Genomic DNA, 57,671 nt, shown 5'->3' on the forward strand with positions numbered 1-57,671 from the left:
TTCACCTTTTTGTAAATGCGTTGACATTTTCGCTTCTTCGTTTTTATTATGCCCAAACTGATTTCGAAGCGCTTCCCATTTCTCATGTAATTCTTCAATTTCATGTACAATAAGCGCCGCTTCTACTTTCTCTAATTCTTCTTTTTTCTCGAGATAATCCTTTGCAATAGAAGCTTGTCTTTCTAAAGGTTCTACTTGACTACTTAATTCGTGAATTATATCTTGTACACGATTTAAGTTTTCTTGTGTGTCTGCTAATTTACCTTCAGCTTTCTTTTTACGAAGTTTGTATTTCAGCACTCCCGCCGCTTCTTCAAATACCCCACGACGTTCTTCTGATTTACTACTTAAAATTTCTTCAACTTTCCCCTGGCTAATAATCGAAAAAGCTTCTCTTCCCATACCAGAGTCCATAAATAAATCGATAATATCTTTCAACCTGCATGATTGTTTATTAATATAAAAATCACTATCACCAGAACGAGATACACGACGCGTTACACACACCTCATTATATTCAATCGGTAAACGTTGATCTTCATTATTTAAAGTTAATGTTACTTCAGCAACATTAACCGCTCTTCTCGTATCACTACCTGCAAAAATAATATCTTCCATCTTTGCACCACGTAATGATTTTGCCGATTGTTCACCAAGTACCCAACGAATGGCATCAGTAATATTACTTTTCCCGCTTCCATTAGGTCCTACTACAGACGTTACACCTGGGACAAAATCGACAGATACACGCTCAGCAAAAGACTTAAATCCCGCTATTTCTAATCTTTTTAAAAACACGAAAGGCCTTCCTCCTATTCTCCGTTGCTATAAATGTTGTTTATACAAAAACAAACGATTATACGGATTTCATTTCCTTACATTTATAAACGAAAGGAAAGTTTCATTCTATGCACAAGGAATCCCCCTCATTCAAAGGGGGATTCCTTATAGTTGTTCTTTTAACTTTTTCAACGCTTCTGCAGCAGCTTGTTGCTCTGCTTCTTTTTTCGACTTGCCACTACCAAGACCTAAGGCCACGTTATTTAACGTAACACGTGACACAAATTCTCGATTGTGAGCCGGTCCTTTTTCTTGCAAAATTTGATACTCAATATTGCCACTACCATCACGCTGAATCAACTCTTGTAATTGACTCTTATAATCCATCACATGAGAAAAAGCACCTTCATTAATTTTAGGGTATACAATTTCTTTTAAGAAGCCCCATACTGTTTCTAGCCCTTGATCAAGATAAAGGGCACCAATAAACGCTTCAAAGACATCCGCTAATAAAGCTGGTCGTTCACGTCCGCCTGTCATTTCCTCACCTTTTCCTAATAAAACTAGGCTACCAAATGACAACTCGTTTGCAAAACGAACAAGAGATGGTTCACATACAATAGCTGCACGTAGTTTTGTTAACTCTCCTTCGCTCATTGTCGGATATTTTTGAAACAGATACTGCGATACAGTAAGTTCCAATACTGCATCTCCAAGGAATTCGAGACGCTCATTGTCTTCATGCGGTTTTTTTCGATGCTCATTCACATACGATGAATGCGTAAATGCTTGAATCAATAATTTTTCATCTGTAAACGTAATACCTATTTTTTCTTGAAATACTTTAAACGCTTCACGATATTTTGTTTCGTATTTTTTTTCTCTATATTTACGGTACGGCATAGGTCCCTCCAGATATAAGCCGAGAAGCCCCGCTAAAAAACGGGACTTCATTCAAGCATTATAGATGACTCTCTATGTAAGTCACAGCATCGCCAACAGTAGCAATCTTTTCAGCATCTTCATCAGAAATTTCCATTTCGAATTCGTCTTCTAATTGCATTACAAGTTCTACTACATCTAGGGAGTCTGCTCCTAAATCTTCCTTGAAGCTTGCAGCTGGTACTACTTCTGTTTCTTCTACTCCTAAACGATCAACGATAATTTTTGTTACACGCTCTAAAACATCTGCCATTCCATTCACCTCCCCTCAAATATTATATTAAATATTGTCCAAAAAAACTAGCTGAAATCGATTCTTTTATTACATTACCATACCGCCATCAACATTTAACGTTTGACCTGTAATATATTTGCTTTGATCAGAAGCAAAAAACGTTACAGCATTTGCGATATCTTGCGCTTCACCAAACTGAGCCGCAGGAATTAATTTTAACATTTCAGCTTTTATATTTTCATCTAATACGTCTGTCATATCTGTCGCAATAAATCCAGGAGCAATTGCATTTACAGTAATATTGCGGCTTGCTAGCTCTTTTGCTGATGTTTTTGTTAATCCGATTACACCCGCTTTAGCAGCAACATAGTTTGCTTGTCCTGGGTTTCCCGTTACTCCGACAACAGAAGCGATATTTACAATACGTCCATGACGTTGACGCATCATATATCGAGATACTGCCTTTGTACATAAGAATACACCTTTTAGGTTTGTATTAATAACTGTATCCCATTCTTCTTCTTTCATACGCATTAATAAATTATCTTTTGTTACACCTGCATTATTTACAAGAATATCAACTTGTCCAAATACATCTACAGTTTGTTTCACCATATTTGTAACGTCTTCAGCATTTGCAACATCTGCTCTTACTGCAATTGCATCCGAACCTAATTTCTTTATTTCATCAACTACTTCATTTGCCTTTTGCTCGTTACCAGCATAATTTACTACAACATTTGCCCCTTGTTTTGCTAAATCAATCGCAATTGCACGACCAATTCCACGTGAAGCACCCGTTACTAATGCTACTTTCCCTTTTAACATCAACTTTCTCCTCTCAAATTCGAAATGGTATCTTGTAATGTCTCTTCATCGTATATCGCGTATGCTTTCACTGATGAATCAATTGACTTCATAAGTCCAGCAAGTACTTTCCCAGGTCCAATCTCAATAAATGTATCTACCCCTTGACTCACCATATATTCAATGGATGGATACCATAAGACAGGCGAATAGAGCTGCTCGATTAACTTTTCTTGAATATGTGCACCACTTGTAATAACGTCTGCTGTTACATTTGCGATTACCGGAATATTCGTATCTTGAATTGTAATTTCATTTAAGACACTTTGGAATTTCTCCGCCGCTGGCTTCATAAGCGCAGAGTGAAACGGTCCACTTACTTTAAGCGGAATTGCTCTCTTTGCACCATTTTCTTTCGCTCTTTGAGAAGCAATCTCGACTCCTTGCTTTGTTCCAGAAATCACAATTTGCTTCGTACTATTCATATTAGCAATTTGTACTGCATGTCCTTCACTTGTTACTTCTTCTGTAACTTGTTTCAGCATATGTGGATCAGCACCTAAAATAGCCGCCATTGCACCTTCTCCGCCAGGAACAGCTTCTTCCATATATTCCCCACGTTTCCTTACAGCATATACTGCATCCTCAAAAGTTAATGCACCCGCTGCTACAAGAGCGCTATACTCACCTAAACTATGCCCTGCGACAAAGTCTGGTGTAATATCATACTCTTTTAAAGCTGTCAAAATAGCAAAACTCGTCGTTAATAAAGCAGGTTGCGCATTTGTTGTTAACGTAAGCTTTTCCTGCGGCCCTTCAAAAATCACTTCTGAAAGTGAGTCTTGCAACACCTCATCTGCTTTTGCAAATACATTTGCAACCTCTTTATTATTCTCTGCTAACTGTTTACCCATTCCAACTGCCTGTGAACCTTGGCCCGGAAAAAGAAATGCTAGTTTTCCCATTTCAAATCCTCCTCTTATTGGAGTGGCTCTTTCTCCATTACGCTTGAAATAGTAGGAATAACTTCTTTCGCTACCATTTCTCTCGTTTGACGAATCGCACTAAATATCGATTGGTCATTGGAAGAACCGTGAGCCTTAATGACAGGAGCCTTCAATCCAAATAATGCCGCTCCTCCATACTCCGAATAATCCATTTTATCTTTTAATACCATAAGTTTTGGCTTTAATACCGCTGCTGCTAATTTGCTCGTAAACGAACTCATTAACTGCTCTTTTAACATAGAGAATAATGCAAGTGCTGTTCCTTCTAATGATTTCAGTGCTACATTCCCTGTAAAACCATCACATACAACAACATCTGCTACACCTTGCAATAAATCTCTTGATTCAACGTTCCCAACGAAATTAATTGGGGCATCTTTAAGCATTGCAAAGACTTGTTTTGAAAGCTCGTTACCTTTACCATCTTCTGTTCCAACGTTTAAAAGTCCAACGCGAGGATTTTTAATTCCTCTTACTTTCTCAGCATATACAGATCCCATTACTGCATATTGATATAAATGAATCGGTTTTGCATCAACGTTCGCTCCAACATCTAACATAACAAAACCTTCTCCATCAACAGTTGGCATTGTAGGGGATAAAGCTGGTCGCTCAATTCCTTCCATACGACCTACAACAAACAATCCAGCCGCCATTAAAGCTCCTGTACTACCAGCTGATATACAAGCATCCGCTACACCGTCTTTCACTTGCTGCGCCGCAAGTACCATTGAAGCTTGTTTTTTTCGACGAACCGCTCTTACTGGTTCATCTGTCGATTCAATTTTTTCGTCTGTATGAAGTATAGTAATTCGTTCTTCACTCGTTAAGTATTGACGAATTTCCTCTTCTTTCCCCACTAACGTAATATGTAAATCAGAATATTCCTTAATAGCTTTCATTGCTCCTAGTACGACAGCCTTTGGAGCATGATCGCCGCCCATTGCATCTATTGCGATTTTCATAAGTTGTTACCTTCCTCACTATAATTACTAGATCGATACATTTCAAAAGTGCCTGTAAAAACAAGTTCTTCTCCAACAAAGCTACGCACTTTGACAACCGTCCGCCCTTTATCATTCTCTACATCTTCCACGCGCGCTTTTGCAACAACACGCTCTCCTAATTTTACAGGACGAATGTATCGAATGGTAGACTTTGCAGTTAAAGCTAATTCTTCATCAATAACTGCAACAGCTAGTGAGTTTGCTTGTGCAAACAAATGATGCCCACGGGCAATTTGATTTCTTTTAAATACGTGTTCTACCTTCACTTCAAAAATAGAAATCGCATGTCTATCTAATTCTATATCAATAATCTCTCCGACAACCTCTTCTAACGGTAAAGATTTCACATCTTCTTCATGTTGCTTTGTAGCTACATGTTTAATTCTTTCTCTTAATTCAGGAATAGATAATTCCATACGATCAAGACGTACGGTTTGTATACTCACTTGAAATTTTTCTGCTAAATCTTCATCCGTAATAAAAGGATTCGTTTCTATCGTTTGTTGTAATAATTCTTGTCTTTCTTTTTTACTTCTTCTTTTTTTCATACCGCACCATCCATTTTTATGACTAGGTACTAACAGTAGTATATAATCATTAAAAGTAGAATGCAACAAAAACTTTTGTTGCCTCCCTTTAATCGAGCTTCTCTCCCTGGAACACACCTGTCCCGTCAAGATACGTACGCAACGACGCATATTGATCATTATGCCAAAACGCTTCTGAATCTACTAGTAACGCCGCATCTTGTCTAGCTGTTTCTAGCGCCCGATAATCATGTACCATATCAGCAACCTTGAATTCTGGTAAACCACTTTGCTTACTCCCAAAGAAATCTCCAGGACCTCGTAATTCTAAATCCTTTTCTGACAATACAAATCCATCATTTGTTTCAGTCATTATGCGCATTCTTTCTTTTCCTGTTTCTGATTTAGGGTCTGCTATTAATAAACAATACGATTGTTCACTACCACGCCCAACACGTCCTCTTAGCTGATGAAGCTGTGATAAACCGAAACGCTCTGCATCATAAATAACCATTACAGTCGCATTCGGTACGTTCACACCCACCTCAACAACTGTTGTCGACACAAGAATTTGCACTTTATTTTCACTAAATTGCCCCATTATCTCTTCTTTTTCTTGAGATGATAATCTTCCATGCATTAATCCGACTTGGCATTTCCCCTGATAATGATGAGTCAGCATACTATGTAAGTCGATTGCATTTTGTACATCAAGTTTCTCAGATTCTTCAATTAGAGGACAAATAACATATGCTTGTCTTCCTTTTTTTATCTCTTTCTCTACAAAACCGAGAACACGATCTAACATGTCATGTTTTGCCCAGTATGTTTCAATTACCTTTCTACCAGCTGGCATCTCATCGATTATAGAAACATCCATCTCTCCAAATGCAGTAATTGCTAACGTACGTGGAATCGGGGTCGCTGTCATAAATAATACGTCTGGACTTTCACCTTTCTCACGTAAAACTCGTCGCTGCGCTACGCCAAATCGATGTTGTTCATCAGTAATCACGAGACCTAACCTATGAAAGATAACTTCATCTTGAATTAAAGCATGTGTTCCAACAAGGATATCTATTTCTCCTTGTTCTAATTTTGCCAAAATCTCTCGGCGTCTCACACCTTTAACTGAACTTGTTAACAATTCAACCTTCATACCAAAGTGCGAGAACGTCTCTGCGAGCGATTGATAATGTTGTTCTGCTAAAATTTCTGTTGGAACCATTAAAGCACCTTGATAATGCGCTAATTTCGCTGCATAAAGACCAATTGCAGCGACCACCGTTTTACCAGAACCTACATCACCTTGCAACAGACGATTCATTCGATAAGGAGATGTCATATCTTTCATAATTTCATCTACAACTCGGCTTTGCGCACCAGTTAACGGAAACGGAAGTGCATCGATAAACTCTTGCAATTCTTCTGAAGGAATTTCTTTTTTCGTCCCTTTCGAATTTTCCCTCTCCATTTTTCGTAACGTTTGCATTTTCAACTGAAATAAGAAAAACTCTTCATATACAAACCGGCGACGCGCTTGCTTCAAGTCTTCCTGCCCCGATGGAAAATGCAAAGCCCGAAGCGCTTCATAACGTGGCAGTAATTTATACCGACTTAGCAATCCATCTGGTAACACTTCAACTATAGAGTCTCCATACTCCTTTAACGCTTGTGCAATAAAACGGCGCATCTGTTTTACTGTAAGTTTCCCTTTCACTGAGTACACAGGCTCCACTTCTTGTTGACGTACAACCGGTCCAAAATGAAGTTCTGATACCGCAATCGTTTGACGATGCTGGTCCCATTTTCCAGTAACCGTTACCGTTTCATCTAAATTTAACTTCTGCTTATAGTACGGCCTATTAAAACATACAGCTGTAATTAAATAACGACCTACGAGGACACGAACCGTAAGACGCGACTTCTTCTTCCCGTAATATTGCAGTAAAGGAGCACTATGAACTTTTCCCTCAACTGTTACACGTTCATCATGCTTTACTTCTGCAAGATCTTTCATCGCATAGTCTTCATAACGGTACGGAAAATGTTCTAATAGATGAGAAACTGTATAAATTCCCATCTCGTGTAGTAATTCAGATGTTTCTCCTCCGATTCCCTTTACATCCGTAACAGGAACTTGTACAACTTCATTCAAGATTCTCACGCTCCGTCACATTATTTTTTGATTCATTATCCATTAACATGATTGACATCTGTAATCGCTCTCTTTCACCTTATATATTCTATCATAGGCATTCTAAGAGAAACTACTCAAATCCCTCATAAACAACACGAAAGAAAAGAGCCTCACTATTAGCAGCAAGGCTCTTTTTTATCTTCAATATGCTAGCCTTTTGAATAAAAACTAGTAATAAACTTCATATTACTACTTATTATCCATTAGCAAGTAAGTAATCCATTTATTTTCAAAACGAATTTTTTTCTTATTCTACAGAGAAGATGAAAGAATACACCGGTTGGTTTCCAGCATGTACTTCTACTTCTGCATCTTCAAAATTCTCTTCTACAAACTCAACTAATTCAGCTACTTCTTCATCAGTTGCATCTTCACCTTGTAGAATCGTTACGATTTCAGAATCTTCATCAATTAGTGCTTCTAGTAATTGCTTCGCAGCTCCTACTTTTTCAGCATTTGTTGATACGATTTTTCCATCTGCGATACACATGAAATCATCTTTTTGAATTGCCACACCATCAATTTCCGTATCACGTACAGCATACGTAATTTGACCTGTTTTCACATGAGATAAAGCTTCTTTCATGTTTTCTTCATTTTCCTCTAGCGTTCCAACTGGATTAAATGCTAACATTGCAGCCATACCTTGAGGAACTGTTTTTGAACGAACTACAATCACTTCTTGATCCACAACTGACGCTGCTTGTTCTGCTGCCATTACGATATTCCCGTTGTTCGGTAAAATAATGATTTTTTCAGCGTTTGCTTCTTCAATCGCCTTCACGATATCCTCAGTACTTGGATTCATCGTTTGGCCACCTTCGATAACTTTCGTCGCGCCAATGCTTTCAAATAAAGTTTTAATACCAGATCCCATAGCTACAGTTACGATACCATATGGTTGTTTCTCTTTAGGCTGGCTAGTTGGCTCAGGCATCATAGCAGGCTCATCTAATAAAGCAGTATGCTGTTCACGCATATTCTCTACTTTAATCTTGATTAAACTACCGTAACGTTGTCCGTAGTTCATAGCGTCTCCAGGATGCTCTGCATGAATATGAACTTTTACAATTTCATCATCAGATACAACTAGTAGTGAATCACCATACACACTAATATCTTCACGGAATTTTTGTTCAGAGAAATTATGTTCTTTCACTTTATCAGCTTCTAATTTCACCATGAACTCCGTACAATATCCATACTTAATATCTTCTGTACTCAATTGGCTTTGTACACTACGGTGATGTTCTGCGCGTACCATTTCATTCATAGATGGTTGGGCAGGTGCATCAGAAGAAATCGTTTCTCCTTTTAAGTCAGCTAAAAATCCTTCGTAAACTACTACAAGACCTTTACCACCGCTATCTACAACGCCAACTTGTTTTAATACAGGTAATAAATCTGGCGTACGATTTAACGATGCATTTGCTTCTTTCACAACGTCTTCCATAAACAAAACAAAGTCGCGCTGTTTTTTCGCAACTGTTACTGCATATTTACCCGTTTCTCTTGCAACCGTTAAAATCGTTCCTTCAATCGGTTTCATAACCGCTTTGTAAGCCGCCTCTACTCCAGCTTCTAAAGCTGCAGCAAAATCAACTGTTGTTAATTCTTCTTTTTGTTCAATGGATTTCGAGAAACCACGGAACAACTGAGATAAAATAACTCCAGAGTTACCACGAGCTCCCATTAATAATCCTTTGGCTAAACTTACGCCGACTTTACCAGCATGTTGTGAAGGATTTGCTTTCACTTCACGTGCGCCTGAAGTCATAGATAAGTTCATGTTTGTACCGGTATCGCCATCTGGAACTGGAAATACGTTTAATGCATCAACAAGCTGAACATTATTTGTTAAATTATTCGCTCCTTGAATGATCATTTGTGATAAACGTTTTCCATCAATTTTTTGAATTGACACAGATTTTCCTCCTTAATGCACATTACAAGTTTATTACTTTAACTCCTTGTACGTAGATGTTTACAGAATCTACTGCTAGTCCTACAGTTTGATCTAATGTATATTTCACTTTCGTCTGCACGTTATGTGCTACTTCTGAAATTTTCGTACCATAGCTCACAATAATATACATATCAATATGTACTTCATCTTCATCTTTACGAACAATAACACCTCTAGTGAAATTTTCTTTTCGTAAAATGTCTGTTAATCCATCTTTTAACTGATTTTTTGATGCCATACCTACGATACCGTAGCAATCTACCGCGGCACCTCCAGCAATTGTTGCAATTACATCTGTACTAATATCAATTTGACCGTACTTCGTTTTAATTTCAATTGACATCTCGTTTTCCCCCTTCATAAATGGTGAAAGTGAGTTAGACTACTTTAGTTACTATCATATAATCTTTTTAAAGAAAATTCCATCGTTCTTTCTTTTTCACTCTCATATTTTATGTTGAAAACTACACTTTTTTATGATGAGCAAAATAGTCCATTGTTATTATACAACATGTATCACTATAATATGTCAAGCAATTTTTCTTGATTTCAACTTTTCTTCATTGACATATAGTGTCAAGTAATTTTTCTTGATTTCTTTTTTCTACAGTGTTGCATTCTCTTTTTAGTTGTGTTAAATTATAGTAGTGTTTTTAGCATCGCATAAAAGACTAACATTGAAAAATTACGTATGGTAAGGTATCAAGGGAGGGAAATATAAATGGCTCGTGTTTGTGCTATTACTGGAAGAAAAGCTCGTTCTGGTAACTCTCGTTCTCACGCAATGAACGCTACAAAACGTAAGTGGGGCGCTAACCTTCAAAAAGTTCGCGTACGCATCGACGGAAAAGTTCAACGTGTTTACGTTTCTGCTAGAGCATTAAAATCTGGCAAAATCGAACGTGTTTAATAATAAAAAAAAGAGCCGCTAGGCTCTTTTTTTACTATACCAATGGAAAAAGCACCGGTAATAGGTGCTTTTTTTAATCTTTTTTGAAGGTATTTAACATGGCACGAACAATTCCACCAAGAAATTTAGGTAACTTAATTGTATAAAATCTCATGGTTTCCCTCCTAATCCCCATTACTCCACTTGGTCACTATATGATGTAAGGAGCAAAATTGTTTCTTTAATCAGTGCTTCTTATCACCATTAATATGCCAGAAGTAAATGAAAAAGTACCTTTTTCCTCAACGAGTTCATTACTAATACAAAGTGTTGATCCCCACTCTATTTTTTTATTCGTTAGAGGATATTTAAAACCAAGTAATGTAATCCCTTCCACTATTTCAGTAACAGGCACAAAAGATACATAAGGGAAATTTTTATTTTCTTCAATTATATGTGTACCCACTCTTTTTACACTTATTTCATTTTGATTGTCTACAATACACATCTCTATTCCTACTTCTAATCCTTTTAAAAGCATTTGTATATTCGCTAAACCGTGATCAAGTCTTCCGCCAGTAGCACCAAAAATACGAATGAGTGCCGGCTTTTGTTCTAACGCCCAGTTAATCGCAATTTCTAAATCCGTTTGATCTTTTTCACGAGGAACAATATGTAAATCATTTGTTTGTTGCCCCATCCATGCTAATTCTTCTTCAGTAACCGAGTCATAATCTCCAAACGCAACAGCAGGAATAATACCTCTTTTTAATAAACGATATACTCCTCTATCAACTGCCGCCCACACTACTTTCTCATTTTCATATGGAGAAAAATCTGCACAATATTCCGCAGGTCCTCCCGCTAAAATATGAATAATCATGTTTCCTTCCCCTTCTATTGTAAAAAGGCAATCTGCCATTCGGTAGATTGCCTTTTTACATATTTTTTCTCTATCCTTTATAAATAGTGAAAACTTACTACACTAGAAGATTCACTGGGATAAAGACTCGTTCATTCATTATCCACGAATGACACGAATTGCTTCACCGCGGTCTTTTTGATTGTATACTGCTGACCCAGCTACAAGTACATTTGCTCCTGCTTCTACACAAAGTCTTGCTGTTTCAGCGTTTACACCACCATCAACTTCAATTTCTACTTCTAGATTGCGCTCTTTAACCATTTCTGCAACTTGTTTAATTTTCGGTAATACAGAATGGATAAATTTCTGCCCACCAAATCCAGGGTTTACTGTCATAAGTAATACCATATCAATATCTTCTAATACATGCTCAATCACTGAAACTGGCGTATGCGGATTTAATACAACTCCTGCTTTAATGCCATGAGATTTAATTAACTGAATTGTACGATGTAAATGAGGGCACGCCTCTACATGAACAGTAATAATATCCGCTCCCGCTTTTGCGAAAGTCGGGATATAGTTATCAGGATTTTCAATCATTAAATGTACATCTAACGGTAACGATGTGATCGGACGAATTGCTTCTACAATTAATGGTCCAATCGTAATATTTGGTACGAAATGTCCATCCATTACATCGACGTGAATGTAATCCGCTCCGCCTTTTTCTACATCTTTAATCTCTTCCCCTAATTTTGAAAAATCTGCTGATAAGATCGATGGTGCAATTTTAATCATAACTAATACCTCGGCTTTCTCTCTCTAATTTCTTCTACAAATTGTTTGTAATTCTTATAACGATATTCTGTAATCTTCCCCTCTTCAACCGCAGCCTTCACAGCGCATTTCGGTTCAGAAAGATGTGTACACCCTCTAAATTTACAGTATTGGCTCGCTTCTTTCAACTCTGGAAAACAATATGTAAGATCTTCTACCTCTATATCTATGAAATCGAGTGAACTAAAACCAGGTGTATCTGCAACTAGTCCGCTTCCAATCGCAATTAATTCTACGTGTCTTGTCGTATGTTTCCCGCGTCCTAAATGTGAGGAAATATCATTCGTTTTCAGTTCTAATTCTGGACGTAAGACGTTAAGCATAGAAGATTTTCCAACACCAGATTGTCCCGCAACAACGGAAACACAACCTTCTAAGAACGGTTTTAAAATATCAATACTTTCCGATGTATTTATAGAAGTAAATAATACATCATATCCCATCTCACGATAGTCATTTGCATAAGATTCAACAGTCTCTCTCATTTTTTCATCCACTAAATCCATCTTACTAATGCAAATAATCGGCTTAATGTTATGATATTCAATCAGCACTAAAAATCGATCTAACAGTCCCGGATTAAAATCTGGTTCTACTGCTGAAAAAACAAGAATTGCTTGATCAACATTAGCAATAGGAGGCCTGACAAGTTCATTTTTTCGATCAAATACTTCAAGCACGTATCCTTCACTTGGATTATCAGCCTGAAAAACAACTTGGTCTCCTACCAGTGGTGTAATTTTATTTTTTCTAAATACACCACGCCCGCGACATTGTGTAATCCCTTCTTCATGCTGCACATAATAAAATCCACTTAGAGCTTTTACAATTTTTCCTTCTGGCATATAATTCTCCTTTATTCTGTATAAAGTGAAGCTGTAATTCATATTGAATGGATTATCATTCTTTAAATAAAGATTTCAAAACCCGTCATATATACACATTAATATATTTAATCTACCATCAAATTTAAAATATTATTTATAACAGTATCACTTTTATATCTTTTTGAATCATATATTTTTGCCTGTTATACAGTCCACTATATGTAGACAGCATAACAGGCAGAAGTAATACATTCCATTCTCTCTAAAAAGAAAATGGAATTCATTATTATTGAGTTGGATATGGTACTTCTTTGTCGATAATCGTTACACCATCTCGTACAATTTTATAATGTCCTTTTGTACCTTCTTGAATTACAAATTCTAATGAAATAGTTGCCGACTCTGAAATTGTTCTAGTTTCAATTGGTCTATCCATTTTTTGTTGCATATCTTCTTTATAAATTTCTATCGTTTGCGGTTTTTTCTCACCTATTATAGAAGACTCATACGGAATAGAAATATTATCTACTTTCACTGTTTTCGTTACTTTCGGCTTAGGACCTTCTGAGATGACAATCGTCACTTTATCTCCTTCTTTTAACGGCGTTCCTGGTTTTGGAGATTGCGAAATTACAAGTCCTTTATCAACAGTATCAGAATACTCTCGTTTTATATCTGGAGTTAGTTTCCTCTCATTCAAATAACCATTGACACTATTTTCAGTCCATCCTGAAAAGTCACCTGGTCTAATTTGATATGGACCCTTACTTACCCAAATTTTCAAGTCTTGTTCCGCCTCTACTACCATTTGATCCGGCGTCGGAATTTGCTCAACGATTTCACCTTTTGGTCTATCATTTTCAATATAATTTATTGTAACTTGTTTATATTTTTCTTCTAATTCAGACCTTATGCTCTCAAAATCTTTTCCTGTGAGATCACTCATCTTATTTTTCTTTTTCCCACCCGATTGATAGATAGTAATTTTAGAGTTCTCTTTCACGACTCTTCCGGCCGCGGGGTCTGTTTTTAGAACACCACCGACCTCTACATCATCTGTATATACAATATTAGGTTCCGTAACCTCAAAACCCTTTTCAACTAATGTATTTACTGCAGTCGTATATTTCATACCAGACACATCAGGGACTTTTACATCTTTTGGAATAAAGAATCCTGGAATAACAGTAAGGGCTAACGTTATTCCGATCGCTAAAAGTAAAAATGTTGTAATTAAAATTTTGAGCCATTTATTACTTCGTTTTTTCTTCTTATTTAAATCCGTTTCTTCTTTTCTTGTCTGTTCATCCACTTTACTTCCTTTTAAAACAATTGTTTCATCAGTAACATTTTCGAATAATTGTTCTTGTTGAATAATCGGAATCGCTTTTGTCGCTTCCATATCTTCCGGTATGTAAAATGGCTGCTCATTTATCCTCTCTGGATATAGCGCAGTTTCAATATCTCGTTTCATCGCATTGGCAGATTGATATCGATGAAACGGATCTTTCGCAGTTGCCTTTAATATAATATTTTCGACACTTTGCGGAATATGTTCATTCCATCTTCTCGGAGACGGAATTTCACTTTGTAAATGTTTTAAAGCTATAGCAACAGCAGATTCACCAGAAAACGGTTGTCTTCCTGTTAACAACTCAAACATAACAATCCCTAGGGAATAAATATCTGATTGTTTATTTGCTATCCCGCCGCGCGCTTGTTCTGGTGATAAATAATGCACCGAACCGAGTACTGAATTTGTATGTGTAATTGTTGTTGCACTTGTAGCTGTCGCAATTCCAAAATCTGTTACTTTTATTACTCCATCAGCTCGAATTAAAATATTGTGCGGTTTAATATCGCGGTGCACAATTTCAAAATGATGGGCGTGTGCCATGGCGGATGTTAACTGCTCCATAATATCAAGAGCTTCTCCTATCGGTAACATCCCTCGCTCAATTATGTATTGCTTCAATGTTTGTCCTGGTACATACTCCATTACAAGATAATATATACCATCTTCTTCTCCGACATCATACATATTCACAATATTTGGATGCGACAACGTTGTAACAGACTGCGCTTCTCGATGGAAACGTTTAATAAACTCTTCGTTATTTGAATAGTCGAGTCTTAATATTTTCACCGCTACATCTCGGCCTAGTATATCATCATGAGCTAAATACACATTGGCCATTCCACCGCCACCAATCATTTTCAGTAGCTTATAACGGTCATTTAAGCGTTTTCCAATCAGCACGTTGCACTTCACCTACTTTCGTTTGTCGAACCCGCATAATCAATGAGAACAAGGGTGATATTATCTTCCCCGCCACGATCATTCGCCAATTGAATGAGACGTTGTCCCTTAGTTTCTAGCTGTTCATTTAACTGTAAAACTTGTTGCATATCAGCAATAGAAACTTTGTTAGATAGTCCATCAGAGCAAAGAAGTAACTGATCATCTTCCTCTAGCACTAATGTTTTCACATCTAATCCGACTTTCTCTTCTGTTCCTAATGCCCTTAACAAAACATTCTTTTTCGGGTGATATTCTGCGTCTTCTTTTGAAATTTCACCATGTCTCACAAGTTCATTGACAAGTGAGTGATCTTCCGTTACAAGCGAGATTTCCCCCTCTGATACCATATAACAACGACTATCTCCTATATGACCTATCGTCACAAAATTTGGTGTACAAATCGCTATTATAAGTGTTGTTCCCATCCCGTTACATTCTACATGTTGCTTAGAGTATTCATATATACGCTCATTAATAATCCCAACGCTAGTATGTAACCACTCTTCTACTTTTTTTGGCTCGTTCATATTATGCGTTTGCTTCCAATAATCATGGAATAATTGAATGGTCATCGAGCTAGCTACATCACCAGCTCGATGACCTCCCATTCCATCTGCTACTACCGCTAAAATATTTCCATCTAAATTGTGAAAAACTCCTGCACTATCTTCATTATGTTGACGAACTTTTCCTTTATCTGATAGAAACACGGCTTTCATCTCGTCACCTCGTCTCTTCTTTGCGCTCCTTCGCACGCAACTGACCGCAGGCTGCATCAATATCATGACCTTGTTCACGGCGAATCGTTACATTTACTCCACGATCTTTTAACGTTTTTTCAAATAAGAAAATTTGTTCACGTGGCGTACGTACATAATCACGTTCAGGTACGTAGTTTACCGGAATTAAGTTCACATGACATTTTACACCTTTCAAGAGCGCAGCAAGCTCTTCAGCGTGCTCAACTTGGTCATTTTCGCCTCCAAATAGTCCATATTCAAAAGTAATACGACGCCCTGTTCTATTTACATAGTATTTAATAGCTTCCATCAAATCTGGTAGCTTATAAGCACGGTTAATCGGCATTAATTTTGAACGTAATTCTGAGTTTGGAGCATGCAGTGAAATCGCAAAATTAATTTGTAAATCTTCTTCAGCGAACTTATAAATTTTCGGGATGATTCCACTTGTCGAAACTGTCATATGTCTCGCACCAATATGAAGTCCTTTTTCATGGTTAATGATGCGTAAGAATCCCATTAAATTATCGTAGTTATCAAATGGTTCTCCAATTCCCATAACGACAAGAGAACTTACACGTTCTTCTGATTCATCAAGTGCACGTTGCACTTCTACTACTTGTGCTACAATTTCTCCAGCTTCTAAGTTTCGCTTTAAACCGCCAAGCGTTGAAGCACAGAACGTACACCCAATACGACAACCTACTTGTGTTGTTACACAAATGGAATTTCCATATTCATGTCGCATTAATACCGTTTCAATAGAATATCCATCATATAATTGGAATAAGAATTTAATTGTTCCATCCGAAGACGTTTGTTTTACTAACGTATTTAAAGTAGTAATATCAAAGGAATTCGACAATTTTTCACGCAATCCTTTAGAAAGGTTTGACATATCCTCATAATTTTTTACACGTTTTTTATATAACCAATCAAAAATTTGTCCAGCACGGAACTTTGGTTCTCCTTGCTCCTTTAACCAATCTTGCATTTCATGAAGTTGTAAAGAGTAAATTGATGGTTTTTTCGTTTCTAAATTTTTCTTTTGTTTTCTCACAGTCGTTTCCACGATGCTACACCTTCTTCCTTAAACAAGCAATATAAAAGCCATCTGTTGCAAAATAATGCGGTAAAATTTGTACTTGACCTTCATCAATATACGGACTTAGCTTTTCTGGCATACGCTCTTTTATCGTAGTATCCCACTCGAACTCAGGATGCTCTTGTAAAAATCGTTCTATTACTTGTTCATTTTCTATTTTCTCAATTGTACACGTACTATAAACAAGGCGACCACCTTGTTTTAATAACGGTGCGATTTTTTCTAGTATTGCAAGTTGAATCGTCGATAATCTTTCACTATCGCCTTTATCTTTACCTAACTTAATATCAGGCTTACGTCTAATTACACCAAATCCAGAACATGGGGCATCTACTAATATTTTATCAAACGTTTCATTTGCAAAGTGTTCTTGTACTTTTCTAGCATCTAATGCCTTTGTTTCGACATTTCCTAGACCAAGTCGCTCTGCTTGTTGTTTAATTAAACGTACTTTGTGCGCATGTAAATCAAGGGACATGACTTGACCAGTTCCTTTTAATCGCTCTGCAATATGCGTTGTTTTTCCACCTGGAGCAGCACAACTATCAAGAACTACATCTCCCTCATCTGGTTCTAAGGCACGTGCTACCAGCATAGAACTTTCATCTTGAATAGAAAGAAAACCTTTTTTAAACGCATCTGTGTGCGCTACATTTCCTTTTTCAATTTGAATTGCATCATCTGATAAATCGCCACGCTTCGCTTCTATACCTTCACTAGCTAATAATGTAATTGCTTCTTCTACTGTTATTTTATCAAAATTTACACGCGCTGTTGGTACAGGCGGTAACATGTTCACTTCACACATTTTCTCAGCAGTTTCTAAACCATATTCTGAAGCCCATTCTTGGACAAGCCAAACTGGATGACTTGTTGCAATTGCCAAGCGTTCTACTGGATCTTTAATTTCATCTACAGAAGGTACACCTTCTCTTTGAATCGAACGTAATACACCGTTCACCATACCAGCAATTCCTTTATGCCCGCGACGCTTTGCAATCTCAACTGCTTCATGAATAGCCGCTCTTTCGGGCACTCGGTCTAAATAAATCATTTGATATAAAGATAAGCGAAGCAATACTCTTACCCACGCTTCAACCTTCTTTTTTAAAAAAGGCTGTAAATAATAATCTAATGTGTCACGACGTTGAATTGTTCCATATACAATTTCAGTTAATAAACCAATATCTTTTCTATCAATTGTACTTTTTTCAATTAGATTATTTAAAAGTAAGTTACTGTATGCACCACTTTTTTCTACTTGAATTAAACCATCAAGAGCTAATTCACGAACATTTTGTCTCATGCATTTTCTCCTAACTTCGTTCCAATTTCAGGTTTTGTGCCACGTAAAAATTGCGAACAACTCATACGCTTTTTACCAGAAGGTTGCAATTCTGTAACTTTAACACCCGTTTCATTACCAGTTGCTACAACGAAACCATCTTCTTCAATTGCAACAATCGTACCTGCTTCAGCTGATTTCGTTACAGGTACTTTTTCTCCCCACCATACTTTAACAACTTGTCCTGCTAAAGTTGTATAAGCAACTGGCCATGGATTCAATCCGCGAATGTGATTGTATACTTCTTCACCTGTTTTTGTCCAATCAATTTTCTCTTGCTCACGTTTTATATTATATGCAAACGTTACTTCTTCCTCGCTTTGTTTAATTGGTTCTAACTTACCTTGAATTAGTAAAGGTACTGTTTTAGATAAAAGATGTGCCCCTGCTTCACTTAACTTATCAAATAACGAGCCTGTCGTTTCACGCTCTTCAATTTCCACTTCTACTTGCGTTAAAATATCACCAGCATCCAATTTTTCTACCATATACATAATTGTAATACCTGTTTTTTCTTTCCCTTCCATAATTGCATAATGGATTGGTGCACCACCACGAAGTTCCGGAAGTAAAGAAGCGTGGACGTTAATACATCCATACTTCGGTGCTTCTAAAATTTCATTTGGTACAATTTGACCGAACGCAGCTGTTACAATTAAATCCGGCTCTAATGCCAATACTTTTTCATATTCGTCTTTTTCACGAATTCTTAACGGTTGTAACACTGGAATACCATGTTTTTCTGCTTCCACTTTAACAGGTGTAGGTGTTAATACTTTCTTTCTGCCTACCGGACGATCTGGTTGCGTCACAACACCTATTACATCATAGCCATCTTCAATAAGACGACGAAGCACCGGCACTGAAAAGTCCGGTGTTCCCATAAATACTACTTTTATCATTTAAAAACCGCTCCTTTTAATACCTATTCTAATTCGTTTTCCTCATAATATCTTGTCACTTTCGATGTAAATAACACACCGTGTAAATGATCGATTTCATGTTGAATTGCACGCGCTAAAAACCCTTCTGCTTCTAATAAAAATACTTTACCTCTGCGATTTTGCGCACGCACTTTAATATAATCCGCACGTTCCACTTCACCATAAAGTCCCGGGAAGCTTAAACAGCCTTCGGGACCTACTTGTTCACCACGTTTTTCTAATATCGATGGATTGATTAACTCAATTTTCCCAGTATCATCACCGATATCAACTACCGCCACTTGCAAGCTTACCCCTACTTGAGGCGCAGCTAAACCGACTCCGTCCGCAATTAACATTGTTTCATGCATATCTTTCAACAATTTCACTAACTTTTTATCAAAGTTAATTACTCTTTCACACGGTGTTTCTAACACTTCATTTGGATGCTTTACTATTTCTAAAACTGCCATATTTCCCTCCGCTACATTAACATTGTTGGATTAAAATCAATTGAGATTTGTAGCTCTTTTTGCATTTCTGCTTGATAATGTTCATTTACCATTTTGAGCACGTTCTTTAAGTTTGGTTCCCGTTTGTATTTTATCATGCATTGATAACGATATCTATCTTTTATCCTTGGAATTGCTGAAGCAACCGGTCCTAACACCATCGTTTGCTGCGAACAGTGCGTCCGTAAATGACCGACAATTTTTTCCGTCACTTGTACTGCCTTTAATAATTCCGGATGAGATACCGTCACAAGTACAACATAGTAATAAGGTGGGTATTGTCTCGTTCGCCTCATTTGCATTTCTTGATCAAAAAACACATCATATTGTTGGTTCTTTGCTAACTCTATACTATAATGTTCTGGCGTATACGTTTGAATGATAACTTCCCCTGGCAATTCATGTCGGCCTGCTCGTCCACTTACTTGCGTCAATAACTGATAAGTCTTTTCACTCGCCCGGAAATCAGGTAAATGAAGCATCGTATCAGCAGTTAAAACACCAACAAGCGTTACTTTCGGAAAATCTAATCCTTTTGCAATCATTTGTGTTCCAAGTAATATATCTGCTTTTTCTTCCCCGAACGCCTTTAATAATTTCTCATGCATCCCTTTACGACTCGTCGTATCTACATCCATTCGAATGACTCGTGCCTCTGGAAATAGTTTTGTAATTTCTTCTTCTACCTTTTGCGTACCTGTACCAAAGAAACGAATGTATGTACTTTGACAAGCAGGACACGCAGTCGGCATATTTTCTTCGTAACTGCAATAATGGCATTTTAAACGATGGTTCATTTTATGATATGTCAGCGAGATATCACAATGCGGACATTGTACAACATACCCGCAATCACGGCACATAACAAATGTAGAATGACCTCTTCTATTTAAAAAGAGCACCATTTGTTCTTTCTTTTCTAACCGATCTGCTATTTTTTCATGCAGTGCCTTTGAAAACATGGAGCGATTCCCGTCACGAAGTTCTTCACGCATATCAACAATCTCTACTGTCGGTAAAGCTTGTTCGTTCATACGTTTTTCCATCGTCAGTAATTCATACACACCTTTTTTCGCTCTTGCAAACGATTCAAGCGTCGGTGTTGCACTACCAAGAACGATAGGGCATTTATGATATTGTCCTCTCCACACAGCTACATCCCTTGCATGATACCTCGGATTATCTTCTTGCTTGTAGCTCGATTCATGTTCCTCATCAATAATAATAATCCCTAAATTTTCAAAAGGAGCAAATACAGCTGAACGTGCACCAACTACGACTTTCACTTCTTTTCTTAAAATCTTACGCCATTCATCATATTTTTCTCCAACAGACAGCGCACTATGAAGAACTGCAACTTGTGAGCCAAATCTACCTTTAAAACGATCTACCATCTGAGGCGTTAGTGCAATTTCAGGAACAAGTACAATAGCTTCTTTTCCTTTCTCGAGCACCGCTGCTATAGATTGTAAATATACTTCTGTTTTTCCGCTTCCTGTAACACCATATAGTAAAAATGGATTGTAAGTTTCATTTGTAATTGATGATAAAATCGGTGTAATAACTTGCTTTTGTTCCTCAGTAAGTGGGAATGGTTTCGTTTGTTCAAAATCGTCATCGTCATACGGATTTCGGTACACTTCCACATACTTTTCTGAGAGTAGTCCCTTTTTAACAAGTGCTTTAATTGGAGCATCTGTTATTTGTAACTCTTCTGTTATTACTTTCAACGGTACACTTTTATAATTTTCCACAAAATAATAGAGGACATCTTGTTGTTTTTTACTTTTCAGTTCAAATGCTGCTAATTCTAATTTATCTTCTGACAACTCCGGTTGAACGACTCTTTGTTTCTTCTTTTGTACTTTATCTTTTACTTGATAAACAACTTCAATCGTGCCATGTTTAATTTCTTGTTGAATCGTGCGGTATAGATGTGGCTGCGTCTCAATCGCTTCCCAATCTATCGCTTCTCTGTCCTGGAATAAAAACAGTAGTTCCGGTGCTACTTCTTCTTGTTTGCGAAGCTGTAGACGTTTTTTATATGTTGCTTTTATCGCCGTTGGAAGCATAACTTGAAAAGCTGAAATCATATAACATAACGTTTCACTTGTAAGCCAATACCCTAGCTTTAACAACTCTTCATTTAAAACGGGTGTTACATCTAAAATTTCATGGATTGTCTTTAACTTCTTACTTTCTACTTCAACAGAATCTTTAATCCCAATAATAAAACCTTGCAATTTCCTTGGGCCAAACGGAACTACTACACGCATGCCTGTCTGGACAATATCTTCCCATTTTTTAGGGATAATATAATCAAATGGTCGATCTGTCTGACGTGCAGGTACATCAACAATTACACTTGCAAATTTCATAGACGATCATCTTCTAACATCATTTCAATTTGCTTTAATATTTCACGAGCAACCTCTTTCTTCGTTAAAAGTGGCAACTCTATAACTTCTCCATCTTTTCTATACATTGTTACAATGTTCGTATCTGTACCAAATCCAGCTCCTTGCGCCTTTACGTCGTTTGCAACAATCATATTCGCATTTTTCTCACGTAATTTTTTCGTTGCATATTCCTCTACGTTTGTCGTTTCAGCCGCAAAACCGATAAGTAACTGTTTGTCCTTCATCTCACCTAACGTTTTTAAAATATCTACTGTTCTCTCAAGTTCAATTACAGCATCGCCATTTTTCTTTTTCATTTTATTATCATGAACGTATTTCGGGCGATAATCTGCAACTGCTGCTGTTTTAATAACAACATCTACGTCTTCATAATGTTGAATAACCGCCTCTAACATATCTTGCGCAGATTCCACTTGCACCGTAGTTACATGTAATGGTGGATGTAATGCTGTCGGTCCCGAAACGAGTATGACGTCAGCACCTAAGTTCGCTGCCACTTCCGCAATCGCATATCCCATTTTTCCAGAAGAAAAATTGGTCATAAAACGAACTGGATCAATCTTTTCACGCGTTGGACCAGCAGTTATTAATATTCTTTTTCCATGTAATGGTTTTTGTTCTGAAAAAGCCTCTTCTAACCGTGCGATAATCGCTTCAGGTTCTTCTAATCTTCCTTTCGCTACATAACCACACGCTAAAAAACCTTCTCCGGGCTCAATAAATGTATACCCTAACGTTTTTAACGTCATCATATTTTTTTGAACAATTTTATTTTCATACATATGCACATTCATAGCAGGTGCAATCCACACTGGGGCTGTAGTAGCTAACAAAGTAGTTGTAATCATATCATCTGCAATACCGTTAGCTAACTTTCCAATACAATTGGCTGTAGCAGGTGCAACAAGTACAACATCTGCCCAATCTGCTAAATCGATATGAGCAATAACAGCTGAGTCTTTCTCATCGAATGTATCCGTATATACATCATGGCGAGAAAGCGCTTGGAATGTAAGAGGTGTAACAAATTTCATTGCCGACTCACTCATCATTACTTTTACAATAGCACCAGATTGTGTCAATTTACTCGTTAACGCAGCCGCTTTAAAGACCGCAATGCCTCCTGTTACACATAAAAGTATCTTTTTCCCTTTTAGCATATGGCTCGTCCTCTTTCTTTTTCAAACTTATCATACTGAAACAAGATTATCAGCTCATCAGTATCAATATTTCTTCCCTACCGTAAAAAAATAACAACCTACTTGTAAATAGGTTGTTACCGTTACATAGAAAATTATAAAGTCTATGTTTTAAATTGTCGAAGACAAAGTCTTATTCAGTTACTTTATCTTCACTTGGTACGTAGCTTAACGCTTCAATATCGATTTCTTCTAATGCTTTACCTACACATTTATGAGAAACTGGTTTTTCTACAACACAGTTATTAGCAAGTTGCATTTCGCGCGCACGTTTTGCAGCCACTGTTACAAGTGTATATTTAGAATCGATTTTTGTTAATAATGAATCAATTGATGGATTTAACATAATTATAGACCCTCCGTCATTTCTTTATAATATTTTGCTACTCTTTCGCGGCGGCAATGTTCGCCAACCACAATTGCTTTAATTCTTTCACAAGCTAGTTCAACTTGGTCGTTTTCTACAACGTAGTCGTAAGCGTCCATCATATCAATTTCTTCTTTCGCTACCGTTAAACGATTTTCAATAACATCTTCAGTTTCTGTACCACGACCGACAATTCGGTTCTTTAGTTCAGATAAACTTGGAGGTGCTAAGAAAATAAATACACCTTCTGGGAAAGCTTTCTTAACTTGAATTGCTCCTTGCACTTCAATTTCTAAGAATACATCTTTTCCTTCTTGTAATGTTTTTTCAACATAGTCAATTGGTGTTCCGTAATAATTACCTACGAACTCAGCCCACTCAAGTAATTTTTCATTACGAATCATTTCCTCAAATTCTTCTCTCTCTTTAAAGAAATAATCCACACCATCCACTTCACCTTCACGCGGCTTACGTGTCGTTACTGAAATGGAATACTGAAAACGTGTATCCTCATGACTAAACAGCTCTTTTCGAACCGTTCCTTTACCAACCCCAGAAGGTCCTGAAAGAACGATGAGCAATCCTCTTCTACTTCTCATAAATATGTAAAACCTACCCTTCCTCACTTAAATCTTCTTTATTATTCAAACGATGTGCAATCGTCTCTGGCTGAATTGGACTTAATACAACATGCCCATCATCCATAACAATAACCGCCCTTGTTTTTCTCCCATACGTAGCATCAAGCAAAGCATTATGTTCGCGTGCTTCCTGTACTGTTCGTTTAATAGGAGCTGACTCCGGACTTACAATAGCAATAATTCGATGAGCAGATACAATATTTCCGTATCCAATATTTAAAAACCGCATGGCCATAGTTTGCGCCTCCTAGTAAGTCTATCCGATTTCTCCACCACGTATAACTTTATATATTTTTTGAAAGCTACTCAATATTTTGTACTTGTTCACGAATTTTTTCAAGGTTATTTTTCATTTCTACAACATATTTTGAAATTGTTAAGTCATTTGCCTTAGAACCAATCGTATTAATTTCTCTATGCATCTCTTGCACGATGAAATCCATTTTCCTTCCAACAGGCTCTTCAATCTGCAGTGTTTCACGGAATTGTTCTAAATGACTTTGCAAACGAACTAACTCTTCGTGAATATCACAACGCTCAGCAAAGATTGCAACTTCTGTTAGCAATCTTTGTTCATCTAGATCTTGATTATGTAATTCTTTTAAGCGATTTTCTAATCGTTCACGATATTTTTGTGTAACAATTGGTGCATGCGGAATAATAGCATTTACACAATTGTGAATCTCTTGTAAGCGATACGCTATATCTTTATGTAATCGTTCTCCTTCGCCATCTCTCATCGTTTTTAACATATGAGCAGCTTGGCGAACAGCCTCATATAAACTGTTCTCAAATTGTTCATTTACGTTTTCTACCTCTTCAATCGCTGTTACTTCTGGCATTGCCATTAATTGCTCGAGTGTAATAGAATCTTGTAATTGAAATTTCCCTTTTATATCTTCCATAATTGATTGGTACTGCTCAAGAAGCGACCAATTCACACTTAATTTTCTTTCAACAAGCCCTTCACCCGCTATACTAATAGACACTTCAATACGTCCACGGCGAACTTGCTGTGCAATTATTTTACGAATTTTGTCTTCAAATACCATCATTTGCTTCGGTAGTCGAATACTCATCTCTAGAAAACGATGGTTCACCGATTTCATTTCTACTGTAATTTGAAAAGTATCACTCTCTACTTTCGACCTTCCAAATCCTGTCATACTACAAATCATTTTTTATCACATCCAAGCCATGAAATAACTCAATGAAAAAGGTAATAGAGACAAGGCTCTACTACCTTCTGTAAATTATATCACATTTTCATATCATTGACTATTTCAAGTTTAATCCCTTCTTATATAATATTGGCTTTTCCTTCTTCCCTTTTTTCCCTGTTAATAAAGAGCCTACTAATAAGAAGGTCGGAATTGACGATAAACCTCCAATTAACAACCAATCTCTCGCTTGTATTGGCATCGTGCTAAAAATCGGTTGTAACGGTGGATAATATATAACGACTAGCATGAGTAGTAATGAAATGATAACCGCTCCTACTAAATACACATTTCCAAACGGATTGCGGTGGAAAACAGAATGCTCACTTCGGCAATCAAATACATGAATCAGCTGAGCAAGTACCAATGTTGCAAACGCTACAGTTTGTGCATATTTCAGTTCATTTGGATGTTGATTATACGCAATAATAAATGCTACTAGCGTCACTGCCCCAATTAGAAAGCCACGACTTATAATTTTCCAGGCAAGCCCTCTAGCAAATACCCCTTCTTTCGGATGACGCGGCGTTCTCTTCATCACGTCTCCCTCGGCCTTATCCAAACCTAACGCCATCGCCGGTAAACCGTCAGTAACTAAATTCACCCATAAAATTTGAATTGGAACCATCGGCAGCGGTAGTGCAAGTAACATTGCAAATAACATGACCAAAATTTCTCCAACGTTCGATGCTAATAAATAACGAATAAACTTACGTATGTTCTCGTATATATTTCTACCTTCTTTAATTGCTGATTTTATCGTAGCGAAATTATCGTCCAGCAATACGAGAGAAGAAGCTTCTTTTGCAACATCTGTCCCTGTAATTCCCATCGCTATCCCAATATCCGCAGTTTTTATAGCCGGAGCATCGTTTACTCCATCACCTGTCATCGCCACTATATGTCCTTTATTTTGCAACGCCTTAACAATTTTTAATTTATGTTCTGGTGATACACGAGCAAATACATACGTATCTTCTACAACATTTTCTAATTCTTCTACATCCATAGTTGCGAGTTCTACCCCTTCAACAACGCGTCCACCTGGTGGTAAAATGCTTAATTGTTCTGCAATCGCCATTGCAGTCACTTTATGATCACCTGTAATCATCACCGTTCGAATACCAGCTTCTCTGCACTCTTTTACTGCCTGCTCTACTTCTGGTCTTGGCGGATCAATCATTCCTTGTATTCCAACTAACATAAAATCTTTTTCAACGTCTCTTTCATGTTCAATTGAGTCTGTTACTTTTAAAGGCTTAAAAGCAACTGCAATTGTTCGAAGTGCTTGACTACCTAAGCTATGAATAGCCGCCTGTACTTCTTTTCTATACAACTCACTTAATGGTTGCTGCTTATCCCCCCATAAAATCGTTTGACTCATTTGCAGAAGGACATCTGGTGCTCCCTTCGTAACGACAAACTTTTTACCCTCTCGATCTCGTACAATAACACTCATCATTTTTCGAGTTGAATCAAACGGAAATTCACGGATAATTTCAAATTTCCCTTTCAGCGCCTCACGCGTTATCCCCGCTTTCATTGCTACAGCTACAAGCGCTCCCTCAGTTGGATCTCCATCTAATACATACGCCTTTTTCTTTTGAATAATATTTGCGTTATTGCATAACGAACCAAATGTAAGTAGTTGATAAAGTGATTTCGTCTTAGCTGGATTAATTTCTTTTTCACCTTTCATAAACGAGCCATTAGGTTCATATCCTTGGCCTGTCACTTTCCACAACTCTCCACCTGACCACATATGTGTTACCATCATTTTGTTTTGCGTCATCGTTCCTGTTTTATCAGAGCATATAACAGAAGCGCAACCTAACGTTTCTACTGCTGGTAACTTTCTTACAATTGCTCTCTTTTTTATCATACGCTGTACACCAAGTGATAAGGCTACTGTAACAATTGCTGGCAATCCTTCTGGAATAGCAGCAACAGCTAGCGACACACCCGCTAAAAACATATGATACACTTCATTCCCTTGATACACACCAGCTAACACGACAAGCGCTGTCAAAACAAGAGCCACAATAATTAATATTTTTCCGAGTTGCTCTAATCTTCTTTGCAGTGGTGTTTCCATCTGCTCTGCATTTTGTAACATATTTGCAATTTGTCCCATCGCTGTATTCATACCCGTTGCTACAACGACTCCTGTTCCAGACCCTCGTGTAATCATCGTACCCATAAAAGCCATATTTTTTTGATCACCAATTGAAACATCTTGCCCTTGCAATGCTTCTACTTTCTTCTGCACGGGTACTGACTCTCCTGTCAAAGCCGATTCTTCAATATATAAACTCGACGCCTCAACAAGACGTACATCAGCTCCAACACGATCGCCACTAGAAAATTTAATAATATCACCTAAAACGAGTGCTTTAGACGGTACCTTTACCCACTTTCCATTTCGCAGTACAGTTACTTGCGGGGCGGCTAGCTCTTTTAAAGCTTCCAATGACTTTTCAGCCTTTCTTTCTTGAAAAAATCCGAGAATACCATTGATAATAACAATTGCCACAATCGCAATAGAATCAATGTATTCCCCTAAAAAAGCCGAAACGATTGTTGCACCAAACAAAACAAGCACCATAAAATCTTTAAATTGCGCCAAAAATACCATTAGTGCAGAAGGCCTTTTCGCTTCATCTAGTTCATTTGTACCAAATTTTTTTATTCGCCCTTCTGCTTCTTTCTCTGTAAGTCCAACCTTCACATTTGTATTCGTTCTTTCTTCCACTTCATGTGCACGCATTCCATACCAGTTCATCCTGCTATCGACCTCCTGATTCCAGACATACTCTATTGAAAGCTTATTCAGCCTCGTCCAAAAAAATGCTATAATTAACTTTTAGTTAGAAAGGAGCTAAATACAGTTATATAAAATATAGACCAAAAGAATTTACTGAAATAATCAATATGCCTATAAGAACTTTGCAGAGATGGGATAACAAGAGTGTATTGCCTACTTACCGAAACCCTAAAGGAAGAAGATATTATACAGATAAACATTATAAAGACTATATGGGGATTCAAGAAGAAAATACCGGAGGATGAAGATTTATGAAAAGAGCATATCTAATAGAAATCCATCCGACAAAAGAACAAATAATCCAAATAAACCAGACGATTGGTGTGTGTAGATATGTTTACAACCTGTATATCTCTAAAAACAATGAGCTGTATGAAGCCGAAGGAAAGTTTCTAAGTGGGTATGACTTTTCTAAATGGTTGAATAATGTCTATACAAAAGAATGTGACCAGTGGATAAAAGGAGTATCAAGTAAAGCTGTAAAACAAGCGATTATGAATGGAGATAAAGCTTTCAAACGATTTTTTAAGGGTTTATCTAAATTCCCACGATATAAGAAAAAGAAGAAGCAAGATTTGAAGTGCTATTTTCCTAAAAACAACAAAACAGATTGGACAGTAGAAAGGCATAGAATAAAAATCCCCACAATTGGTTGGGTAAGGTTAAAAGAATATGGATATATCCCTAAAAATGCAACTGTAAAAAGTGGCACAGTGTATCAAAGAGCAGGAAGATATTTTGTATCTGTACTTTGTGAAAGAGAAGAAGTAAGGGTAAAACCAATACTTAATAACATAGGTCTAGGGATTGATTTAGGGGTGAAGGATTTCGCTACACGTAGCGATGGTATCGTTCACGAAAACATCAACAAAACAATAAAAGTAAAAAAGATGGAAAAACGGTTAAAACGTGAACAACGCTCTTTAGCGCAAAAATATGAAAATCTAAAAAAGAGAGGTGAAAAATCTGTTACTAATAAAAGAGCGAATATAAACAAAAATATTCTTAGAGTGCAAAAACTACACGCTCGATTAGCGAATATTCGACTAGAGTATGTAAAGTCTATTGTAACGAATGTGGTGAAAACCAAGCCAACGTTTATTACAGTGGAAGATTTGAATGTGAAAGATATGCTGAAGAATAAACATCTATCTAAAACAATTGCCAAGCAGTCCTTTTATGCTTTTAAAATGTGGCTTTTGATGAAATGTGAGGAATATGGAATTGAATTACGTCAAGTAGACCGGTTTTATCCATCGTCAAAGTTGTGCTCATGTTGCGGTCAAAAGAAAGAGGATTTAAAGCTATCTGACCGGTTATATACATGTGAATGTGGCAATGTAATGGATAGAGATTTGAACGCAGCTTTCAATCTTTTACAAACAAAAGAATATACAATACTAACGTAAATAGATTGTATATATGTACGGTGGGCTACATCGGAATTTACGCCTGTGGAGTGTTACAGCAAACTGTAGTAGCGAGTAATTGGCGAGACAGGACACGTAGAAGCAGGAATACTCTAAGAATATACATTTGTCTATATTTTTAGTAGCAGTGTTCATTTATGGCATTCGATGGATTATTTACAAGAGCGATTACACATGAAATTGCAAATTCTCTTTACACGGGAAGAATTTCAAAAATATATCAACCTTCAAAATACGAGATTTTATTACATATTCGAGCAAACGGAAAAAATCAAAAACTGATTCTTTCCGCTCATCCGACATATGCACGTTTACACTTAACAAATCAAAATTATGATTCACCTGCACTTCCACCAATGTTCTGTATGCTTCTTCGTAAGCATTTAGAAGGTGGATTTATTGAAAAAATTGAACAAATTGATTTAGAGCGTATTATTCAAATTACCGTTCGTAGCAGAAATGAAATTGGTGATGAATCGCTAAAAACATTAGTAATTGAAATTATGGGACGACATAGTAACATCATTTTAGTAGATACAAAAACAAACAATATTTTAGATAGCTTAAAACACGTTTCCTTAGCAGTAAACCGACATCGAACTGTATATGCTGGAGCTGAATATATTGCACCACCAGCACAACATAAAATTAACCCACTTCAGATCGAAACAAAGGATGAATTTATTAGACCGCTAGACTTTCTATCTGGAAACATGGATAAACAGCTAGTCGGAACCTTTACCGGAATATCACCATTATTCGCAAAAGAAGTAGTGAAAAAAGCAGGTATGGTAAATGAAAAAGCATTAGCTGACGCATTTTTCTCCATACAAAAACCATTATTAACTCATACATATTCACCAACAATGACTACTTCAAATGGGAAAGAATTCTTTTATCTTTTCCCTCTTGCGCACTTAGCTGGAGAAGACAAGACATTCTCATCTGTTAGTGAATTGCTAGACCGTTTCTTTTTTGGAAAAGCAGAGCGTGACCGTGTAAAACAACAAGCTCATGATTTAGAGCGCTTTATGCAAAACGAAAAAAATAAAAATGAGAAAAAACTCATTAAACTAGAAAAAACATTACAAGATGCTGGAAAAGCAGATAAATATCAACTATTTGGCGAACTACTTACAGCCAATATGTACGCTTTGAAAAAAGGCGATAAAGATATTGAAGTCGTTAACTATTATGATGAAAATGGCGGAACTGTAAAGATCGCATTAGATCCTTTAAAAACGCCATCTGAAAATGCACAACGCTATTTCCAAAAGTACCAAAAAGCGAAAAATTCAGTTGTTGTTGTAGAAGAACAAATCGAAAAAACAAAGGAAGAAATTCTTTATTTTGATAGCTTACTTCAACAAATGGAAGCTGCTTCTTCAAAAGATATTGAAGAAATTCGTGAGGAATTAGCTGAAGAAGGTTATATGCGCAATCGTAAAACGAAAAACGGAAAGAAAAAGCCCACTAAACCAGTATTAGATAAATATGTAGCAAGTGATGGCACAGAGATTTTCGTCGGTAAAAACAATAAGCAAAATGATTATTTAACAACGAAATTTGCCCGTCGTGATGAAATTTGGTTACATACGAAAGACATACCTGGTTCTCACGTTGTCATTCGTTCTTTAGAACCTGCTGAAGAAACTTTACTAGAAGCTGCCAAAATTGCTGCTTATTACAGTAAAGCAAAAGAGTCTAGTTCTGTACCTGTTGATTTCACCAAAATACGCCATGTGAAAAAACCGAGTGGTGCAAAACTTGGTTTTGTTACGTACGACAATCAGCAAACCGTATATGTTACACCGGATGCTGATACTGTAATGAAATTAAAAGCTTAAATATAAAAATGCGTTGCTCATAAGCAACGCATTTTTATATTCGTTCCAACTAGTTCATATACCCATTCACTAATTCATAACATCTTTCTTTTGTCATCTTGTATTTCTCCTCTGAAGCATCTATACGTCTCATCGTCCCGTTATTTGTATCAGTACCAATTGCTTTAACCTTACTTTCCTTTTCTTTAACCCACGCAATTTGTTTCGTTTTTAATGACTGAAATGCATCAGGGGACATCGTATTTTTTAATGTACTGTAAATTTCATTTAGTTTATTATCCCACAGTTCATAATTTCCTTCTATTTCATTTACTATGTCATTTGTTGACATGACATTTGTATGTTTTTCTTGGTTTTCTAGAGCCGCTAACTCATTTAAAACCTTACTTTTACCTACTGCTGACGAAGTTTCTTTTTTAGTCTGCTTCTCTTCTTTAGAAGTAGCATGCGTACTCATGTTATTTTCCTTAATGTTTTCGTGTTCTTGACTACTATTTTCTTTCGCTTCTTTTTCCTGCTTTTGCTCATCTAAATTATATGTAATAACCGATGTTTTTGCATCCACAGCTATTGATCTAGTATTTTCTTTAAAAATATATTTTTTGTCACCACTGTTTTCTTCTTTAACAAAATCGACATTCTTAAAGCCTCGAATTTTCAGAAACTCACTAGCTTCTTCCTTCGTAAGTTTTAAATCTCTCGGTGTATGCGATGACCATTTATCCATTAACCATTTTCCATCTTTATAAACGAAAATAAACTCCCATATCTCTGCTTCATTTCCCATATCATTTGAAGGTATAATCGTTTCAATCGTTAAATTTTTATCTTTCTGTGTATACGTTAATCTCATTTCTGGTTCAATATTAATAGGGAATGGCAACATATCTGTCTCTCTAGATCTATTAAATGTTTCAAGCGAATTAGGAAGCTGGTTCTCTACAAATTTTTCTGTAACTAATCCCTTAACTCCTTTTTTCGCTGTCGCCAAATCTCCAGGGTTATTTCGACTCCATCCATTTTCTTTTTCCATCTCACTAAATGCATTTGCTATTGCATCTACACTCTTTCTTACAATCTTTTTCGCTTCTTTTTCTGTCACTTCCGGCGCTTCATCAAGCTGTTCAATCGTTTCATTTGCTTGAGCTTTGATTTCACTTTTTTCACACCCTGTTACAACTAGCATACTAGCAGCGAAGCAAAATGACATGACTTTACTTAATTTCTTCATATACTCACATTCCTTATTCCTATTTATTCGTTACGCACCTTTATCTACAAGAACACATAACGACCTCTTATTATACCAATTATCACCATTTATTTATACAAAAAATATAATATTAGAATTGAAAGATTATAATATGCAAGTTTACATTACTGTATAAATTTTTTACATCCTCATTTTATATTTGTCTAGTTTTTTTGACACAAAACTCCCTCTTCTCTTTTATTGTCAATAAGTATATTGGCACAATTTTTGCTTTATTAAATATAAAAAGGAGGCATTAAAATGAATATAAGAATAACTAATATCCAAAAACAACTACATAAGTATGGAATTGACGGGTTACTTATTACAAAAAAAGAAAATCGTCAATATGCAACAGGCTTTACAGGTAGTGCTGGCGTCGTCTTAATCTCTGCGGATCAAGCTGTTTTCATAACAGATTTCCGCTATGTAGATCAAGCAAAATCACAAATACAAGATGCTGAAATTGTTATGCATAAAGGAAATTTAGAAAAAGAGATTGCACATCAAGTATCGAAATTAAACATTCAAAAACTTGGAATTGAAGAAAACAACATGACATTGCAACAATATAAAAACTTGCAAAAATACGTACATACGGAAATGATTCAAGTGTGCGAAATTATCGAAAGTATTCGTATCATTAAAGACACGCCTGAAATAGAAACAATGAAAATTGCAGCTCATATTGCGGACGAAGCATTTCACCACATTCTTACGTTTCTAAAACCGGGAATAAGTGAAAATGATGTACGAGATGAGTTAGAATTTTTCATGCGAAAAAAAGGAGCTACATCTTCATCATTTCAAATTATTGTAGCTTCTGGTGTTCGTTCTTCTCTTCCTCATGGCGTTGCATCAAATAAAATAATCGAGCGGAGCGACATCGTTACATTAGATTTCGGTGCACTTTACGACGGATACTGTTCCGATATAACACGTACTGTAGCAATCGGGGAACCATCAGAAGAATTTAAAAAGATATACAATATTGTACGAGAAGCATTAAAACGCGGGACTGAAGCGATTAAACCTGGAGAAACTGCAAAACGTATCGATGATATAACGAGAAACTACATTACTGAGCATGGATACGGTCAATATTTTGGACATTCTACTGGTCATGGTCTTGGATTAGAAATTCATGAACCTCTCCGCCTATCCCAAGAAAGTAAGGCTACTTTAGAAGAGGGTATGGTCGTTACAGTTGAACCAGGTATTTACATACCTAACTGGGGCGGTTGTAGAATTGAAGATGATATTGTCATTACAAAAGACGGATATGAAGTTATTACAAAATCAAATAGAGAACTAATTGTAATCCCTTGTTAATATTTTGAAATTTTCAACAGGATTTTTTCTCTGCACATAGAATGCCTTCTCTGGAGTATTCGTTTAAAGAGGGGGAATTGTAATTGAACTTTGTAATAGATAAAATCGATGGTTTACATCCTGAATTTTCCAAACTAGTTTCCATGATGAATTACGCTCGCTATACAACAATGCAAGCGGTGGAAGATTTAACAATGGAAGAACTTGATTATTTATATAATGAGGAAGCAAATTCAATCGGCATGCTATTATATCACATGGCTGCTGTTGAATTTTATTACCAGATTCATACTTTTGAAGACCGCGAACCAACGGAGGCCGAACTAGAAAGATGGTTACCTGGCCTCGAGTTAGAAGCTCTTGGACGTGAGAAAATAAAAGGAAACTCTATAGAATTTTATATTGATACATTACAAGAAGTACGTTCCAAAACAATTGAAACATTCCAATCGTTACCTGATGAATGGCTGTTTAAAACGACAGACTTTTGGTATGACAAACAAGCAAATAACTATTTTAAGTGGTTTCACGTATTTGAAGATGAAATCAATCATCGCGGACAAATTCGTTTAATTAAAAAGATGCAAAAAGCTCATTCAATAAAATGAGAAAGTGCCACCGAATAAGGTGGCACTTTTTTTATTCATTAGCAAATAACTTTTCATTTACTTTTTTAGCGACTAGCGCTACCACTATTAAAACACACATTAAATATAGTAATTTTGCAATAAATAACCAGCCTTGAAACATTACAATCCCATCTATTATTTCATTTCCCTTCAGTAACAAAAATGGAATCGTGCTAATTATAATAACAAACTCGATGCTGAAAATAATTTTCTTTTTTCGGCTGTATGCTTTCCACTCGTCCCAGCGATACATAGGAGCAAAAACCAACACCCCTATACATAATATAACTGGCACCCATGCACTGTTAAGAAATTGTCCTGAAATAACTGATAATAGCAAACAAACGAGCACACCATAATACCCAATTTTCTCTCTCATTCATACTCCACCATTCTACTTTTCCTTTAATATGTAACTTGTTATCCTTATAACAATTCTTAGAAAAACAACAACTACAATGACAATATAAAGCCCCTTCGCAGAAGACATCCACTCTTGAAAAATAGACATTTTTTCCATTTGCTTCTGCCCTTCAATTAAAATAAATCCTACGAAAAATGAGCAAACAACAATGGTACCTATCATAATTCCGATATTTTTCTTACTATATTGTTTCATATCATCCCAGTTATATAACAGTACAAAAACAAATCCGAAAACAGGTATAATACTGATCCATTCATTGTTTGTAAACAAGTTTAAAATGATTAATAGACTACAAGATATAACGAATCCCCAAAATCCAATTTTTTTGTGCATAAGCCCTCCTTTAATTCCATTTTTAGGATTAATTGTATTGTAACATCCATTTATCATTCTTACCATTACAGTACATGAAATTTTACTTTTTCTTTTTCCTATACTCACATACTTTCACCGCTTTCATACAATAAACTACACGAATGCCTAAAGGATGTGAATGTTATGGGAGTTGAATTAACGCTATTACACGCTCTCTATGTTATTTGTTTACTCACCATTATTACCTTTTTTATTTTCCGAAAGGATACGACGATTATTTGTATCGTTTTTATCTTTTTATTAGCATTAACAGCTACAAGTTCTATCCCTCTTGCCATTAGCGGTATTTTTCAAAGTTTCATTTACGCTATTACTGAACTTTTACCAACTATATTAATCATTTCCATTATCGTATCAATGAGCAATCTACTCGTTCATACCGGCATAAATGATACGATGATTTCACCATTTACAAAGATGATTCGTACCCCTACCCTCGCCTACTGGATTATCGGCCTTTTAATGATGACAATTTCTTTCTTCTTTTGGCCTTCTCCAGCTGTCGCCTTAATGGGGGCTATTTTATTACCCGTCGCTGTACGCGTTGGCCTTCCGCCAATTGGAGTTGCCATCGCTATGAACTTATTCGGACACGGCATCGCCTTATCTGGTGACTTCGTTATTCAAGGTGCACCAAAATTAACAGCGGACGCTGCTGGTCTTCCTGTTTCTAGCGTTGTTTCTGCCAGTGTTCCTCTCGTAATTGTTATGGGCATTGTGACAACTTCCGTCGCATTTTTCTTCTTACGAAAAGAATTTCATACAGGATTATCTTCTATACAAGAATCTATTCCATCAACTGCGTCTTCTAAAACGCTCACTTCATTATCTCCTCAGACAAAAAAATGGCTCGCTATTTGTATTCCGATCATATATGCCATCGATATCCTTTGCATGATTCAATTTAAACTACAAGGAAGCGACGCAACTGCACTTATCGGTGGGACCACTGTTATTATGATTATCATCATTTCTCTCATCGCTTACAAAGGAAATGGACTAAATAAAACGACCGATTATTTTATAGAAGGGCTCCAATTTGGCTTTAAAATCTTTGGTCCAGTTATTCCAATTGCTGCACTCTTTTATTTAGGAGATAGCGGTTTTGTAAAAATTATCGGAGACTATTTACCGAAAGGTTCACACGGAATCATTAACGACTTAGGAATCGCTTTGTCTCAAACTGTTCCTTTAAATCAATATGTATCGGCAGGGACATTAACTATCGTTGGTGTCATTACCGGCTTAGATGGATCTGGCTTTTCTGGTATATCACTTGCTGGTTCCATTGCCAATCTTTTCGGAACAGCACTTGGCCATGGAACAGCTACATTAACAGCACTCGGGCAAATTGCAGCTATATGGACCGGGGGCGGGACGTTAATTCCTTGGGCACTTATTCCTGCCGCTGCGATTTGTAAAGTCGATCCATTTGAACTTGCACGTCGAAACTTTTTACCAGTTGGGATTGGCTTAATTGTCACCACGATCGTTGCGATATTTATTCTATAGCGTAAGCAAGTTTTCTTTTGCTTACGCTTTTTGCTTGTAAAATTCATCATGAATTATCAGTTTTCAAGAGGGATTCGTTATTACTTAGCGAAATTATATTAGGAGAGTAATTATTTCAAAACGTTTACGAGAAACAGATTACTTCCATTAGAAAAGGGGACATAACTATGAATGAATTGATTTTCGTCTTATTAATTTGTCCATTACTTATCTTTATCATTTCTATTGTTGGAACCTGCAAGACAAAAACGTATTACGTCATGCCGATTGTAACGTTTGCTAGTTTTTTAATAATAGGTGTTATCGCCTTTACTCCGAAGTTTTTCTTTTGGGTTGGCATGTATAGCATCTTCTCATTTATTGTTTCTTATATGACGCTATTGTTTGTGAGAGGGTATGAAGTTGTGGAAAACGCTAAATAGTTGCTAGCAAGGGGATCGTCATATGATTTTCTTTAATATTGATGGAACTTTACATTGAATTTATATAAAAAAGACGACCGCGTTCCCCCGCAGTCGTCTTTTTTCGTGTTACGCTGTGATCCAAGCTTCGTTAGCTGGATCTTTACGCCACTCTTGTAATTTTTTCGTTTCAGCTTGTCCGATCATACCTTTTTCTGCTGCAACTTCAGTTAATGCACTGTAGTCGCTTAAAGAATATGATGCTACGTTAGCTGCTTCTAGTTTTTCTTTTCCTGCTTCAAGCTCGTATGTGAAGATTGATACGATTCCTAATACTTCACAGCCAGCTTCGCGAAGTGCTTCTACACATGTAATTGCACTACCGCCAGTTGAAATTAAGTCTTCTACTACTACTACTTTTTGACCTTTTTCAGCTTTTCCTTCAATTTGGTTCCCTTTACCGTGACCTTTTGCTTTACTACGTACGTAGCACATTGGTAAATCCATACGATCGCTTACCCATGCAGCGTGCGCAATACCAGCAGTTGCTGTTCCTGCAATAACTTCTACAGTTGGGAAGTGCTCTTTAATTAACTCTTCTAATCCAGCTGCAATTGCTTGACGTACTTTCGGATAAGATAAAGTTAAACGGTTATCACAATAAATTGGTGATTTCATACCTGAAGACCATGTGAATGGATCATTCGGTTGTAAAAATACTGCTCCAATTTCTAATAAATGCGATGCGATTTCTTTTTTCATACTGTTACACCTTCCCACTGTTGTTTTACTGTTTTATACGCTTCAAGCGGATTTTCTGCTTTTGTAATACTACGTCCAACTACGATATAGCTTGAGCCAAGTTCCCTCGCACGTTTCGGTGTTGCTACGCGCACCTGGTCATTTACATCATCGCTCGCAAGACGAATCCCCGGTGTTACTGTTACAAATTCATTTCCGCATACTTCACGTAGTTTTGGAACTTCAAGCGTTGAGCAAACAACGCCATCAAGTCCACTTTCTTTCGTTAGTTTTGCATAATGAGCAACCGCTTCTTCTAACGTTTTCTCAATGCCGATCTCTTTTTTCATCATAGCTTCCGAAGTGCTTGTTAGTTGTGTAACTGCAATACAAATCGGTCTCTCTTTTCCTTCTTGCTTACCTTCCTCTAATCCCTCAATCGCAGCTTTCATCATACTGCTTCCCCCAGCAGCATGAACATTTACCATATCAACATCTAGACTAGCTAGGCTACGCATAGCGCTTTTTACTGTATTTGGAATATCATGAAGTTTTAAATCTAGAAAAATCTTATGTCCTTTTTCTTTTAAGTACGTAATAATTGCAGGGCCTTCTTTGTAAAATAACTCCATACCAACTTTGACAAATAACTCTTCCCCTTCAAAGTGGCGCAAGAATTGTTCTACATCTTGTTTCCCTGGAAAATCTAGTGCAACGATTAACGACTGTGACATGTTTGCTTCCAGCTCCTTCCTTGACATTCCGAAATGTGATCAAATCCTAATTCATCTAGTAATGCTGGTAACTCTTCAATAATTGTCGGACATACGAACGGATCGATAAAGTTCGCTGTACCTACTGCAACTGCGCTTGCGCCAGCGTAGAAGAATTCGATTACATCTTCCGCTGTTTCAATGCCACCCATTCCGATAATTGGAATGTTAACCGCTTGGCTTACTTCATGTACCATACGAATTGCTACTGGCTTAATCGCAGGACCTGATAATCCGCCTGTACGGTTTGCTAAAATTGGTTTAGCTGTTTTTAAATCTAGACGCATACCAAGCAATGTATTAATCATCGTTAAACCATCTGCACCTGCATTTTCAATCGCTTTTGCAATTTCCACAATGTTTGCCACGTTCGGTGACAACTTCACGTATACAGGTACTTCAGAAACCTCTTTTACTCGCTTCGTTAAATCAGCAGCAATTTCAGGATTTGTACCAAAGGCGATACCACCTGTTTTTACGTTTGGACAAGAAATATTTAATTCCAGTGCATGGACATTAGGCGCTTTAGAAATTTCCTTTGCAACCGCTACGTAATCCTCAGCTTGTGAACCTGCAACGTTTGCAATGATTGGAAGGTCAAATTGTTCTAACCATGGTAATTCAGAATTCATTACTTTTTCTAATCCTGGGTTTTGAAGTCCGATTGCATTTAACATGCCGCCCGGTGTTTCAGCAACACGAGGCGTAGGATTTCCATAGCGTGGTTGTTCTGTCGTCGCTTTAATCATGATTGATCCTAGTACACTTAAATCGTAAAACTGTGCATATTCACGACCAAACCCAAAGCATCCAGATGCTGGTATAATTGGATTTTTTAATGATAATCCCGGTAATTCAACTTGCAATCTGTTCATAGTACAACCTCCCCGATTGGAAATACTGGTCCGTCGCTACACACCTTCTTGTAAGAATGTCCACTTGGATCTTCTTGTAAGTGGCATACACATGCGAAACAAGCTCCAATACCACAGCCCATACGTTCTTCTAATGAAATATAGGCTTTTTTCTCTTTGTAACGTCCTTCTAATGCACGAAGCATCGCTAACGGACCACATGAATAAAGAATATCAAAGTCAATTCCGTAATGATCAATTACATCTGTGACAAATCCTTTTGTACCGTGTGTACCGTCTACTGTCGCAACGTACGTATCACCAAGTTCTGCAAATTTTTCTTCATAGAAAACTACATCTTTCGTTTGAAAACCTAAGATGTGAATCACACGTACACCTTTTGCAACGAGGCGCTGTGATAATTCATAAAGTGGTGGTACACCAATCCCCCCGCCTACTAGTAAAGCTGTTTGACCAGCTTCTGCTTCTTCTACAGGAAAACCGTGTCCTAATGGTCCTAATACATCTACCATTTCACCTTGTTTTCTAGTTGCTAATGTTTTTGTCCCTTGTCCTTCCGCACGATATAGCATTGTAAATTCGTTCTTCTCTTGATCTACATTACAAATACTAATTGGGCGGCGCAGAAGGGGCGCAATGCCCTCTGCTACCTTAATGTGTACAAACTGCCCTGGTTCGTTCATTTGCTGTACTAAAGTTCCTTGAAGCACTAATTCGTAAATGTTCTTTGCGATTTCTTTTTGATTAACGACGATCATATTTTGCTTTTGCATCATGCATGTACCACCTCGTGACGCTTTGTTTGCGTAATTTCTTTCATTGAATGAGCTGAGAATGTCATAGATTCTAATACTCGTAAGATTGCTCTCGTTGTATCAAGTGATGTTAAGCAAGCTACACCATTTTCTACTGATTCACGGCGAATGCGGAAACCATCACGCGCTGGTTGTTTGCCTTTTGTTAATGTATTGATTACAAACTGTGCTTTTCCTTGGCGGATAATATCTAGTAAGTTGTAGTCCTCAGAATCAATTTTGTTTACAACTTGTACTGGGATATTTTGCTCTGTTAACGATTGTGCTGTTCCAGCTGTTGCTAATAAGTTATAGCCGATTTCATGGAAACGTTTTGCAATTTCCATCGCCTCTTCTTTATCTTTATCCGCTACAGTAATGATTACTGATCCGTGCGTTGGGATGTTAATTCCAGAAGCAACTAATCCTTTATATAATGCTTTTTCAAGCGTTAAATCTTTACCCATTACTTCCCCTGTTGATTTCATTTCAGGTCCTAATGTTGTATCCACTGAGCGTAATTTCGCGAATGAGAATACCGGAGCTTTTACATATACTTCTTTCTCTTCTGGGTGATAACCCGTTCCGTATCCTTGCTCTACTAGGTCTTGCCCTAGAATAACTTTCGTTGCAACGTTTGCCATTGGTACACCTGTAATTTTACTTAAGAATGGTACTGTACGGCTCGCACGTGGATTTACTTCAATTACGTACACTTGATTTTCGAATACGACAAACTGGATATTTAGTAATCCAACAATGTTTAATCCTTTTCCAAGTGCAATTGTATGTTCAATAATTTGTTCTTTTAATTTTTCAGATAAGCTTTGTGGTGGATATACTCCAATTGAGTCACCAGAGTGAACTCCAGCGCGTTCAATATGTTCCATAATACCTGGAATGAATACATTCTCACCGTCTGAAATTGCATCTACTTCAATTTCTTTACCGACCATGTAACGGTCGATTAATACTGGGTGATCTGCGTGAACTTTAACTGCATTTTTCATGTAGTGCAGTAGTTCTTCTTGACGATATACGATTTCCATCGCACGTCCACCTAGTACGTAAGATGGTCTTACTAACACTGGGTAACCAATTTCTTCTGCGATTGCTACCGCTTGTTCTACAGTCGTTGCTGTTTTACCAACTGGTTGTGGGATACCAAGTTTTGTTAAAGCAGCTTCGAATTTATCACGATCTTCTGCACGGTCTAAGTCTTCAAGTGATGTTCCTAAAATCTTCACACCATGTTCTTCTAATTTCGCCGCTAAGTTAATCGCCGTTTGTCCACCAAACTGAACGATAACACCTTCTGGCTTTTCTAAATCGATGATGTGCATTACATCTTCAATCGTTAATGGTTCAAAGTATAATTTGTCAGAAATACTGAAGTCTGTTGAAACAGTTTCTGGGTTATTGTTAATGATAATCGCTTCATATCCAGCTTCTTTAATTGCCCATACTGAGTGAACTGTTGCATAGTCAAACTCAACACCTTGACCAATGCGGATCGGACCAGATCCTAGAACTACTACACTCTTACGATCTGTTACAATTGATTCGTTCTCCTCAGCGTATGTGCTGTAGTAATACGGTGTTGCAGATTCAAACTCTGCCGCACAAGTATCTACCATTTTGAATACTGGCGTCATATTATTTTCTTTACGCATATCGTAAATTTCGCGCTCCGTTTTGTTCCAAGCTGCTGCGATGTAGTGATCGCTGAAGCCCATTTCTTTTGCGGTTTGTAGTACTTCCATATTTCCTACATTCGCTTTTACTTCGCGTTCCATATTTACGATATTTTCAACTTTTTGTAAGAAGAAGAAGTCCATTTCACACCATTCGTTAATCTCTTCTTTCGTTACACCTTGACGAATTGCTTCTGCTACGATAAACAGTCGCTCATCATCTGCTTTAATAATGCGTTTTTTCATTGTTTCTTTATCAAGTTCTTTTAAGTGGTCTAATTCTAAGTGATAAATGCCAAGCTCTAAAGAACGAACCGCTTTTAATAATGATTCTTCTAAGTTACGTCCGATTGACATAACCTCACCAGTTGCTTTCATCTGCGTTCCAAGTGTTCTGTTCGCTGATTCAAACTTATCAAATGGCCAGCGTGGAATTTTTGAAACAACATAGTCTAATGCTGGCTCGAAGCAAGCGTAAGTTTTTTGTGTTACTGGGTTTACGATTTCATCTAATGTTAAGCCGACTGCAATTTTCGCTGCTAATTTCGCAATTGGATATCCAGTTGCTTTAGATGCTAATGCAGATGAACGACTTACACGTGGGTTTACTTCGATTACATAGTATTGGAAGCTATATGGATCTAGTGCAAGCTGAACGTTACATCCACCTTCAATTCCTAGTGCACGAATAATTCGTAATGAAGTATTACGTAACATTTGGTATTCACGGTCGCTTAGCGTTTGGCTCGGTGCTACAACGATAGAATCACCTGTATGAACACCAACTGGATCGATGTTTTCCATGTTACATACTACAATCGCGTTATCATTTGAATCACGCATTACTTCATATTCAATTTCTTTACAACCAGCAATACTTTTCTCTAATAAACATTGTGTTACTGGGCTATGTTTTAAACCACTTGTTACGATTTCAATTAACTCTTCTTCGTTATGGCAAATTCCGCCGCCCGTTCCGCCTAATGTGAATGCTGGACGAACGATTACTGGATAACCAATTTCGTTTACAAAGCTATATGCTTCATCAAGGTTATGAATGATTTCACTTGGTGGTGTTGGTTCATTTAAATCTTGCATTAATGTACGGAATAAATCACGATCTTCCGCTTGCTCGATTGCTGACAATTTTGTTCCTAAAATTTCAACTCCGCACTCTTCAAGTACGCCTGATTTTGCAAGTTCAACAGCCATGTTTAAACCTGTTTGACCACCTAATGTTGGTAAGATTGCATCTGGACGTTCTTTACGAATGATTCGGCTTACGAATTCTAATGTTAAAGGCTCAATGTATACTTTATCTGCTGTTGCAGTATCGGTCATAATTGTTGCTGGGTTAGAGTTAACAAGGATTACTTTGTAACCTTCCTCTTTAAGAGATTGACAAGCTTGTGTACCAGAGTAGTCAAACTCCGCTGCTTGCCCAATTACAATTGGTCCTGATCCGATTACTAAAATTGTGTTAATGTCTAGGCGTTTTGGCATAACTCTTCCCCTTCTTTCTTGAAGTTTTCAATCATTGTTAAGAAATCTTCGAATAAATCATTTGCATCTTCTGGTCCCGCTGAAGCTTCTGGATGGTATTGTACTGTAAATGCTGGGAACTTCTTATGACGAAGACCTTCTACTGTGCCATCATTTAAAGCAACATGTGTAATTTCAAGTTCTGTATTTTCAACTGATTCTTCTTCTACTGCGTAACCATGGTTTTGAGATGTAATTGCTACTTTTCCAGTTGCAAGATTTTTTACTGGATGGTTTAACCCACGGTGGCCGAATTTTAACTTACTTGTATTCGCACCAGATGCTAGAGCGAACAATTGATGTCCTAGACAAATTCCGAATAAAGGAACTTTACCGATAATGTCTTTTAACATTTCAATTGCTTCTGGTACATCTTTTGGATCCCCAGGTCCGTTACTTAGCATAATCCCATCTGGGCTAAGGCGTAAAATTTCTTCAGCTGTTGTATTGTAAGGAACTACAATCACATCGCAATCACGTTTATTTAATTCTCTTAAAATACCATGTTTCATACCGAAGTCTACTAGTACAACGCGATGTCCGCGGCCTGGGCTTGGGTATGGATCTTTCGTTGATACGCGTTTCACATGATCTGTAAATACTGTCGCTTTTAATTGGCTCACGATGTATTCTACATCTGCATCCATATTACAAAGGCGTCCGCGTAATGTACCGTATTGACGAATTTTTCTCGTTAATTTTCTCGTATCAATCCCTGCTAATCCTGGGATGTTTCTTTCTTTTAAGTAGTCATTTAACGAAATTTCATTACGGAAGTTTGATGGGTGATCACAAATTTCGTTTACGATTAAACCATTTACAGATGGGTGAATCGATTCAAAATCGTCACGGTTGATGCCGTAGTTTCCGATTAATGGGTACGTGAATGTTACAATTTGACCGCAATATGATGGATCAGATAATGTTTCTTGATATCCAGTCATTCCTGTTGTAAATACAACCTCACCTGACTTTTCGATTTCTCCTCCGAAACCTGTTCCAATTAATACTGTTCCATCTTCTAAGATAAGTTGTCTTTTCATACTAATGCACTCTCCTTTTGCCATGCGATCTTACCACCAACGATTGTCATTACCGGCCATCCTTGGCATTTCCAACCTGCGAATGGTGTATTTTTTCCTTTTGATAAGAATGTTGTTGGGTCAATCTCTTCTTCTTGTTCTAAATCAATAATTGTAATATCAGCTGCTCTACCTTCTTTCAGGCGACCTGCTTCTAAGCCGAATGTATCAGCTGGCTTTTCTGTTAAGAATTGAATTAATTGTTCTAATGTAATAATTCCTTTTTTCACAAGGTTTGTGTATAAAAGCGGGAATGCTGTTTCAAAACCAGTAATTCCGAATGGTGCTCTTTCAATTCCTTGTGCTTTCTCTTCTGCTGTATGCGGTGCATGATCAGTTGCGATCATATCGATTGTTCCATCTAATAAACCTTCAATTAATGCTGCGTGATCTTCTTTTCCACGAAGCGGTGGGTTCATTTTAAAGTTAGGGTCAGCTGATGGGATATCATCTTCACATAACACTAGGTGATGAGGTGTTACTTCTGCTGTTACTTTAATTCCAGCGCGCTTTGCATCACGGATTACACGTACAGAGCCTTTCGTACTTACGTGACATACGTGATAGTGACAATCTGCCGCTTCAGCAAGCAGTATATCCCTTGCAATATGTACAGATTCACATACTGATGGGATACCGTTTAATCCGTGTTTCTCAGAAAACTTCCCTTCATGTACACAACCTTTATTAATAAGAGTATTCTCTTCACAGTGCGCAACTACTGCCATATTTAATTTCGCTGCACGTTTCATAGCAGCTAACATCATGCTAGCATCTTGTACGCCTACACCGTCATCAGTGAAAGCAAATGCTCCAAGTTCTTTTAACGTTTCGAAATCTGTCATTTCAGAACCCGCTTGACGTACTGTAATTGCTCCATATGGTAATACGTTAACATGCGCTTTTTCTTTAATACGATTTTGTAAGTCTTCCATATGTTCTCTGCAATCTGGTACTGGGCGTGTATTTGGCATTGCACAAATTGTAGTGAATCCACCTTTTGCCGCTGCTAGTGTACCTGTTTCAATTGTTTCTTTATGTTCACCACCTGGTTCACGAAGGTGTACGTGTACATCTACTAATCCAGGTGCAATTAACTTTCCGTTCACATCGATTACTTCAGCATTATCTGCCGTAATATTTTCTGCTACCTTAGCGATTTTACCGTCTTGTACGAGAAGATCCGTTGCTACGATTTTTCCTTCTTCATTCATATAACGACCATTTTTAAACAAGTAATTCATGTTTCATTCCTCCTAATACATTTGGTAAGGCGCGTTTTAGTACAGCCATTCTTACGTAAACTCCATTTTCCATTTGTTTAAATATGCGTGAACGCTCACACTCAACAAGTTCACTTGCAATTTCAACATCTCGGTTTACAGGAGCTGGATGCATAATAATGCTTCCTTCTTTCATACGCTGTTCTCTTTCCACTGTTAATCCGTGTTTCTCATGATACTCTTTCATAATGTCTGTTTCATAATGATCATGACGCTCATGTTGTACACGAAGTAACATCATTACATCCACTTCTGGAACAAGCTCATCTAATGGTTTGTATGTTCCAAATGTGTTGTCTTCATCTTTCCACTCTTCTGGACTTGCGAAGTAAATTGTTGCACCCAGTTTCGTTAATGCTTCTGCATTCGAACGTGCTACTCGGCTATGACGAACATCTCCTACTATCGCAATCTTCAATCCTTCAAATCTTCCAAACTCTTGTTTAATGGTAAGAAGGTCGAGTAAGCACTGCGTTGGGTGGTTCCCACATCCATCTCCAGCGTTTAAGATTGGAATATTCACCTGATCTTTTAGTTCATCGAAGTAGCGATCTTGCTCGTGGCGGATGACCACTGCTTTTGTTCCGATTGATTCTAGTGTTCTTATCGTATCGTATAATGTTTCTCCTTTTTGTACGCTAGATGCATCAGCTGAAAAGTTTAAAACATCAAGTCCTAATCTCTTCTCAGCAACTTCAAAGCTAAATCTTGTTCTCGTACTATTCTCAAAGAACAAGTTCGCAACAAAAGTTTGCTCTGTCGTTTTGCTTTCTTTCCCATTCGCAAAATCTTCTGCGTCTTTTAGGATTTCTGAAATTTCTACTTCGGATAATTCACTCATCGTTAACAAATGGCTCATCGTCATCCCTCATCTTTCTGATTTTTATGTTACCACTTTTGTATTTTTATAACAACCTCTGCATAAAAATACCCTAGTCGTGTGAGACTAGGGTGCAAGAAAGAAGCCACCCTTTTCGGTCTCACAGGACTGAATTAAAAGGTTATTATTATGAAGCAATCTGCTTAGATTGTTTTATTTGTTTCGTTTCCGGTAGTAGTAAATTTAGCAGTACACCTACAATTGCTGCTAGTGCCATTCCTTCTACTTGGAATGATTCTCCTACGTGAAGTACCGCTCCACCAATACCGATTACTAGTATTACTGATGCAATCATTAAGTTTCGTTTGTCACTTAAATCTGTTTTATCGTCTACCATCATACGTAATCCGCTTGATGCGATTACACCGAATAGTAAGATTGATACACCACCCATAACTGGTGTTGGTATCGAATGAATCAGTGCAGAAATCTTACCGATAAATCCGAACATGATTGCGAATACGGCTGAACCGATGAATAAGTATACACTGTACGCTCTTGTAATTGCTAGCACACCGATGTTTTCACCATACGTTGTATTCGGTGGTCCACCGATTAGTGATGCGATTAATGTTGCTACTCCATCACCGAAGATTGAACGGTGTAAACCAGGTTTTTCAATTAAATCTCTTTTAATAACATTTCCTAGTACAATTTGGTGTCCGATATGTTCTGAAATTGTTACTAGTGCAACTGGTACCATCAAGAGTACGATCTTCCATGAAAACTCTGGTGTGTATGTTACAAATGGTACTGTGAAATCTGGTACAACAAACCATTTTGCCTCAGCTACCGGCTTTAAGTCTACTAGCCCTTGGAAGTAAGCGAAAATATATCCGCCGATAATGCCAAGTAACACTGGTATGATACTGAAAAATCCTCTTCCGAATATTGAGCATATAATTGTAATTGCTAATGTTACTAATGCTACTGAAAAGTGTGTAAAGCTATATTTGCCATCCGCACCATTCATCGCCATGTTTACTGCTGTATGTGCTAAAGCTAGACCGATTACCATTACTACTGGACCAACTACGATTGGTGGTAGTAATTTCATAATCCACTTTGATCCTGATTTCTTAATTCCGATTGAGATTAAGATATACACAAGCCCTGCTAGCAACCCACCAAGCATTGCTACTCCCGGTCCACCTGCCGTTTTTGCTGTTATAATCGGTGCGATAAAGGCGAATGATGATCCTAGATAGGCAGGTACTTGACCTTTCGTTATAAGAAGAAACGCTAACGTTCCTAATCCACTTGATATTAATGCTACTGACGGATTCAATCCTGTTAAAAACGGAACAAGCACTGTTGATCCAAACATCGCGAACAAATGTTGTATACTTAAAAATAACCATTTTCCCGGTTTCGGTACTTCATTAACGTCTAACACTGGCTTTTGTTCCATTGTTACATCCTCCTTCAGTTTAAATCTTTGCAATAAAAAAACTCTTTGTGCCTGTGCACAAAGAGTCCTACACTTTCGTATGCCAAATTTGACATATGAAAGCCAAGACCCTTTGGCAGCCTCACAGGACTACATTTAAAAGGGCTTTACTTATCGTATATGCTTACTCGATCTTGTTGATCTGTCTCTTGCAAATCAACTTCGATACGCTCTTCACTTGATGTTGGAATGTTCTTTCCTACATAATCAGCGCGAATTGGTAGTTCACGATGACCTCTATCAACAAGAACCGCCAATTGGATTTGTGATGGTCTACCTAAATCCATCAGAGCATCCATTGCTGCTCGAACTGTTCTGCCTGTATATAATACATCATCTACAAGGATAACTTTTTTCTTCGTAATATCTACAGGGATATCAGAACCTTTTACAAGTGGTTCTTTATTTTTCGATTGTAGCGTTAAATCATCACGATATAACGTAATGTCTAGCTCTCCAACTTCTATTTCTTTTCCTTCAATTTGACCAATTCGTTCTGCCAAACGTTGTGCAATAAAAATTCCACGAGTTTTAATTCCGACAAGAACACAATTATCGACACCTTTATTTCGTTCCACGATTTCATGACTAATTCGTGTTAAAGCGCGGCGAATCATTTGGTCATCTAAAACGACAGCTTTCTCTTGCATGCTCTACACCTCCAAGCTTTTTTCTTGCGTGAGAGTAATGGTATAAAAAAAAGTCCTCTCAGCGTGTGCGAGAGGACTTTTGAAAAAGGGTATAGCATACCCTATGCATTTCAAACCGTTACCTTCTCAACCTCACGGGGCTGTGTTAAAGGATCATTATTTAACTGTTGTCAGTATCTCAGTTTTCTTATGATTTGTCAATACTATTTTCGTAAAATATTTAATGCGTCTTCAAACACTTCTGGAATCGGTGCCTCAAACTGAATATATTCACCAGTGCGAGGATGATCAAATCCTAAAATACCTGCATGAAGTGCTTGTCCGTTCATATCTAACGTTTTCTTTGGTCCATACTTTGGATCTCCTGCAAGTGGATAGCCAATATATTTCATATGAACACGAATTTGATGTGTACGCCCTGTTTCTAAGCGACATTCTACAAGTGTGAAATCTTTGAATCGCTCTAACACTTGGAAATGCGTAACAGCATGCTTACCATTTTCATCAACCGTCATACTTTGACGTTCTTTCTTATCACGAGCAATCGGAGCATCAATCGTTCCCTTATCGTGCGGAATGACACCGTGTACAATCGCTTTGTAACGTCTCGTTACTGTTTTTGCTACAAGTTGATTTACAAGTGATTCGTGTGCCATATCATTTTTAGCAACCATTAATAGACCTGACGTATCCTTATCAATACGATGCACGATACCTGGACGCATCACACCATTAATGCCTGATAAGTCTGTACAATGGTGCATAAGACCGTTCACAAGTGTACCACTTGTATGACCTGGTGCTGGATGTACAACCATACCACGCGGCTTATTAACAACAAGTACATCTGCATCTTCATAATAAATTTCTAAGTTCATATCTTCTGGCTGAATATCTAACTCTTCTGGCTCAGGAATCGTCACTGTAATTTCATCATTTTCTCTAACTTTATAATTCCCTTTTACAGCTTTTCCATTAACTGTAACAACGTCATCTTTAATCCATTGTTGTACTTGTGTACGTGACCATTCATTATTTATTCCTGCAACGAATTTATCAATTCGCTCATTTTTTTGTTCTTCTGCAACTGTTACTTGTACTACTTCACTCATTCAATTACTCCTTCGTTTTCTTGCCTTCTAATAATGTTTGAATAATAATTAATACAACACCAATACATAATGCTGAATCAGCGATATTGAATACTGGATAGTTGTACGAGAAAATATACACGTGAATGAAATCCACTACTTCTTGTCTAAATACACGATCAATAAAATTACCAATTGCTCCGCCTAAAATTAGACCTAATGAAATTCCTAGAAGCTTGTCTGTTTTTGCATATTTTTTCATATAAAATACGATAAATGCTACAAAAACGACTGTAATAATGTAGAAAAACCACATTTTATTTTCTAAAATGCCCCAGGCAGCTCCTCTATTTCGATGTGATGTTATGTATAATACATTATCGATAATCGGAATGCTCGTACCCAATTCCATGTTCTTTACAATTAGCCATTTCGATATTTGATCGATGGCAATGACAAATAACGCTATTACATAATATATCATTTTCATTTCCCCCACAAAGACAGTGTACCTCAAAATTTTAGCATAGCTGCAACCTTTTCACAATGAACCTTTATAGAAGAATAAAATAAATAAAAAAAAGGTAATATAATATCGTTGTGCCCATTCATACATTTACTTTTTCATAGAAAAATTCATGAATGGTACGTGCAGTCGGCATCGTTTTCATTTGTTTTACCGACATTACTCTCCCTGTTTCTTCACAAATACCATACATATCTATTTCCATTTTAAATAATGCACGTTCTACATCTTTTAAATCCTCTTTTATATCATGTAATAATAGTTTTTTCTTTATCTCTTCCTTCATTTCATACCCAAGCTCTTCGCTAAACTCTGTATTATATTTGTACATAACCTCTTTAGCTAGCCTCTCTTGTAACTCTTTTCGCATCAATTGCAATTCTTCTTTGATTTCCATATACATTTCATTCACGTGTACATTCCTCCCAGTTGCAATGTACGATTAGTGTGTCCGAAATTTATATGCTTACCTCTCACACATTTTTCCTTCATAGGAAAGAGAGTGAAAGTTATTTCAATATACTGTTAACCAAAAAATGACTGCACTTTACGTGCAGTCACCCCTTATTATTTTACATAATTTTCTTTAACAACCGTTGCACAACGCTCACATAATGTTTCATGTTCAGCATCTTTACCAATTGTTTCTGAAACTACCCAACAGCGTTCACATGTTTCACCAGTTGCTTGAGCAACAACAACCGCTGTATGTTCATACTTCGGTGCATCTGCTGGCGCTTCTTCCATCATGCCACCAAGTTTGTACTCAGAAACGATGAATAATTGCTTTAAGTCTTCGTTAATAGACTCTAACATAGCTTTCATTTCTGCAGTTGGATATAGCGTAATGCTTGCATTTAATGACTTACCGATTACCTTTTCATTACGAGCCACTTCTAACGCTTTTAATACGTCATCACGCAATGTCATAAATGCATCCCATTTTGTTTTTAATGCTTCTGCACCATCTAATTGTACAGCTTCTGGCATATCAGTTAATTGTACACTTTCTTCTGTTACACCCGGAATGTATGGCCATACTTCATCAGCTGTATGCGGTAAGATTGGTGTTACAAGTTTCGTCAATGCAACAAGAACATCATATAATACAGTTTGAATTGCACGACGATCTTCATGGTTCGCACCTTCAATGTATAAAATGTCTTTTGCAAAGTCTAAGTAGAATGAACTTAAATCAATTGTACAGAAGTTATGAATTGCATGATATACAGCAGCGAAGTCGTATGTCTCATATGCTTCTTTTACTTTTGTAATTAAGTCATTTAATTTCACTAACATGTAACGATCTACTTCACGAAGTTCAGCTACAGCTACTGTATTTTCACTTGGCTTAAAGTCGTCTAAGTTTCCTAATAAGAAACGGAATGTGTTACGGATTTTACGATACACTTCTGCTACTTGTTTTAAAATATCATCCGAAATACGTACATCAGATTGATAGTCAACAGAAGATACCCATAATCGTAAAATATCTCCGCCTAATTGATCCATAATTTTCTTCGGTACGACGATGTTTCCAATCGACTTACTCATTTTACGTCCTTCACCATCTAATACGAAACCATGGCTTAGTACGCCTTTATATGGCGCTTTTCCTGTTACAGCAACTGCTGTCGATAATGAAGAGTTAAACCAACCACGATATTGGTCAGATCCTTCTAAATATAAATCTGCTGGACGTTGTAAGTCATCGCGCTCTTCTAATACCGCTTGGTGAGAAGAACCTGAGTCGAACCATACATCCATGATGTCTGTTTCTTTACGGAATTCACCATTTGGGCTACCTGGATGTGTAAATCCTTCTGGTAATAGATCTTTCGCTTCACGCTCAAACCATACGTTAGAACCGTGTTCACGGAATAAATCAGCTACATGGTTAATTGTTTCATCCGTAATGATTGGATCACCATTCTCAGCATAGAATACAGGAATTGGCACACCCCATGCACGTTGACGAGAAATACACCAGTCACCACGGTCACGAACCATGTTATGAAGACGAGTTTCGCCCCATGCTGGTACCCATTTTGTTTCCGCAACAGCTTCTAATAACTCTTTACGGAATGCTTCAATAGATGCAAACCACTGTGCTGTTGCACGGAAAATAATAGGTTTTTTCGTTCTCCAATCATGTGGATATGAATGCGTAATGAATGTTAGCTTCAGTAATGCGCCTACTTCTTCTAATTTTTCTGTAATTGGCTTGTTAGCTTTATCATAGAATAAGCCTTCAAATCCAGGTGCTTCCTCTGTTAATACACCTTTATCATCAACTGGGCAAAGTACTTCTAAGCCATACTTTTTACCAACAATAAAGTCATCTTCCCCGTGTCCTGGTGCTGTATGAACACAACCTGTACCTGCATCTGTTGTTACGTGATCTCCTAGCATAACTAATGAATCACGATCGTAGAATGGATGCTTCGCAACTGTATACTCAAGCTCGCTACCTTTTACTGTTTTCACAACTTCAGCGTTTTCCCACTCTAACGTTTTTGCAACTGTCTCAAATAGTTCAGAAGCAATAATATATTTTTCATCATTTACTTTTACAATAGCGTATTCAAGTTCTGGGTGAACAGAAATACCTAAGTTTGCAGGCAACGTCCAAGGCGTTGTTGTCCAGATGATGTATTTCTCATCACCTTCTAATACGTTCTTTCCATCTTTTACAGGGAATGCTACGTAAATAGATGCAGATTTTTTATCTTGGTATTCAATTTCAGCTTCCGCTAAAGCTGATTCACTCGTTGGTGACCAATAAACTGGTTTTTGTCCTTTATAGATATAACCTTTTTTCGCCATATCACCAAACACTTTAATTTGTTGTGCTTCATAAGCTGGCTCTAAAGTAATGTATGGGTTATCCCAATCAGCACGTACACCTAAACGCTTAAATTGCTCACGCTGACGTTCTACTTGTTCATATGCATACTCTGCACATAACTTACGGAACTCAGCAACTGTCATTTCTTTACGCTTTACACCTTTATTTGTTAAAGCTTGTTCAATTGGTAAACCGTGTGTATCCCAACCTGGGACATATGGTGCACAGAAACCAGTCATTGATTTATAACGAACGATAAAGTCTTTTAATACTTTATTTAATGCATGTCCCATATGAATGTCACCATTCGCATATGGAGGTCCATCATGCAGTACAAATAAAGGACGACCTTTCGTATGTTCTTGTACCTTTTCATAAATATTCATTTCCGCCCACTTTTCTTGCATTGCAGGCTCACGTTTTGGTAAATTCCCACGCATCGGGAACTCTGTTTTTGGCATTAGTAATGTATTTTTGTACTCCATGCTCAATTCCTCCTTACATGTATAAAAGAAAGACCTAAAAAACGGAATAAAAAAGAGACTTTCTCATCCCAAAAAGGGACGAGAAAGTCTCCCGCGGTACCACCCTAGTAGATCCTATACGTATGTATACAATCCTCTTTATATTCTTAACGCGAATATACGCCTACGCTTACTCTATTTGTTCAGCGCGGAACTCCAGGGTGATATTCCCATTATCTCCTTATCCTGAGCTTACACCATCCTCAGTTCGCTATATAAGGTATGAAAAAGGTACTTATCCCTATCTTCGTTTTTCTTAATAAATATGTTGTTTAAAATTATATGTAATAATGAGAAAAACGTCAAGCTTACACTGTTTCTTCTTTTTTCAACAGCTCGTCTACTTCGTCTTCTAACTCAATTAGTTTATCCCAATCATCGTTGTTTAACATTTCAAGCTGTGTTTCTAATAACATACGGAAACGAGTGCGGAATACTTTCGCTTGTTTCTTTAGCTCTTCAATATCAAAAGCAACTTTTCTTGATTTTACTAAAGCTTCGTTAATAATACGGTCTGCATTCTTTTCAGCTTCACGTACAATTAATTTTGCTTCTTTTTGCGCATTACGTTTTACTTCTTCCGCTGCTTCTTGTGCAACAACGATAGATTTGTTTAACGTATCTTCAATATTAGAGAAATGATCTAACTTCCCTTCTAATTGCGCAACTTGTTCTTCTAAAGCTTTTTTCTCACGAATGACTAATTCATAATCTTTGATAATTTGATCAAGAAACTCATTTACTTGATCCTCATCATAGCCACGGAATCCGCGACCAAATTCTTTGTTATGAATATCTAATGGTGTTAACGGCACAACGCCACCTCCAAGTAGTTATCTAAATTTCCTCTTTCAATTATATCTTTTCTTCGACAAAATAGGAGGATTTCCTTCTAAAAAACCAATCATTTTAGTATACCATACAAAATTCTCCATTTGTCGCGCTTTGTTCTACCTTCTACAGAAAACAATTTACTGCGTCCATGTCCTCTCACTGAAAAAACATCTCCTGGATAACATTCATAAGAGGTTTGCTCCACTGTTTTCCAATTCACTTTTACTAAACCATTTTTTATGAAAGGTTGTACTTTTTGCCTAGATATATGTAACATTTCAGCTAACATAACATCTAAACGAAGTGAAGAAACTGTTCCGGATTTCTCCCCCCACGTTTCTTGTATCTGTAGAATTTTTTCCCCTTGCACTGGTGATAAGGAGACTTTCACTTTTCCTATAGATTGTAAGTTCATCTCAATATAAGATACAACTTCTTTCGCGACTACAATTTGGGCACGATCTTCTTGAAGCAAAATATCACCACATTTTTCTCTCGTTAAACCGAGAGACATAAATGTACCTAATATTTGCCTATGCTCTAGCGTATAAAACTTGGAAGGATAGTCAATTTCCAATACTTCTACTTGAAATTCCTCTTCATTTACTACTAGATAGTCCGGATAAATGAGTGCTCTTTTGCGCTCTGCTTGAGACGTTGCACCATCAAACTGTACAGCAACATCTCCTTGTCCTATTACCATCGTGACAATTTGTTGTTGTCTTGGATCAAGAAAGTCTGTTAACTTCACTTGATGGTACTCCGCTGCTCGCTTCCACTCTAACACTTTATCCACAAAGACCACTTCATCAGGTCTAAAATGCTCGTAGATGCTCATACATATAACCTCTTACTATAAGAAATAGCCGAATAAACTTACCAAGCCATTTGTCGCAAGTCTTAAAGCAAAGATCGCAACGAGTGGCGAAATATCAATCATACCAAGCGGCGGAATAAATCTGCGAAATGGTTCTAAATATGGTTCACAAATACGCGCAAGAAACTCTCCGAAAGTTGATTCCTTTGCACCTGGGAACCATGATAGGAGAATGTAAATAATAAGTGCCCACGAGTAAATCTCGATAGCATAAACTAAAAGTCTTAAAACGGTTTCCATGGCGTATTACCACCTCTTTATATTTGTATCTTCTTCTTCACCGAATAACTCTGAAATTGCACCAACAATATCTACATTTTCAGGCGTACACATAAATGTTTTCGGTCCTATTTTTTGAATGTCCCCGCCTATAGCGTATACAGTACCACTTAAAAAGTCAACGATACGTACAGCCTGATCCGTAGACATTCGTTGTAAATTAATCACAACAGCTCGTCTACCTTTTAAATGGTCCGCAATTCCTTGCGCTTCCGAATATGTGCGTGGTTCTAATAAAACAACTTTTGAAGATTGCTTCGCTGTTTCAATGCTCACAACATTTTGTTTCGTTTGCGCTTTTGGAAACGTAACATCTTGTTGTTCTGGCGGATCTTGCTGCTTCTTCATGTCTGTTTGCTCCTTTTCATAACTATATTGAGCTGCTTCTTTTTCTTCAGGTGTATCAAAAAAGAAGTATTTTACTTTTGACCAACTCATAATAAGATTCTCCTTCCTTTTACGCTTTTCCTACTAAAATCGTCCCCAAACGAATGTATGTAGCACCTTCTTCAATTGCAATGGTGTAATCATTAGACATTCCCATTGATAATTCTTTACATGGCGCATGTAACAATTCTAACTCCTGCACCTCTGTTTGTAGCATACGTAATGTCTTAAAACAGCGTCTGATTTCTTTCTCTTCTTCTGTAAATGGAGCCATTGTCATTAGTCCAACCACTTCAATCTTATCCAATTCTTGCAAACTTTGAATAAAAGAAACGGTTTCTTCTATTGCCAATCCTTGCTTTGATTCTTCAGATGATGTTTTCACTTGAATAAAACATTTCACTTTCTTATCCGCACGTTTTTGAATTTCTTTTGCAAGTGAAAGACGATCTAATGAATGTAAATAATCGATTTCATTAATGATTTCTTTTACTTTTCTCGTTTGTAATGATCCAATAAAATGCCAATTCACTTTTGAACCGAAATGTTCGTACTTCTGTAAGAAACCTTCATTTCTATTTTCACCTAAATCGATAATTCCTGCTTCAATTACTTCGTTTGTTTTTTCAATTCCTACCGTTTTTGTAACCGCAACGAGTTTAATATCTTGCAACGAACGTCCTGCTCGTGCGCAAGATTGTTTAATTGATTCATTTACAGTTGTTAAATTTGTTTGTACTGTCACTTGCTTTCTTCCTCCTTAAAACCTATGAAACTCAACATTCTCCCCGTCTTACCTTGATCACGACGATGAGAGAAAAAGAGTTGCTCTTCACAGCTTGTACA

At 37.2% G+C, this 57,671-nt stretch carries 58 protein-coding genes and 1 other annotated feature (1 of these 59 running past the window's edge); of the genes, 8 read left to right on the forward strand and 50 right to left on the reverse strand.

What is annotated here, in order from left to right; all coding sequences use genetic code 11:
- The 10 genes from MR083_RS09925 to MR083_RS09970 form a co-directional block, all read right to left on the reverse strand.
- Nucleotides 1–798 (reverse strand): chromosome segregation SMC family protein (locus MR083_RS09925; RefSeq protein WP_242269125.1); only part of this gene is annotated, 798 nt, incomplete at its 3' end.
- A gap of 147 nt (nucleotides 799–945) precedes the next feature.
- Nucleotides 946–1,683 (reverse strand): ribonuclease III, encoded by a 738-nt coding sequence (gene rncS / locus MR083_RS09930; RefSeq protein WP_001146876.1) that lies wholly within the window; start codon nucleotides 1,681–1,683, stop codon nucleotides 946–948.
- A 58-nt stretch (nucleotides 1,684–1,741) separates the two neighbouring features.
- On the reverse strand, nucleotides 1,742–1,975 hold the full coding sequence (gene acpP / locus MR083_RS09935) for an acyl carrier protein (protein ID WP_000786062.1): 234 nt from the start codon (nucleotides 1,973–1,975) through the stop codon (nucleotides 1,742–1,744).
- Between the two features lie 69 nt (nucleotides 1,976–2,044).
- Nucleotides 2,045–2,785 carry a 3-oxoacyl-[acyl-carrier-protein] reductase gene (fabG, locus tag MR083_RS09940; protein ID WP_000911784.1) on the reverse strand — a complete coding sequence of 247 codons (741 nt, stop codon included), beginning with the start codon at nucleotides 2,783–2,785 and terminating at the stop codon, nucleotides 2,045–2,047.
- Nucleotides 2,785–3,729 (reverse strand): ACP S-malonyltransferase, encoded by a 945-nt coding sequence (gene fabD, locus MR083_RS09945; protein ID WP_000516950.1) that lies wholly within the window; start codon nucleotides 3,727–3,729, stop codon nucleotides 2,785–2,787. The genes fabG and fabD overlap by 1 nt, the downstream gene beginning before the upstream one ends.
- Nucleotides 3,730–3,743: 14 nt before the next feature.
- Entirely contained in the window at nucleotides 3,744–4,736 is a 993-nt protein-coding gene (plsX, locus tag MR083_RS09950) for a phosphate acyltransferase PlsX (RefSeq protein WP_000684108.1), read from the reverse strand.
- Nucleotides 4,733–5,326 (reverse strand): transcription factor FapR, encoded by a 594-nt coding sequence (gene fapR, locus MR083_RS09955; protein ID WP_000747352.1) that lies wholly within the window; start codon nucleotides 5,324–5,326, stop codon nucleotides 4,733–4,735. The genes plsX and fapR overlap by 4 nt, the downstream gene beginning before the upstream one ends.
- Before the next feature lie 88 nt (nucleotides 5,327–5,414).
- A complete protein-coding gene (recG, locus tag MR083_RS09960; RefSeq protein ID WP_001006888.1) occupies nucleotides 5,415–7,463 on the reverse strand; it encodes an ATP-dependent DNA helicase RecG in 2,049 nt (682 codons plus the stop codon).
- Nucleotides 7,464–7,752: 289 nt separating this feature from the next.
- Complete coding sequence (locus tag MR083_RS09965; protein ID WP_000027110.1) at nucleotides 7,753–9,429, reverse strand: DAK2 domain-containing protein; 1,677 nt, start codon at nucleotides 9,427–9,429, stop codon at nucleotides 7,753–7,755.
- Between the two features lie 22 nt (nucleotides 9,430–9,451).
- Nucleotides 9,452–9,814, reverse strand: coding sequence for an Asp23/Gls24 family envelope stress response protein (locus MR083_RS09970; RefSeq protein WP_000021109.1), 363 nt, complete (start codon nucleotides 9,812–9,814; stop codon nucleotides 9,452–9,454).
- 378 nt (nucleotides 9,815–10,192) lie between these two features.
- Between MR083_RS09970 and rpmB the strand changes: the two genes are divergently transcribed.
- Nucleotides 10,193–10,381 (forward strand): 50S ribosomal protein L28, encoded by a 189-nt coding sequence (gene rpmB / locus MR083_RS09975; RefSeq protein ID WP_000124776.1) that lies wholly within the window; start codon nucleotides 10,193–10,195, stop codon nucleotides 10,379–10,381.
- Between the two features lie 73 nt (nucleotides 10,382–10,454).
- Here the strand turns inward: rpmB and spoVM are convergent, their stop codons facing one another.
- From spoVM to MR083_RS10060, 17 genes are all read right to left on the reverse strand, one after another.
- Nucleotides 10,455–10,535, reverse strand: a complete 81-nt coding sequence (spoVM, locus tag MR083_RS09980; RefSeq protein ID WP_001213599.1) for a stage V sporulation protein SpoVM — start codon at nucleotides 10,533–10,535, stop codon at nucleotides 10,455–10,457.
- A 66-nt stretch (nucleotides 10,536–10,601) separates the two neighbouring features.
- A complete protein-coding gene (locus tag MR083_RS09985; protein WP_029141182.1) occupies nucleotides 10,602–11,282 on the reverse strand; it encodes a thiamine diphosphokinase in 681 nt (226 codons plus the stop codon).
- A 99-nt stretch (nucleotides 11,283–11,381) separates the two neighbouring features.
- Nucleotides 11,382–12,026: a ribulose-phosphate 3-epimerase gene (gene rpe / locus MR083_RS09990; RefSeq protein WP_000589966.1), complete on the reverse strand. Its 645-nt coding sequence runs from the start codon at nucleotides 12,024–12,026 to the stop codon at nucleotides 11,382–11,384.
- 2 nt (nucleotides 12,027–12,028) lie between these two features.
- On the reverse strand, nucleotides 12,029–12,910 hold the full coding sequence (rsgA, locus tag MR083_RS09995) for a ribosome small subunit-dependent GTPase A (protein ID WP_001113936.1): 882 nt from the start codon (nucleotides 12,908–12,910) through the stop codon (nucleotides 12,029–12,031).
- Between the two features lie 268 nt (nucleotides 12,911–13,178).
- Nucleotides 13,179–15,152, reverse strand: coding sequence for a serine/threonine protein kinase PrkC (gene prkC / locus MR083_RS10000; protein ID WP_000904767.1), 1,974 nt, complete (start codon nucleotides 15,150–15,152; stop codon nucleotides 13,179–13,181).
- A gap of 8 nt (nucleotides 15,153–15,160) precedes the next feature.
- Nucleotides 15,161–15,913 carry a Stp1/IreP family PP2C-type Ser/Thr phosphatase gene (locus tag MR083_RS10005; RefSeq protein WP_000648696.1) on the reverse strand — a complete coding sequence of 251 codons (753 nt, stop codon included), beginning with the start codon at nucleotides 15,911–15,913 and terminating at the stop codon, nucleotides 15,161–15,163.
- A 4-nt stretch (nucleotides 15,914–15,917) separates the two neighbouring features.
- Complete coding sequence (rlmN, locus tag MR083_RS10010) at nucleotides 15,918–17,006, reverse strand: dual-specificity RNA methyltransferase RlmN (protein WP_000450543.1); 1,089 nt, start codon at nucleotides 17,004–17,006, stop codon at nucleotides 15,918–15,920.
- Between the two features lie 4 nt (nucleotides 17,007–17,010).
- A complete protein-coding gene (rsmB, locus tag MR083_RS10015) occupies nucleotides 17,011–18,345 on the reverse strand; it encodes a 16S rRNA (cytosine(967)-C(5))-methyltransferase RsmB (protein ID WP_242269127.1) in 1,335 nt (444 codons plus the stop codon).
- Nucleotides 18,342–19,286 carry a methionyl-tRNA formyltransferase gene (gene fmt / locus MR083_RS10020; RefSeq protein WP_016718311.1) on the reverse strand — a complete coding sequence of 315 codons (945 nt, stop codon included), beginning with the start codon at nucleotides 19,284–19,286 and terminating at the stop codon, nucleotides 18,342–18,344. The genes rsmB and fmt overlap by 4 nt, the downstream gene beginning before the upstream one ends.
- Before the next feature lie 23 nt (nucleotides 19,287–19,309).
- Nucleotides 19,310–19,780: a peptide deformylase gene (def, locus tag MR083_RS10025; protein WP_000279468.1), complete on the reverse strand. Its 471-nt coding sequence runs from the start codon at nucleotides 19,778–19,780 to the stop codon at nucleotides 19,310–19,312.
- A gap of 11 nt (nucleotides 19,781–19,791) precedes the next feature.
- Entirely contained in the window at nucleotides 19,792–22,197 is a 2,406-nt protein-coding gene (gene priA, locus MR083_RS10030) for a primosomal protein N' (RefSeq protein ID WP_000666730.1), read from the reverse strand.
- The gene (coaBC, locus tag MR083_RS10035; protein ID WP_000911756.1) at nucleotides 22,194–23,399 is read right to left on the reverse strand and encodes a bifunctional phosphopantothenoylcysteine decarboxylase/phosphopantothenate--cysteine ligase CoaBC; all 1,206 of its coding nucleotides are present in this window, start codon (nucleotides 23,397–23,399) and stop codon (nucleotides 22,194–22,196) included. Before coaBC ends, priA begins: the two co-directional genes overlap by 4 nt.
- Nucleotides 23,400–23,571: 172 nt before the next feature.
- Nucleotides 23,572–23,784, reverse strand: coding sequence for a DNA-directed RNA polymerase subunit omega (gene rpoZ / locus MR083_RS10040; protein WP_000933969.1), 213 nt, complete (start codon nucleotides 23,782–23,784; stop codon nucleotides 23,572–23,574).
- A gap of 2 nt (nucleotides 23,785–23,786) precedes the next feature.
- Nucleotides 23,787–24,404, reverse strand: a complete 618-nt coding sequence (gene gmk, locus MR083_RS10045; protein WP_001257738.1) for a guanylate kinase — start codon at nucleotides 24,402–24,404, stop codon at nucleotides 23,787–23,789.
- Nucleotides 24,405–24,417: 13 nt separating this feature from the next.
- Nucleotides 24,418–24,681, reverse strand: coding sequence for an extracellular matrix/biofilm regulator RemA (gene remA / locus MR083_RS10050; protein ID WP_001251456.1), 264 nt, complete (start codon nucleotides 24,679–24,681; stop codon nucleotides 24,418–24,420).
- 67 nt (nucleotides 24,682–24,748) lie between these two features.
- Entirely contained in the window at nucleotides 24,749–25,624 is an 876-nt protein-coding gene (locus MR083_RS10055) for a YicC/YloC family endoribonuclease (protein ID WP_000564120.1), read from the reverse strand.
- 100 nt (nucleotides 25,625–25,724) lie between these two features.
- Nucleotides 25,725–28,448 carry a calcium-translocating P-type ATPase, SERCA-type gene (locus MR083_RS10060; RefSeq protein WP_242269129.1) on the reverse strand — a complete coding sequence of 908 codons (2,724 nt, stop codon included), beginning with the start codon at nucleotides 28,446–28,448 and terminating at the stop codon, nucleotides 25,725–25,727.
- 110 nt (nucleotides 28,449–28,558) lie between these two features.
- Between MR083_RS10060 and MR083_RS10065 the strand changes: the two genes are divergently transcribed.
- The 3 genes from MR083_RS10065 to MR083_RS10075 all read left to right on the forward strand — a co-directional run bounded on the left by MR083_RS10065 (nucleotide 28,559) and on the right by MR083_RS10075 (nucleotide 31,767).
- Entirely contained in the window at nucleotides 28,559–28,735 is a 177-nt protein-coding gene (locus tag MR083_RS10065) for a MerR family transcriptional regulator (protein WP_225990156.1), read from the forward strand.
- Nucleotides 28,736–28,741: 6 nt separating this feature from the next.
- The gene (locus MR083_RS10070; protein WP_000817273.1) at nucleotides 28,742–29,899 is read left to right on the forward strand and encodes an RNA-guided endonuclease InsQ/TnpB family protein; all 1,158 of its coding nucleotides are present in this window, start codon (nucleotides 28,742–28,744) and stop codon (nucleotides 29,897–29,899) included.
- A 158-nt stretch (nucleotides 29,900–30,057) separates the two neighbouring features.
- Nucleotides 30,058–31,767 (forward strand): Rqc2 family fibronectin-binding protein, encoded by a 1,710-nt coding sequence (locus MR083_RS10075; RefSeq protein WP_000863251.1) that lies wholly within the window; start codon nucleotides 30,058–30,060, stop codon nucleotides 31,765–31,767.
- A 49-nt stretch (nucleotides 31,768–31,816) separates the two neighbouring features.
- Here MR083_RS10075 and MR083_RS10080 read toward each other — a convergent pair whose 3' ends face one another.
- The gene (locus tag MR083_RS10080) at nucleotides 31,817–32,998 is read right to left on the reverse strand and encodes a lysozyme inhibitor LprI family protein (protein ID WP_073530830.1); all 1,182 of its coding nucleotides are present in this window, start codon (nucleotides 32,996–32,998) and stop codon (nucleotides 31,817–31,819) included.
- 282 nt (nucleotides 32,999–33,280) lie between these two features.
- On the opposite strand from MR083_RS10080, the gene MR083_RS10085 reads away from it, so the two are divergent.
- Both MR083_RS10085 and MR083_RS10090 read left to right on the forward strand, forming a co-directional pair.
- Entirely contained in the window at nucleotides 33,281–34,351 is a 1,071-nt protein-coding gene (locus MR083_RS10085; protein ID WP_001026203.1) for a M24 family metallopeptidase, read from the forward strand.
- 83 nt (nucleotides 34,352–34,434) lie between these two features.
- Nucleotides 34,435–34,959 carry a DinB family protein gene (locus tag MR083_RS10090; RefSeq protein WP_001012019.1) on the forward strand — a complete coding sequence of 175 codons (525 nt, stop codon included), beginning with the start codon at nucleotides 34,435–34,437 and terminating at the stop codon, nucleotides 34,957–34,959.
- Nucleotides 34,960–34,990: 31 nt separating this feature from the next.
- Here MR083_RS10090 and MR083_RS10095 read toward each other — a convergent pair whose 3' ends face one another.
- Together MR083_RS10095 and MR083_RS10100 are read right to left on the reverse strand one after the other, a co-directional pair.
- Nucleotides 34,991–35,359: a YoqO family protein gene (locus tag MR083_RS10095; RefSeq protein ID WP_001208269.1), complete on the reverse strand. Its 369-nt coding sequence runs from the start codon at nucleotides 35,357–35,359 to the stop codon at nucleotides 34,991–34,993.
- Between the two features lie 15 nt (nucleotides 35,360–35,374).
- Nucleotides 35,375–35,806 (reverse strand): YoqO family protein, encoded by a 432-nt coding sequence (locus MR083_RS10100; RefSeq protein ID WP_170932381.1) that lies wholly within the window; start codon nucleotides 35,804–35,806, stop codon nucleotides 35,375–35,377.
- A gap of 99 nt (nucleotides 35,807–35,905) precedes the next feature.
- On the opposite strand from MR083_RS10100, the gene MR083_RS10105 reads away from it, so the two are divergent.
- Together MR083_RS10105 and MR083_RS10110 are read left to right on the forward strand one after the other, a co-directional pair.
- Entirely contained in the window at nucleotides 35,906–37,294 is a 1,389-nt protein-coding gene (locus tag MR083_RS10105; RefSeq protein ID WP_000537896.1) for a membrane protein, read from the forward strand.
- A 167-nt stretch (nucleotides 37,295–37,461) separates the two neighbouring features.
- A complete protein-coding gene (locus tag MR083_RS10110) occupies nucleotides 37,462–37,716 on the forward strand; it encodes a YbeF family protein (RefSeq protein WP_001003925.1) in 255 nt (84 codons plus the stop codon).
- A gap of 108 nt (nucleotides 37,717–37,824) precedes the next feature.
- On the opposite strand, the gene pyrE is transcribed toward MR083_RS10110, so the two are convergent.
- The 20 genes from pyrE to pgeF form a co-directional block, all read right to left on the reverse strand.
- Complete coding sequence (gene pyrE, locus MR083_RS10115; protein WP_000711446.1) at nucleotides 37,825–38,457, reverse strand: orotate phosphoribosyltransferase; 633 nt, start codon at nucleotides 38,455–38,457, stop codon at nucleotides 37,825–37,827.
- On the reverse strand, nucleotides 38,454–39,170 hold the full coding sequence (pyrF, locus tag MR083_RS10120) for an orotidine-5'-phosphate decarboxylase (protein WP_000083496.1): 717 nt from the start codon (nucleotides 39,168–39,170) through the stop codon (nucleotides 38,454–38,456). Before pyrF ends, pyrE begins: the two co-directional genes overlap by 4 nt.
- The gene (gene pyrD, locus MR083_RS10125; protein WP_001081057.1) at nucleotides 39,155–40,084 is read right to left on the reverse strand and encodes a dihydroorotate oxidase B catalytic subunit; all 930 of its coding nucleotides are present in this window, start codon (nucleotides 40,082–40,084) and stop codon (nucleotides 39,155–39,157) included. Before pyrD ends, pyrF begins: the two co-directional genes overlap by 16 nt.
- The gene (pyrK, locus tag MR083_RS10130; protein WP_000983358.1) at nucleotides 40,081–40,860 is read right to left on the reverse strand and encodes a dihydroorotate oxidase B electron transfer subunit; all 780 of its coding nucleotides are present in this window, start codon (nucleotides 40,858–40,860) and stop codon (nucleotides 40,081–40,083) included. Before pyrK ends, pyrD begins: the two co-directional genes overlap by 4 nt.
- Entirely contained in the window at nucleotides 40,857–44,075 is a 3,219-nt protein-coding gene (gene carB, locus MR083_RS10135; protein WP_001126114.1) for a carbamoyl-phosphate synthase large subunit, read from the reverse strand. Before carB ends, pyrK begins: the two co-directional genes overlap by 4 nt.
- On the reverse strand, nucleotides 44,060–45,157 hold the full coding sequence (locus tag MR083_RS10140; protein WP_000828682.1) for a carbamoyl phosphate synthase small subunit: 1,098 nt from the start codon (nucleotides 45,155–45,157) through the stop codon (nucleotides 44,060–44,062). Before MR083_RS10140 ends, carB begins: the two co-directional genes overlap by 16 nt.
- Nucleotides 45,154–46,440 carry a dihydroorotase gene (gene pyrC, locus MR083_RS10145; RefSeq protein WP_001108372.1) on the reverse strand — a complete coding sequence of 429 codons (1,287 nt, stop codon included), beginning with the start codon at nucleotides 46,438–46,440 and terminating at the stop codon, nucleotides 45,154–45,156. The genes MR083_RS10140 and pyrC overlap by 4 nt, the downstream gene beginning before the upstream one ends.
- Nucleotides 46,424–47,338 carry an aspartate carbamoyltransferase gene (gene pyrB / locus MR083_RS10150; protein ID WP_000018853.1) on the reverse strand — a complete coding sequence of 305 codons (915 nt, stop codon included), beginning with the start codon at nucleotides 47,336–47,338 and terminating at the stop codon, nucleotides 46,424–46,426. Before pyrB ends, pyrC begins: the two co-directional genes overlap by 17 nt.
- Before the next feature lie 148 nt (nucleotides 47,339–47,486).
- A complete protein-coding gene (gene uraA / locus MR083_RS10155) occupies nucleotides 47,487–48,770 on the reverse strand; it encodes a uracil permease (protein WP_242269132.1) in 1,284 nt (427 codons plus the stop codon).
- Between the two features lie 146 nt (nucleotides 48,771–48,916).
- A complete protein-coding gene (gene pyrR, locus MR083_RS10160) occupies nucleotides 48,917–49,459 on the reverse strand; it encodes a bifunctional pyrimidine operon transcriptional regulator/uracil phosphoribosyltransferase (RefSeq protein WP_001156487.1) in 543 nt (180 codons plus the stop codon).
- 203 nt (nucleotides 49,460–49,662) lie between these two features.
- A complete protein-coding gene (locus MR083_RS10165) occupies nucleotides 49,663–50,571 on the reverse strand; it encodes an RluA family pseudouridine synthase (protein ID WP_000005838.1) in 909 nt (302 codons plus the stop codon).
- A 4-nt stretch (nucleotides 50,572–50,575) separates the two neighbouring features.
- The gene (gene lspA / locus MR083_RS10170) at nucleotides 50,576–51,034 is read right to left on the reverse strand and encodes a lipoprotein signal peptidase LspA (protein WP_000642177.1); all 459 of its coding nucleotides are present in this window, start codon (nucleotides 51,032–51,034) and stop codon (nucleotides 50,576–50,578) included.
- A gap of 124 nt (nucleotides 51,035–51,158) precedes the next feature.
- Nucleotides 51,159–51,488: a TraR/DksA C4-type zinc finger protein gene (locus MR083_RS10175; protein WP_001004667.1), complete on the reverse strand. Its 330-nt coding sequence runs from the start codon at nucleotides 51,486–51,488 to the stop codon at nucleotides 51,159–51,161.
- Between the two features lie 155 nt (nucleotides 51,489–51,643).
- Nucleotides 51,644–54,409 carry an isoleucine--tRNA ligase gene (gene ileS2 / locus MR083_RS10180; RefSeq protein WP_000455925.1) on the reverse strand — a complete coding sequence of 922 codons (2,766 nt, stop codon included), beginning with the start codon at nucleotides 54,407–54,409 and terminating at the stop codon, nucleotides 51,644–51,646.
- Between the two features lie 71 nt (nucleotides 54,410–54,480).
- Nucleotides 54,481–54,705, reverse strand: a binding site (T-box leader).
- Between the two features lie 51 nt (nucleotides 54,706–54,756).
- Entirely contained in the window at nucleotides 54,757–55,263 is a 507-nt protein-coding gene (gene divIVA / locus MR083_RS10185; RefSeq protein WP_001131612.1) for a septum site-determining protein DivIVA, read from the reverse strand.
- An 89-nt stretch (nucleotides 55,264–55,352) separates the two neighbouring features.
- Entirely contained in the window at nucleotides 55,353–56,120 is a 768-nt protein-coding gene (locus tag MR083_RS10190; protein WP_000029727.1) for a YlmH family RNA-binding protein, read from the reverse strand.
- 15 nt (nucleotides 56,121–56,135) lie between these two features.
- On the reverse strand, nucleotides 56,136–56,399 hold the full coding sequence (locus tag MR083_RS10195) for a YggT family protein (RefSeq protein ID WP_000450921.1): 264 nt from the start codon (nucleotides 56,397–56,399) through the stop codon (nucleotides 56,136–56,138).
- 6 nt (nucleotides 56,400–56,405) lie between these two features.
- Complete coding sequence (locus MR083_RS10200; RefSeq protein WP_000119138.1) at nucleotides 56,406–56,876, reverse strand: cell division protein SepF; 471 nt, start codon at nucleotides 56,874–56,876, stop codon at nucleotides 56,406–56,408.
- A 19-nt stretch (nucleotides 56,877–56,895) separates the two neighbouring features.
- Nucleotides 56,896–57,570 (reverse strand): YggS family pyridoxal phosphate-dependent enzyme, encoded by a 675-nt coding sequence (locus MR083_RS10205; protein ID WP_000218173.1) that lies wholly within the window; start codon nucleotides 57,568–57,570, stop codon nucleotides 56,896–56,898.
- Nucleotides 57,567–57,671 carry the 3' end of a peptidoglycan editing factor PgeF gene (gene pgeF / locus MR083_RS10210; protein ID WP_001209018.1) on the reverse strand. 714 nt of this gene lie beyond the right edge of the window, so only the last 105 of its 819 coding nucleotides appear in the window; its start codon lies beyond the right edge, outside the window; it ends in the stop codon at nucleotides 57,567–57,569. Before pgeF ends, MR083_RS10205 begins: the two co-directional genes overlap by 4 nt.

The sequence above is a fragment of the Bacillus cereus group sp. BfR-BA-01408 genome, from assembly GCF_022663305.1.
Classification (GTDB): Bacteria; Bacillota; Bacilli; order Bacillales; family Bacillaceae_G; genus Bacillus_A; species Bacillus_A pacificus.

What these genes read in the sequence shown, in the direction of transcription:
- rncS (WP_001146876.1), bottom strand. Translation starts at nt 1,683, where the DNA reads ATGCCGTACCGTAAATATAGAGAAAAAAAATACGAAACAAAATATCGT.
- acpP (WP_000786062.1), bottom strand. Translation starts at nt 1,975, where the DNA reads ATGGCAGATGTTTTAGAGCGTGTAACAAAAATTATCGTTGATCGTTTA.
- fabG (WP_000911784.1), bottom strand. Translation starts at nt 2,785, where the DNA reads ATGTTAAAAGGGAAAGTAGCATTAGTAACGGGTGCTTCACGTGGAATT.
- fabD (WP_000516950.1), bottom strand. Translation starts at nt 3,729, where the DNA reads ATGGGAAAACTAGCATTTCTTTTTCCGGGCCAAGGTTCACAGGCAGTT.
- plsX (WP_000684108.1), bottom strand. Translation starts at nt 4,736, where the DNA reads ATGAAAATCGCAATAGATGCAATGGGCGGCGATCATGCTCCAAAGGCT.
- fapR (WP_000747352.1), bottom strand. Translation starts at nt 5,326, where the DNA reads ATGAAAAAAAGAAGAAGTAAAAAAGAAAGACAAGAATTATTACAACAA.
- MR083_RS09970 (WP_000021109.1), bottom strand. Translation starts at nt 9,814, where the DNA reads ATGTCAATTGAAATTAAAACGAAGTACGGTCAAATTGATATTAGTACA.
- rpmB (WP_000124776.1), top strand. Translation starts at nt 10,193, where the DNA reads ATGGCTCGTGTTTGTGCTATTACTGGAAGAAAAGCTCGTTCTGGTAAC.
- spoVM (WP_001213599.1), bottom strand. Translation starts at nt 10,535, where the DNA reads ATGAGATTTTATACAATTAAGTTACCTAAATTTCTTGGTGGAATTGTT.
- MR083_RS09985 (WP_029141182.1), bottom strand. Translation starts at nt 11,282, where the DNA reads ATGGCAGATTGCCTTTTTACAATAGAAGGGGAAGGAAACATGATTATT.
- rpe (WP_000589966.1), bottom strand. Translation starts at nt 12,026, where the DNA reads ATGATTAAAATTGCACCATCGATCTTATCAGCAGATTTTTCAAAATTA.
- rsgA (WP_001113936.1), bottom strand. Translation starts at nt 12,910, where the DNA reads ATGCCAGAAGGAAAAATTGTAAAAGCTCTAAGTGGATTTTATTATGTG.
- MR083_RS10005 (WP_000648696.1), bottom strand. Translation starts at nt 15,913, where the DNA reads ATGAAAGCCGTGTTTCTATCAGATAAAGGAAAAGTTCGTCAACATAAT.
- rsmB (WP_242269127.1), bottom strand. Translation starts at nt 18,345, where the DNA reads ATGAGACAAAATGTTCGTGAATTAGCTCTTGATGGTTTAATTCAAGTA.
- fmt (WP_016718311.1), bottom strand. Translation starts at nt 19,286, where the DNA reads ATGATAAAAGTAGTATTTATGGGAACACCGGACTTTTCAGTGCCGGTG.
- def (WP_000279468.1), bottom strand. Translation starts at nt 19,780, where the DNA reads ATGGCAGTTTTAGAAATAGTAAAGCATCCAAATGAAGTGTTAGAAACA.
- priA (WP_000666730.1), bottom strand. Translation starts at nt 22,197, where the DNA reads ATGAAATTTGCAAGTGTAATTGTTGATGTACCTGCACGTCAGACAGAT.
- coaBC (WP_000911756.1), bottom strand. Translation starts at nt 23,399, where the DNA reads ATGCTAAAAGGGAAAAAGATACTTTTATGTGTAACAGGAGGCATTGCG.
- rpoZ (WP_000933969.1), bottom strand. Translation starts at nt 23,784, where the DNA reads ATGTTAAATCCATCAATTGATTCATTATTAACAAAAATCGATTCTAAA.
- gmk (WP_001257738.1), bottom strand. Translation starts at nt 24,404, where the DNA reads ATGAGAAGTAGAAGAGGATTGCTCATCGTTCTTTCAGGACCTTCTGGG.
- remA (WP_001251456.1), bottom strand. Translation starts at nt 24,681, where the DNA reads ATGGCCATGCGGTTTTTAAATATTGGATACGGAAATATTGTATCTGCT.
- MR083_RS10055 (WP_000564120.1), bottom strand. Translation starts at nt 25,624, where the DNA reads ATGATTTGTAGTATGACAGGATTTGGAAGGTCGAAAGTAGAGAGTGAT.
- MR083_RS10060 (WP_242269129.1), bottom strand. Translation starts at nt 28,448, where the DNA reads ATGAACTGGTATGGAATGCGTGCACATGAAGTGGAAGAAAGAACGAAT.
- MR083_RS10070 (WP_000817273.1), top strand. Translation starts at nt 28,742, where the DNA reads ATGAAAAGAGCATATCTAATAGAAATCCATCCGACAAAAGAACAAATA.
- MR083_RS10075 (WP_000863251.1), top strand. Translation starts at nt 30,058, where the DNA reads ATGGCATTCGATGGATTATTTACAAGAGCGATTACACATGAAATTGCA.
- MR083_RS10080 (WP_073530830.1), bottom strand. Translation starts at nt 32,998, where the DNA reads ATGAAGAAATTAAGTAAAGTCATGTCATTTTGCTTCGCTGCTAGTATG.
- MR083_RS10085 (WP_001026203.1), top strand. Translation starts at nt 33,281, where the DNA reads ATGAATATAAGAATAACTAATATCCAAAAACAACTACATAAGTATGGA.
- MR083_RS10095 (WP_001208269.1), bottom strand. Translation starts at nt 35,359, where the DNA reads ATGAGAGAGAAAATTGGGTATTATGGTGTGCTCGTTTGTTTGCTATTA.
- MR083_RS10100 (WP_170932381.1), bottom strand. Translation starts at nt 35,806, where the DNA reads ATGGTAAGAATGATAAATGGATGTTACAATACAATTAATCCTAAAAAT.
- MR083_RS10105 (WP_000537896.1), top strand. Translation starts at nt 35,906, where the DNA reads ATGGGAGTTGAATTAACGCTATTACACGCTCTCTATGTTATTTGTTTA.
- MR083_RS10110 (WP_001003925.1), top strand. Translation starts at nt 37,462, where the DNA reads ATGAATGAATTGATTTTCGTCTTATTAATTTGTCCATTACTTATCTTT.
- pyrE (WP_000711446.1), bottom strand. Translation starts at nt 38,457, where the DNA reads ATGAAAAAAGAAATCGCATCGCATTTATTAGAAATTGGAGCAGTATTT.
- pyrF (WP_000083496.1), bottom strand. Translation starts at nt 39,170, where the DNA reads ATGTCACAGTCGTTAATCGTTGCACTAGATTTTCCAGGGAAACAAGAT.
- pyrD (WP_001081057.1), bottom strand. Translation starts at nt 40,084, where the DNA reads ATGAACAGATTGCAAGTTGAATTACCGGGATTATCATTAAAAAATCCA.
- pyrK (WP_000983358.1), bottom strand. Translation starts at nt 40,860, where the DNA reads ATGATGCAAAAGCAAAATATGATCGTCGTTAATCAAAAAGAAATCGCA.
- carB (WP_001126114.1), bottom strand. Translation starts at nt 44,075, where the DNA reads ATGCCAAAACGCCTAGACATTAACACAATTTTAGTAATCGGATCAGGA.
- MR083_RS10140 (WP_000828682.1), bottom strand. Translation starts at nt 45,157, where the DNA reads ATGAAAAGACAACTTATCTTAGAAGATGGAACAGTATTAATTGGAACA.
- pyrC (WP_001108372.1), bottom strand. Translation starts at nt 46,440, where the DNA reads ATGAATTACTTGTTTAAAAATGGTCGTTATATGAATGAAGAAGGAAAA.
- pyrB (WP_000018853.1), bottom strand. Translation starts at nt 47,338, where the DNA reads ATGAGCCATTTGTTAACGATGAGTGAATTATCCGAAGTAGAAATTTCA.
- uraA (WP_242269132.1), bottom strand. Translation starts at nt 48,770, where the DNA reads ATGGAACAAAAGCCAGTGTTAGACGTTAATGAAGTACCGAAACCGGGA.
- pyrR (WP_001156487.1), bottom strand. Translation starts at nt 49,459, where the DNA reads ATGCAAGAGAAAGCTGTCGTTTTAGATGACCAAATGATTCGCCGCGCT.
- MR083_RS10165 (WP_000005838.1), bottom strand. Translation starts at nt 50,571, where the DNA reads ATGAGTGAAGTAGTACAAGTAACAGTTGCAGAAGAACAAAAAAATGAG.
- lspA (WP_000642177.1), bottom strand. Translation starts at nt 51,034, where the DNA reads ATGATATATTATGTAATAGCGTTATTTGTCATTGCCATCGATCAAATA.
- ileS2 (WP_000455925.1), bottom strand. Translation starts at nt 54,409, where the DNA reads ATGGAGTACAAAAATACATTACTAATGCCAAAAACAGAGTTCCCGATG.
- MR083_RS10190 (WP_000029727.1), bottom strand. Translation starts at nt 56,120, where the DNA reads ATGAGCATCTACGAGCATTTTAGACCTGATGAAGTGGTCTTTGTGGAT.
- MR083_RS10195 (WP_000450921.1), bottom strand. Translation starts at nt 56,399, where the DNA reads ATGGAAACCGTTTTAAGACTTTTAGTTTATGCTATCGAGATTTACTCG.
- MR083_RS10200 (WP_000119138.1), bottom strand. Translation starts at nt 56,876, where the DNA reads ATGAGTTGGTCAAAAGTAAAATACTTCTTTTTTGATACACCTGAAGAA.